This is a genomic window from Lentzea sp. CC55, from assembly GCF_021056325.1.
In the GTDB taxonomy this organism is placed as follows: Bacteria; Actinomycetota; Actinomycetes; order Mycobacteriales; family Pseudonocardiaceae; genus Lentzea; species Lentzea jiangxiensis.
Window position 1 is genome coordinate 56,792 of the sequence record NZ_JAJCXE010000001.1, and the last position, 55,586, is coordinate 112,377.

A 55,586-nucleotide genomic window follows, 5' to 3' on the forward strand; every position below is an offset into this window, starting at 1 on the left:
GTGGGCGACGCGCAGATCGTGGCGACCGGCGAGACCGAGCCGGCCTGGATGATCAGCGCGCCGACCATGCGCCTGCCCGGCGAACGGCTACCGGTCGACACCGTCCACCCGTACCTGGCGGCGCGAGCCGTGCTCCGGCTGTGGCTCGAAGGCCGGCTGGAGGACGGCACGCCGGTGCGCGACGCCGTCCGCACCATCGCGATGCCGGGCCTCGGCACCGGGGTGGGGGGCGTCGCCCCGTCCACGTGCGCGCACCAGGTCGCCATCGCGTGGGACGAGGCGTTCAACCCGCTGCACGTCTGAGCCCAGGTTGTGCACAACCCTGTGGACAGAGTTGTGGACAGCTGTGGACTACTGCCGTGGAGCGACCCATCTCTCCAGGTCGAGCTCATCTGTGATGGGGATGCCGAAGTCACCGACCGCGGGGATCTCGGGTTTGAGCTTGCGGGCCTCGCGCACCGCGTCCGGCCTCAGTGCCGCGAGCTTGAAGCCGCGGCGCTGGTAGAAGCGGATCGCGTCGAGGTTGTCGTTGGTGGTCGTCAGCCGCACCCGGTTGCACCCGAGCGTGCGGGCCTGGCGCACCGCGGCGTCGACCAGCGCGGTGCCGACGCCGCGACCACGCCTGAGCGCGTCGATCGTCACGATCTCCAGCTGGTGGTTCGCCACCGCGTAGGTCAGCAGACCCAGCACGTGCCCCTGCTTCTCCACGAGGAAGCCCGGCAGACTCGCCGGGAAGAACACCTCGCCGTGCGCGACGGAGGTGTGCGCTCCCCACAGCTCGAGGACCAATCGGGCGACAACTATGCGATCTGCTTCCTCGATCGGCCTTACCGAGCCTTCTGCCATGACAAGAACTGTCTCAATCCGAGTCACGCTCAGGAACAGCCATTCGACGTACGGTGGATTCGTGCCAGTGCGCGTTTTGTTGGTTGACGATCACGAAGTGGTGCGCAGAGGACTGCGCGAGATGCTCGATGACGAGGAGGACATCTCCGTCATCGCGGAAGCCGGTTCCGTCGGCGAGGCGGTGACGCGGGCCGGGCGGACGACGCCCGATGTGGCCGTCGTGGACGTTCAGCTCCCCGACGGCAGCGGTGTCGACCTCTGCCGCGAACTGCGGGACCTCGGCATCCGCTGCCTCGTGCTGACCGCGTTCGACGACGAGGAGGCGCTCGTCGGGGCCATCATGGCCGGTGCGTCGGGATATCTGCTCAAGCAGGTCCGCGGCCAGGACGTCGTGACGGCCGTGCGGGAGGTCGCGGCAGGACGGTCCCTTCTGGACCCCGCCACCACAAGCCGGGTACTCGAACGGATGCGCAACCCGGCCCCGGTCGGACTCACCGACCAGGAACAGCGCGTGCTCGAACTCATCGGCGAGGGCCTGACAAACCGCCAAATCGGTGAAAGGTTGTTCCTCGCGGAGAAGACCGTGAAGAACTACGTGACGTCGGTTCTGTCCAAACTCGGCATGGAACGGCGCACCCAAGCTGCCGCCTGGGTGGCTAAACGGGGACGGACCAGGTGAGCGTCGTCCCGTTCGGCGAACTCGCGACGCGGAAATCACCGCTCGCCGCCTTGGCCCGTTCCGCGAGGTGCCGCAATCCGCGTTGAGTGACGCCGGACGGGATGCCGCACCCGTTGTCCGCGACACGCAGCAGCAGATGCTTCTCGTCGCGCCGTACGTCGATCTGGACGTTCGTGGCGCCTGAGTGCCGCACGACGTTCGACAACGCCTCGCGCAACGCCGCCCGCGCGTCGTCGGCGTACTTGCGCGGCACGTTCGCGAGGTCGCCCGCCACGTGCAGGCGCGGCGCGAAGCCGAGCAGCTCGCCGGCCGTGCGGACCTCGGCCTTGATGGAGTCGAGCAGGTCGGCGGAGTCGGCGGGGTCTGTGTTGCGCAGCTTGCGGACGGTCGCGCGGACCTCGGCGATCGTCTCGTCGACCAGGTCGACGGCCTCGTTGATCCGGGCGCGCTGCGAGTGGTCGAGCTTCCCGCCCAGCCGCCGCTCCAGCAGGCTGAGCTGCACACCGGCGCCGTAGAGCCGTTGGATGATCACGTCGTGCAGGTCGCGGGCGATCCGTTCGCGCTCCTCGTAGACAGCGACGCGCTGCCGTGCCGTGAAGCCCTCGGAGAGCACGACGGCGAGGCCTGCCTGGGCCGCGAACGCCGACAGCACGTCCACGGTCTCCTGCGTGAACGGCGGCTTGTCCCGGCGCCGGTAGACGGCCAGGGCGCCGATCTTGCGGTCCGAGGTGCCGAACGGCGCCACCGCGAACGGCCCGTAGCTCCTCAGCGCGTGCGGCACGTACGGGGCCGTGCGCGGATCGCTCGTCACGTCGTCGGCCATCACCGGGACGCCCGTGCGCGCGGCCTTGGCGGCGGCGCTGCGCGGGCTGAGCGTCGCCACGACCGGCTCGCCGCTGGACGCCTCGACGGTCAGCGTGCCGTCGTCCTCCTCGGTGGCGAGCATGGCGAGCACGAGGTCGGCGTCCGCGATCTCCGCGGCCGCGTCCACGACGAGCCGCAGCACGTTCTCCGGGTCTTCCAGCGCCGCCGACGTGATCTCGGTCGACGCGACGAGCACGCGCCGCGCGAGGGAGGGGTCCATGGTCCTCAACGGTAGGCGGGCGTGCCGAGGTCCAGCACGAGGTCTGCCCGTGCCGCCTCATCGGGGCGGTGGGTGATGTGCAAGATCGTCCTGCGGTCGCGCCGGAGCTCGTCCAGGAGCTTGCGCGCGGTCGGTTCGTCGAGGTGCGCGGTGGGCTCGTCGAGCAGCACCACGTCGGCGTCGTGCAGCAACGCCCTCGCCAGCGCGAGCCGTTGCGCCTCGCCGCCCGACACCTGGTCCGGCCGGATGACCGTGTCGAGCCGGTCGGCCCACTCCGGCAGGCACGCCTTGCGCAGGGCCTCCTTCAACGCCTCGTCGTCGTGCCGGCCCGACATCCGCAGGTTCTCCCGCACGGTCGTGCTGACGAGCATCGGCTCCTGCGGGCACCAGGTGGCGCGCGGCAGCTCGACGATGCCCCGCTCCGGCTGCAGGAAGCCCAGGAGCAGCGCGAACAGCGTCGACTTGCCGCTGCCCGACGGTCCGACGATCGCGACGTGCGTGCCGGGTTCGACGTCGAGGTGCAGGTCGGTCAGCGTCGGCTCGGACGCGCCGGGCCAGCGGACGTCGACGTTCTCCAGCCGGATGCGCTTGCCGCGCGGCGGTTCCGGGGCGTCCGGGGCGTCGAACTGCAGCCGCGCACCCGCCTCCTGGAGCGCCCTGCGCTGCTGGGCGGCGAGGGGCAGGGCGGCCAGCGGTTCGGCCAGGGCGAGCGGGACCAGGCCGAGCACCGGGTTGCCGGTCGTGGCGCAGACCAGGGCGGCCAGACCGGTCGCGAGCAGGACGATCGCCGTGGCGGCACCCGTGCCAAACGCTTGCCTGCGCGTCTCCCGCGCGAGTTCGACGTCCTCCGCGTGCAGCCGCGCCAGCAGGCGGTGGTGGGCGTCGTGGGCGATGAGGTCCGGCGCGGCGGTGAGCGCGTTGATCGTGTCCCTGGCGACCCCGCGGCGGCCCCTGGCGAGCTTCGTGCTGGCCCGGCGCTCGGTCCGGACGGCGACGGCCGGTGCGGCCAGCCCGGCCACGAGCAGCAGACCGCCCAGGGTCAGCGCGGCCGCCGGGTCGATGAACGCGAACAGGACCGTGGACGCGATGCCGGCACCGATCGCCACGACCGGCGGCACGAGCACGCGCGGCACCAGATCGCGAACCGTGTCCGTGTCCTCGACGAGCCGTTGCAGCCCATCACGCCGTTGGGTCCGCACGAGCCGTAGCCACAGCTCAGCCCGCAGGTTCGTCGCGAGCTTGAACGCCTCGTGGTGCGTGACCAGGCGCTCGACGTACCGGAGCACGCCCTTGCTCAGCGCGAACGTCCGCACGCCCACGACCAGCACCGACAGGGTGAGGATCGGCGGCATCTCGGCGGCGCGGGCGATGAGGTGCGCGGCGAGCGCGGTCAGCGCGATGCCCGCGACGGCCGCGAGCACGCCCAGCCCGGCGCCCTTCCACGGGATCGGCAGTCGCTTCGGCCGTTCTCGCTGGGTCTCCTCGGTGACGACCCTGGCGAAGGTCTCGTCCTCGGTCGTCTCCTTGTCGCGGTGCGAGGCGAGGACGACGGCCGCGGTGGCGCTGGCTCGCTTGATCGCTTTGTCGACTTTGCGACTTGTCACCGGGTCGAGGTGCGCGGTCGGTTCGTCGAGCAGCAGCACCGTCGCACCGTGGCGAACCCTCAGCAGAGCGCGCGCGACTGCGACTCGTTGGCGTTCACCGGTCGAGAGGTCCGTGATCTGGCGGTCGAGCAGATGTGCGGCCACGACCTCGTCGGCGACCTGCTCGACGTCGTCGGCCCCGGGAACCGTGAGCTCCAGCTCGGCGCGTGGCGTCGCGGCGGCGAACGCGGGCTTCTGCGGCACGTAGGCGATGTCGCCCGCCACGAACGCGGTGCCGTCCGTCGGCTCCACGAACCCCAGCAGCACGCCGAACGTCGTCGACTTGCCGGCACCGCTCGCACCTTCGAGTCGGTGGATCTCCCCCGGCCGCACGTCGAAGCTGATGCCGTCCGGCGCGAAGCCACCCCGGCGCAACACGCGCAGGTTGTCGACGTGCACCGACCCACCGGGCAGCCGCGGCCGCGACCGGTCCTCGTGGTCGACGACCTCCGCGACGCGCCGGACCGCTTCCAGGCCGTCCTCGCTGGCGTGGTGGGCTGCACCGGCCGCCCGCAGCGGCAGGTAGCACTCGGGCGCGAGGATCAGCACGACGAGCGCGGTCATCAGCGTCATGTCGCCGTGCACGAGCCGGACGCCGATGCCGACCGCGATCAGCGCGACGCTCAGGCTGGCCGCGATCTCCAGCACCAGGGCGCTCAGGAACGCGGTCTTGAGCGTGCCCATCGTGGCCCTGCGGTGCTGCTCACCGATCTGCCGGACCGCGCCGGCCTGCTGCTTCGCGCGGCCGAAGACGGTCAGCACCGGCAGTGCGCGGAGCAGTTCGAGGAGCTGGGCGGACAGCAGTTCGGTGACGTCCGCGGCCTTGCGGACGCGCTTCTCGGTGTACCAGCCGATCAACGCGGCGAAGACCGGGATCAGCGGCACGGTGACCGCGATCAGCACCGCCGAGGGCCAGTCGGTGAAGAGGATCCACGCCCCGGCGAGCGGCGGCACGATCACGGCCGTGACCAGCGCGGGCAGGTAGCGGGTGAAGTAGGCGTCGAGCGCGTCGAGGCCCTTGGTGGCGAGCACCGACAGCTCGGCCGTGCCGCGGTCGGCGATCCAGCCGGGACCGCGTTCGAACGTCTTGGCGAGCAGCTGGGTCCGCAGCTCCTCCTTGGCGCCGGCGGCGGCGCGGGCGGCGGCGCTCTCCGTCGCCCACGACAGACCGGCGCGCGCCAGGACCGCCACGGCCAGCAGCGGGAGGCCTTCGCGCGTCGTGATCACCGACGCCAGGGCGACCGCCTGGGCGACGAGCGCCAGGGCGTTGAGGAACGCCAGCGCCCCCACCCCGGCGAGGGCGCGCCTGGCGTTCTTCGAGAGCTGGGGCAGAGCTCCCAGCGGGCCTCGCCTCATCAGTGCGCCGCCGGGATGTGGCGGACGCCGATGCGCTTGCGGAACACCCAGTAGGTCCAGCCCTGGTAGACGAGCACCGCGGGCGTGCCGAACGCCGCCACCCACGTCATGACCTTCAACGTGTACGGGCTCGACGCGGTGTTGGCGACCGTGAGCGACCACGCGTCGTTCAGCGTCGACGGCAGGACGTTCGGGTAGAGCGAGCCGAACAGGATCACGACGGTCGCCGCGATCGCCAGGCCCATCAACGCGAACGACTGTCCGTCGCGGTCCGCGACCAGCCGCCACATCGCCAGGCCGAGGATCGCCACGACCACGGCCGCCCAAAGGCCGGCGACGATCGCGAGCAGCGCCACGAGCGGCAGCAGCGCCACCGGCGCCAGCGTGATCGCGACCCGGCGTGCCCGTTCGCGGATCTCGCCCTCGGTCTTCAACGCCGTGAACACGGCGCCGTGCACCAGCGCGTACCCCGCGAAGGCGAGCGCGCCGATGACCGTGTCGAGCCGGATCGCCGCGAAGGGCGAGCCGACGCGGTCACCGTTCGCGTCGATCGGCAGGCCGAGCACCGTCGTCGAGATCAGCAGGCCGACGCAGAGCGTGGCGATCCACGAGCCGGCGACGATGGTGAAGTCCCAGGCCTTGCGCCAGCGAGGGTTGTCGACCTTGCCGCGGTAGTCGAACGCGACCCCGCGGCCGATCAACGCGATGAGGAACAACGTCAGTGGCAGGTACGCGGCGCTCAGAAGCGCCGCGTACCAGCCGGGGAAGGCCGCGAACGTGGCACCGATCGCGACGATGAGCCACACCTCGTTGCCGTCCCAGACCGGCCCGATGGTATTGATCATGACCCGGCGTTCGGCGTTGTCGCGGCCCAGGACGGGCAGCAGCATGCCGACGCCGAAGTCGAAACCTTCGAGGAACAGGTAGCCGAGCCACAGCACGGCGATGAGCACGAACCAGAGCGTTTCCACGTCGCCTCTCCCCTAGTACGCGAACGCCAGGGCGCCGTCGTCGGTCTTCTGGGGCAGCACGCCGGGGATGCCGCCTCGGACGTACTTGCGGATCAGGTGGAACTCCACGACCGCCAGCACGCTGTAGACCGTGGTGAGCGCGATGAGCGAGGTCAGGACCTCGCCGGGGGTGCTGTTCGAGACCGCCTGCGCGGTGAACATCCAGACACCGTCCACACCGGACGGGTTGGGCACCACGACGAACGGCTGCCTGCCCATCTCGGTGAAGATCCAGCCCGCGCTGTTGGCCAGGAAGGGGGTCGCGATGCCGGCGAGGCCGAGAGCCGGGAACCACCATCCGGTGGGCGTCCGGTTCCCGCGCGTCAACCAGAGCATGAACACCCCGAGGCCGGCCGAGACGGCACCGAACCCGATCATCAACCGGAAACCCCAGTACGTCACGGGAAGCGCGGGCACGTAGTCGATCGGCTTGCCGCTGAGCTCGCCCAGCCGTTCGTCGACGGGGTAGAACTCGCCGTACTTCTCCTGGTACATCGGCACCAGGTCCTGGATGCCCTTGACCTCGCTGCTGAAATCGTTGTGCGCCAAGAAGCTCAGCAGTGCGGGCACCGTGATGCTCTTGACGTTCTCGCAGTCGGGCCTGGTGACGTCGCCGATCGCGAAGACGCTGAAGCTCGCCGGTTGTTCGGTGTGGCACAACGCTTCCGCGGCGGCCATCTTCATCGGCTGCTGCTCGAACATCAGCTTGCCCTGGAGGTCACCGCTGATGCTCAGCGCCCCGAACGCGACCACGCCGACCCAGGTGCCGAGCTTGAGCGAACTGCGCCACACGCCCTCGTCCTGCGACCTGCGGTACAGGTGCCAGGCGGCGATGCCGACGAGGAACGCGCCGGCGACCGCGAAGGCGCCCGCGATGGTGTGCGGGAAGGCGGCGAGCGTCGTGTTGTTGGTCAGCACGGCCCAGATCGAGGTGAGCCGCGGCCGGCCCTCGTCCATCACGATGCCGACCGGGTGCTGCATCCACGAGTTGGCGGCGAGGATGAAGTAGGCGCTCGCCATCGTGGCGAGGCTGAACGCCCAGGCGCAGGCGAGGTGGACCTTCTTCGGCAGCTTGTCCCAGCCGAAGATCCACAGGCCGAGGAAGGTCGACTCGACGAAGAAGGCGACGATCCCCTCCATCGCGAGCGGCGCGCCGAACACGTCGCCGACGAACCGCGAGTAGGCGCTCCAGGCCATGCCGAACTGGAACTCCTGCACGATGCCCGTCACGACGCCCATGGCGAAGTTGATCAGGAGGAGCTTCCCCCAGAACTTCGTCATCTTGTAGTAGCGCTCGTCGCCCGTGCGCACCCACGCGGTCTGCATCGCCGCGACCAGCAGCGACAGGCCGATCGTCAACGGCACCATCAGAAAGTGGTAGACGGTGGTGATGCCGAACTGCCACCGCGCGAGCTCGAGTACTTCCACGTCTTCGAGCCTAGGTGTGGATCATGGCCGTCATCAGGTACGACGGTCCCGTTCCACCTCGGGACCAAGGTCCCGTGCGCGAGGTCACGCCTTGCGCGTGACATGCGTCGGTTACGATGGATGCGCCAGAGGGGAGTAGTTCCCACCGGAGCTTTCGGCCGGTGGCGTGGTGATCGACATACTGGCCCGCCTTCGAGCGGACCCGGTCCCACACCCGCCTTCAGCGGGCGAACGAGACCTCCGGCCAGGCTGCAGCACGCCTGGTCGGGGTCTGTTGCGCCTCCGTCCGGGCTCGTATTCGGACGTGGAGGGACCTCGTGGCCACATCACTGCTCGCGTTCATCACCGCTTTCGCGGTGGTGTTCCTCGTCGAGCTACCCGACAAGACCATGGTCGCGACCCTGGTGCTGACCACCCGCTACCGCGCGCTGCCGGTGTTCGTCGGCGTCGTCGCGGCCTTCGCCGTGCAGAGCGTCGTCGCGGCCGCGTTCGGCTCGGCCCTGACCCTGCTCCCCGACCGCGTGGTGGCGGCGGTGGTCGCCGTGCTGTTCGGCGTGGGTGCGTTCATGCTGCTCAAGGAGGGGTTCTCGCAGGACGGGGACTCCGCGGACGAGGCCGGGACCCGCACCGTCGTGCCGTTCTGGCGCGCTGCCCTGACGTCGTTCGGCGTGCTGTTCGCGGCGGAGTGGGGCGACGCCTCGCAGCTCGCGACGGCCGGCATCACGGCCCGCTACGCCGAACCGCTGGCCGTCGGCCTGGGCGCCTGGCTGGCGCTGGTTGCCGTGGCGGGGCTCGCCGTGCTCGTGGGGCGCAAGCTCGCCGGTCGCCTGCCGACGCACTGGATCCAGCGGGTGGCCGGGGTGGTCTTCGCGGTGTTCGGCGTGGTCGCGCTGACGCAGGTGTTCTGACGGGCTTCGCGTGGTGTTGTGCCTGGTCACCAGACCGGGCGAAGCCCTGGCCGGTCCTCGCCGTGGACGTGCCCCAAGTACGCGGCGAGGCCCTGCTTGACGGTGGCGAGCGTGTCCGCGCCGATCGCCTCGGCCATCTCCGCCTCGAGGTCGGACCAGAGGTTGCCGGCCAGCTTCAGGTAGTCGCGACCCTTCGTGGTGAGCGTGACGTACTGGGCGCGCTTGTCCGTCGGATGCGGCTCTCTCAGCACGTAGCCCCACTCGTCGAGCTCGTTGACGATCTTCGCCGCGGCCTGCTTCGTGACGCCGAGGTGCTGTCCGATGTCGACGGTCGTGGCCCGCTTCTCCTCGAGGAACCGGAAGACGTAGCCGTGGGCGGGCCGCAGCGGTTCGAGACCGATCTGCCGGAGCCGGTCGTGGAACTGGTCGCCCAGGGCGCGGTACGTCATCGCCAGCAGCACGGGCACCGGTTCCACCGCTGCTCCTCCGATGTAGACAACCAGGTTGACCTTATTCTAGGGTTAGACAACTTGGTTGACTACTTTGGAGGTCGTCTTGCTGGTCACGGGAGAGTCCGCCGCCACGCACTCGTTCGGCGGGTTCGAGTTCAGGTCGCTGGCCGTGCCGTCGCGCGGCAGCACCGAGATCGCTCTGTGGACCGTCGACGTGCCCGAGGGCGGGGACGGCACGCCGCACCGCGCGTCGAAGGAGGAGGTGTTCTACGTGCTGTCCGGATCGGTGACGATCCAGGGGCAGACCGCCGGGGCCGGCGACGCCGTGGTGGTGCCCCCGGACACCGAGCTGTCGCTGACGGGAGGGCCGGCGCGCGTGCTGGTCGCCACTTCGGTGGGGATCCAGGGCACGCTGGCGGACGGGCGGACGATCACGCCGCCCTGGTCGCTCTGATCCGGACGGCGGGCAGCCCGCCCTGCCGGGGGGTCTGCCCGCCATCGGGGCCTGGTCGGGATCGCCGCCGTTCGGCGAGCTGTGGACGGCTCGCCTCAGTTGGCCGGGGAGCCCTCTTCGCGAGGAGGCTCCGGCGCGGTGTCCGGGACCTCTTCGCGCAGGTCGTGAGCGATCTTCTTGGCCTCGTCGATGAGCTGCTGCGACTCTTCGAGGCGACTCTCGTCGGGCGGGACGAGGTCGCTGCCGTCCGCGGCAGCGGTGGTGCGCTCGCCCGAGGGCACGACGGGGTCCGTTCCGTCCGGCGCGCCGGGCAGCTCGTCGTCCACCTCGGCGGAGCGCTCGTCGTCCACGGGGACGGGGCGCTCCGCGTCCGGCACCACGGCGCTGTCCTCGTCCCGGCCGACGGGGCGTTCTTCGTCCAACACGGTCGCGCGGTCTTCGTCAGGTGCGGTCACGCCTCTGGGATCACCGGATCGGAGGGACGTGAAACTCCGGCCATGAGGCCTCGGACGTGCGCGGCGAGCCGTTGCGCGATGTCCGGGTCCCATTCGTCGCCGGCGGCGGGGGTGGGGGTCTCACCCGCCACGACCCGTTCGCCGAGCAGGCGCCGTTCGGCGGGGGTGAAGTCGGTGATGGCCCGGCGGAGCAGGGGCAGGGCGTCGTCGAACGCCTCGCCCCGCAGGCCGCTCAGCCACTCGTCGATGAGGCCGAAGAGGCGCGGGTCGGCGGCCAGGAGCGTCGCCGAGCCCCGCAGGAAGCCCGCGACGAACGCCGTGGCGACGTTGCGGTGCAGGCGGGCGGCCACGTCGTCGCTGGTCAGCTCGCCCGCTTCCCAAAGCAGGCGGGTGGCCCTGCCGGTCGGGAGGCCGTGCGCCTCCGCTTCGACCAGGGCGTGCAGGGCCCGCCACCAGGTCTGCTGGTGGTCGTCGTCCGCGGCGAGACGGGTGGCCTCGTGGGCGCCGTCGACGGTGGCGAGCGCGTTCTCGGCCGTTTCGTCGTCGACGCCCCGGCAGGCGAGGGGAAGGCCGACCGCCCCTCGCGTCAGCAGGCCGTGCAGGGCCACGCGCAGCAGTTCCGGGTCGGTGCCGCGGACCGACCCGTAGCGCACGGTCCTGGCCAGGTCCGGGAGGGCGGCGAGCAGTTCGAGGGCGTCGGTGGCCATGGCGGCGCAGCGGTCGAGCGCGCCGCGGGCCTCGGCGACGGCCTTGGGCAGCTCGCAACCCACCGACCTGGTCAGGGTCGCGGCGGCGTCGGCGACCCGTTTGGCGTCCTTCGCGGACTGGACGAGGACGTTCTCGGCTGCGGTGTGGACGGTCGTGCCGTGGCGGGCGGCGACGGCGACCGAGACCGCGAAGACCGGGTCCCAGCGCAGCTGCCACACCTCGGCGAACGTGCCGAGGGAGTTGGACCGGTCCGGCCTGCCCCACGGGACGCCGAGAACTTCCAGGCGCTGCAGGAGTTTCGAGCGTTCGCGGTCGGTGTCCTTGCGGAGGTCCAGTTTGAGCTGCTTGGGCTGGACGTCCGCGGGGAGGCGCAGTTTCCGTTGCAGGCGTTGGAGATCCGCCGCCAGCGGCGACCGCGGGACGGCCTCCCCCACCTCGCCCAGGCGTTCGCCGACGACGAGCTTGCGGTGGACGAGCTGGAGGTGGATCTCCTCGCCTCCGCACAGGACGGCGAGCGCGGCCTCGTTCACCTCGCTCAGCCCCGCGCTGGGGCGTTCCCTCAGCGCGGCAAGGGTTTCCGCGAGACGAACGGCCTCCACGGCGCTCGCGGTCGAGGCCGGCAGGTCTTCCTCCCTGAGCACGGCGGCGGCTTTGGCGAACCAGCGCGGGACCACGTCCTCGCGGTGCTGCCAGAGGTGCGCGTACCAGCCCGGGGAGTCGACACCCGCGCCGTAGCCGGACTCGGCGGCGAGCTGGCCGTGGCTCCACGGCACCCAGGTGCCGGAGATCCTGCGGCGGCGCAGGCCTTTCAGCAACGCGGTGTCGCTCGCGACCGTCGGTGTGGTCAGCAGCGCGGGAACGTGCCACGCGCCGCAGACGACGACGATCGGGCCGTCGGTTTCCTTGCGCGCCTTGCGGATCGTCTGGCGCATGAACGCTTCCCGCCGGAGCGTGCGCTCCCCCACCTGGTCCTCGAACTCCTCGCGGACGGCCACCATCGCCTCGGCGATGGCGTTCGCGAGGTCGAGCGGATCGGAGGCGCTGTGCTCGACGACGTCCTCCCACCAGCGCTCGGGGTCGTCGAAGCCCGCCGCCTCGGCGAGCAGGCCGATGGGGTCGACGGTCCCGCTCGGACCGTCGTCACCGATCGAGGCCGCCGCGGGCAGGTCGAAGAAGCGCGCGGTGGCACCGGTTTCGGCGGCGTACCTGAGCGCCTGCCACTCCGGCGAGAACTCCGCGAACGGCCAGAACGCGGCGTTCTCCGGCTCGGTCTCGTCGTGCAGCAGGATCGCGACCGGCGGTGTCAGGGCGTGGACGTGGTCGAGGAGGGCGTCCGCCTCCGGAGGCCCCTCGATCAGGACGAGCGCCGGCCGGACGGCCTCCAGCGCCCGCTTGACCATCCGGGCCGAGCCGGGACCGTGGTGGCGGATGCCGAGCAGGACCGGCCCGGGGTCCGGCTCAGTCACCGCTGGCGTCCAGGCAGGCCCGGTAGAGGTCGCGCCACTCGGCGCGCTCCTTCAGCACCGTCTCCAGGTACTCCCGCCACACCGCCGCGTCCGACACCCTGTCCTTGACCACCGACCCGATCAGGCCGCTGGCCAGCTCGTCCGCGCCGAGCGTGCCGTCGCCGAAGTGGCCGGCGAGCGCCATGCCGTTCGCGATCACCGAGATCGCCTCCGCGGTGGACAGGCTGCCACTGGGCTTCTTCAGCTGCGTGCGACCGTCCACAGTGGAACCGCCGCGCAGCTCGCGGAAGATCCGCACGACGCGGCGCACCTCGTCGAGCGCGGGCGGTTCGGCGGGCAGCTGCAGCGCCTTGCCGAGCTGCTGCGCGCGGGTGATGACGATCTCGACCTCCGCGTCCTCGGTCGCGGGAGGCGGCAGCACGACGGTGTTGAAGCGCCGCGCGAGCGCCGACGACATCTGGTTGACGCCGCGGTCCCTGTCGTTAGCCGTGGCGATGACCGTGAAGCCCGGCACCGCCTGGACCTGCGAGTTGAGTTCCGGCACCGGCAGCGACTTCTCGCTCAGGACCGTGATGAACGAGTCCTGCACCTCGGACGGCATGCGGGTCAGCTCCTCGACCCTCACCACCGAGCCCTGCTGCATGCCCTTCATGACCGGGCTCGGCACCAGGGCGTTCTCGCTCGGGCCCTCGGCGATCAGCCGGGCGTAGTTCCAGCCGTAGCGGACCTGGTCCTCGCTCGTGCCCGCCGTGCCCTGGACCACCAGCGTCGAGTCGCCGCTGACCGCCGCCGCGAGGTGTTCGGACAGCCACGACTTGGCCGTGCCCGGCACGCCGACGAGCAGCAGCGCCCTGTCCGTGACCAGCGTGCCCACCGCGACCTCGACCAGCCTGCGCGCGCCGACGTACTTCGGCGTGATCACCGTGCCGTCGGGCAGCGTGCCGCCCAGCACGTACGTGACCACGGCCTGCGGTGACAGGCGCCAGTTCGGTGGCCGCTGCCGGTCGTCCTGAGCCGCGACGGCCTCGAGCTCGGCGGCGTACTGCTGTTCGGCCGTCGGCCTGAGCACGGCGGTCACGGGGCCTCCCGGGGCGGTTGCGGTGGTGCGAACGATTCGCGCAGGCGGATGCGGAGGCGGAGGACCTCCAGCTCCAGCGAGTTCTCCGGCCAGCGGCGGGTCAGAGCCTCCCAGCTCGCCCCGAGCAGGTCCGCGTCACCCCGCGCCAGCAGCACGGCCGGCGGACGGCCCGCCCGCCAGCGCGGATCGGGCAGCGCGGCGTAGCGGTGCATCAGCGCGCGGGTGGTCTCGGGCGACCACGGCGCCGGCAGCTGGGCGCAGGCGTGGTCGAGGAGGTCGTAGTGCCAGTTCTTCGACACGGCCACGACCGCCTGCTCGGCGACGCTCGCGGGCAGCGCGGCCAGCATCTCCAGCTGCTCCATGCCGGTCAGCGTCTCGGCGGCCGCGACGGCCCACGGACGCGGGTCCTTCGCCGCGGAGAGCTGACCGGCGACGCCCCTGAGCAGAGCCGCGGCCCACGGCCCCCGCCGGAGCACGTCCGCGGCCTTGGCGTCGTCCGCCCGCAGGGTCGAGGTCCAGTACGACGGCGGAACGCTCGCGGCCGCCGCCCGGATGCGCCCGGCCACGCCCTTCTCGGACCCGTCGCGCATGAGGTCGCGCTGCTCCGCCGGGTCGGCCTGCGCGGTCCAGAGCTCCTCCGGCCGGACGTCGAGCCCGTCCGCGGTGAGGCGGAGCCCGCGGCGCAGGCGGTGGGCCGCGCGGGCGGCGAGACGCGTGCGCCCCAGGGTGCGCAGGAGCCGGAGGGCCTCGTCGTGGACGGCCGCCGCCTTGTCGTCGAGGGCCGCTTCGAGCAGCCGTTCGTCCTGCGGCCCCAGGCCGGTCTCGAGGGCGCTGACCAGCACCTGGCGGTCGGCGGAGCGGCGGGACGCGGCGAACTCCCGCGCGATGAACCCGCCGACGCCCACCGGGTCGGCCTTGCGCTTGCGGCGCAGCGCGCGGACCCGTTGCGCGCTGGGCAGGTCGAGGACCTCCTCCAGCGGCACCTCGTCCACGAGCGGCGCGGCACCGCTCGCCCAGGACCAGCCCGGGCGGGTGCCCGCGAGCCAGCGGCCCCGCGTGCCCAGCACCTCGACCACGGCGGCGCGCAGGCCGGGACGGGCCGTGCCGAGGGCGAGCAGCGCGGGGAGCATGCGGTGCTCGGCCACGACGCCGCCTGCCTTGGCGAGGGCGCACCACTCGGTGAGCAGGACCTCGTCGTCGAGGCTCATGATCGCTTCCAGGACGGCCTTGGCGGCCGGCCTGGGGAAGTCCGCCGGCTCGGGCGGGGCCGGTGGGAGCGGGTCGGCCCGCACCTCCTGCGGGAGGGTGGCACCGAACGCGGCCACGCCCAGGGCGGCGCAGTCGGCGAGGAGGACCGCGGGGTCGCCGCCGCCTCTCGTGGTGCCGATCAGGAGGTCTTGGACGGCTTTGGACCAGTCGTCCTTCACGCCGCCACCTCCGGGAGGGGCTGGGAGCGGCCGGAGAAGGGGGCGACGCGGGTGCGCAGGGCGCGGCCGGGTCGTGGCGCGGTCACGCGACCACCTCCAGGGTGCCGTCGATCGACACCGCGCCCAGCCGCAGCGCGTGCCCGTCCCACAGGCCCCAGGCGTCGAACGGGACACCGCCGCTCAGCGCCAGCGCCATGTCCAGGCCCGTGTCGTCGCGCACCGGGAGGCCGTGACCGGACGGGTCGACCAGAGAGCCCCCGTGCAGCCTCACGGACGCGCAGCCGAGCGGGAACAGGCGCTGCCACGGGTCGGCCGTCAGCATCGGCTCCAGGGCCGCCAGGGCCGTGCGCCACGTGAGCGGGGCCGGCACCGGGTCCGGGGTTCGCGAGCCCTCCAGTTCGCCGAGGGCCACGCGGTCCGAGTCCGGGTACCGGTGCACGAGCGCGGAGGACTCCTGGCCGTGCGGCAGGAGCGGGACCGGGGCGCCGACCGCGGAGTGGCGGATCGCGACCACCCAGCCCGACGTCCGGCGGCCCCAGCACCACTGGCGGACGGTGCGGACGCGGCCGTCGTCCGTCTCCAGGCGCAGGAGGGCCACCCAGTGGTCGAAGACGCCGGGGGTGGCCCGGACGGTCTCCTCGGGGATCGTGACACCCAGGCGCGATCGTGGCTGCACGAAGCACAGCAGGTGCAGGCCGCCCAGGCGGTCGGCCACGTCGGAGGTCCAGCGCGGGCCCGAGCGGGCGACGATCTCCTGGACCTCGGTCACGGCCGCGGCGACGCCGGGGACCTGGGCGTCGATCATGCGGGCGGTGAACGCCTGCCACCACGAGGCCGGGCGGCCGGGCAGGGACGCGATGCCCGCGGAGGCCACGTCGAGCAGCCAGTCGCGCAGGCCGTCGATGCCCGAGGACATCGCCGAGGCGCGGTTCGCCGCCGTCTTCTCGCGGGCGCGCAGGCGCCTGGCCACGGCCTCGGGTGAGGAGTCGAGCTCACGAGCGGCTCTGCGGGCCGCCCACTCCCGCACCCAGTCCGGCGGCGGGGCGTCGGGCAGGTCGAGCTCCTGCAGCGAGACGGCGTGCTTGCAGGGGAACTTGCGGGACGGGCACGTGCACTTGGCCGAGCCGGCGGCCAGGTCGACGCACACGCGGTACGGCACGGAGCCCGAGCCCGTGTAGAGGCCCCACAGCACCGGCAGGGCCTTGCCCAGGCCCTGCCAGCGCGTCGGAACGGCTCGTGTCCTCACGGGACCAAAGTAGCGAGGACCCCTGACAGGAAATCAGGCCGGACCGCGTCGGGCCCACGTCCACGCGTACGCCGGGTCCTCGCAGGCCTCCGCGGCCTCGCCCAGCTCCAGGGGCCGGAACGTGTCGACCATGACCGCGGTCTCGTCGAAGTAGTCCACGCCCAGCGAGGCCTCGACGGCTCCGGGCTGCGGGCCGTGCGTGCAGCCGGAGGGGTGCAGCGACATCGAGCCGATGCCGATGCCCGACCCCTTGCGCGCCTCGTAGTTGCCGCCGACGTAGAACATCAGCTCGTCCGAGTCGACGTTCGCGTGGTTGTACGGCACCGGCACGGCCAGCGGGTGGTAGTCGACCTTGCGCGGGCAGAACGAGCACACGACGAAGTTCGGGCCCTCGAACGTCTGGTGCACGGGCGGCGGCTGGTGCACGCGGCCGGTGATCGGTTCGAAGTCGCGGATGTTGAACGCCCACGGGTACAGGTGCCCGTCCCAGCCCACCACGTCGAACGGGTGGTTGGCGTAGGTGAACTTCGTGAGCCCCGCGCGGTGCCGCACGATCACGTCGACGTCGGTGCCCTCGACGAGCAACGGCTCCTCGGGCCCGCGGATGTCGCGTTCGCAGTACGGCGAGTGCTCCAGGAACTGGCCGGCCTTCGACAGGTACCTCTTCGGCGGCCCGATGTGCCCGGTCGCCTCCAGCACCAGCAGCGACATCGGCGACGACGGCACCACCCGGTACGTGCAGGAGGTCGGGATCACCACGTAGTCGCCGTCGCCCACCTCCAGCGCGCCGTAGATCGTCTCGATGACGCCGGAACCACCCTGCACGTACAGCAGCTCGTCACCGGAAGCGTTGCGGTACAGCGGAGACGGCGCGTTGGCCACCACGAAACCGATGGTCACGTCGGGGTTGTGGAACAGCCGGCGACGGCCTGTCACCGCGTCGACCTCGTCGGAAGCCCAGGTCAGGTCGGTGGTCTTGAAGTGGCGCGGCTTGAGCGGCAGGTTCGGTGCCACGGTGCCGCGCTCGTCCTTGAGCGTCTCCGCGTTGACGATCGCGGTCGGCAGGTACCGGTGGTAGAGCAGGGCCGAATCGGCCGAGAACCCCTCGACCCCCATGAGCTCTTCCGCGTAGAGCCCACCGTCCGGTTTGCGGAACTGGGTGTGGCGCTTTCGGGGGATCTCCCCGACCTGGCGGTAGTGGGCCATGACCTCTCCGAGGGCGTTCGACTATCGGACATCTTTGTTCAGTTGGCGGTACACGGCTAGCGTGTCAGCCGTGTCAAGCGCTGTCGAACTCCGTGCGCCCGGTCCGCGCGGTACTCCGCCCCTGCTCGCGAGGCTTGTGGACGATGCCGCGCTGTTCCCCCCGGGGAGCGCGTCGATGCCCGACGCGGTGCGCGGTCACCTCGACGGACGAGTCGGTGAGTGGTCCGGTGTCATGGGTCTTTTCCTGTGCCCGGCCTCCCGCCTCGCCGAACTGATCACCGAACTCATCAAGGTCAAGCCCCCGAAGCCGATCGCGCTCTCCCTCGTGATCGACACGGGTCTCGGCGGTGTGCCGAAGGCCGTGTCGATCGTCGAGAGCCGCAGCGAGCTCCTGGCGCTGCGCATGGTCGAGATGCCCGCACCGTCCGATGTGGACGAGGTGTGGCTCGAGCGCGTGTCGGAGTTCGTCCCCGAGGACGTCATCCGCGTCGTCGAACCCCGCCGCGGTGGAGCCGAGTGGCTCGACGGCGTCCGCCGGGTCATCGAGCACGGCAGCTGGCCCAAGCTGCGCTGCGGCGGCCTGTCGCAGGAGAACTTCCCGAGCGTCGAGGAGGTCGCGGACTTCCTGTCCGTCGTCAGCGGTGGCGGCGTCGCGTTCAAGGCGACGGCGGGCCTGCACAGGGCCGTCCGCCACACCGACGAGCAGGGCTTCACGCACCACGGCTTCCTCAACCTCCTCGTCGCCACGGCCCGCAGCCTCAGCGGCCGTGACGTCCGCGAGGCGCTGGCGAGCACCGACGCCGAGGCTCTCACCGCCGAGGCCAAGGCGCTCAGCGACCAGGCCGCGCACGCCGTCCGCGGCGTGTTCGCGAGCTACGGCTCGTGCTCGCTCGCCGAACCTGTCGCCGACCTCGAGGGGCTTGGACTGCTGTGAGCTGGATCAGCGACCCGAACTTCACCGAAGACCAGCCGTTCGGACCGCAGACCCTCCCCTACGGCGTCGTCGACGGCGGTGTGGCCGTCCGCGTGGGCGACCGGGCTCTGCTGCTGAAGAGCCTCGCCCTGGGCAAGTGCAGCGAGTTCGTCCAGGGCGACTCGCTGGACCCGCTGCTGGCGGCGGGCCGCCCGGTGTGGAGCGCGCTGCGCGCCAAGCTGAGGGAGATCGTCCGGTCGAACTCCGCCCCCAGGGGCGCCGAGCTCGTCGGGATCGAGACCGCGAAGCTGCCGTTCACCGTCGGCGACTACGTGGACTTCTACTCGAGCCGGCACCACGCCGAGAACGTCGGCCGCATGTTCCGCCCCGACGGCGACCCGCTCACCCCGAACTGGACGCACCTGCCGATCGGCTACCACGGCCGCGCGGGCACGGTCTACGTCTCCGGCACCGACGTCAAGCGCCCGAAAGGCCAGAAGCGCGGCGGCGACGGCCCGAAGTTCGGCCCGTCCGAGCGCCTCGACATCGAGGCCGAGGTCGGGTTCGTCTGCGGCGGTCCGCGGGCGGCGAACGTGAGCACCAGCAGGGCCGCCGAGCACGTCTTCGGCGTCGCGCTGGTCAACGACTGGTCGGCGCGCGACATCCAGGCCTGGGAGTACCAGCCGCTGGGCCCGTTCCTCGCCAAGTCGTTCGCCACGTCGATCAGCGCGTGGATCACGCCGCTGGAGGCGTTTTCAGTTGCACGCGTCCCGACGCCGCCGCTGCCGAACAAACTGCACGACTACCTGACGTGCGACCAGCCGTGGGGCCTGGACATCACCATCACGGTGGAGCTGAACGACACGATCGTCGCGCGGCCCCCGTTCCGGGAGATGTCGTGGTCATTTGTGCAACAGCTGGCCCACATGACGGTGAACGGGGCTACGGTGCGGCCAGGTGATCTGTTCGCCTCCGGCACGGTCTCGGGACCGGAGAAGGACGAGCGCGGCTCGTTCCTCGAACTCAGCTGGGGCGGCAAGGAACCGTTCAAGCTCGACGACGGCTCCACGAGGTCCTTCCTGGAGGACGGCGACACGGTCAGGCTGACCGCGACGGCTCCCGGGGAGGGCGGCTCCGTGGTCGGTCTCGCCGAGGTGGTGGGCACAGTTCGGAGTGCGTGATGGTGGGAGCGACGAAGGAGAGCTCGCTGACCCTGGAACGGGGTCTGGCGCTCCTCCAGGCTGTTGCCGAGGCGGAGTCCGAGGCGCCGTCGATCTCGGAGCTCGCCACGGCCATCGGCGCGTCCAGGGCCGCGGTCTACCGGCTCCTCGTCCCGCTCCAGGCGCGCGGTCTCGTGCGCCGGGAGGGGTCGAAGGTCCGGCTCGGCCTGGGCGTGCTGCGCCTCGCCTCCAACGTCCTCCCCCAGCTGCGGATGGCGGCCAACCCGGCGCTGCGCGAACTCGCCGAGAAGGTAGGCGCCACCGCGCACCTGACGGTCGCGGACGGCAGCGAGGCCCAAGCCGTCGCCGTCGTCGAACCGTCGTGGACCGCTTTCCACGTGGCGTACCGGGTGGGATCGCGCCACCCGGTGCACCGCGGGGCGGCCGGCAAGGCCATCTCGCAGCCCGCGGAGGTGTGGGTGGTGTCCGCGGGCGAGCTGCCGCCGAACGCGTTCGGCGTCGCGGCACCGGTGCGCGGCGTGCCCGGCCTGCGGGCGTCCGTGGGCGTCGTGGCGCTGGAGAAGCTCGACGCGGATGTCGTCGGCCCTCACGTCGTGCGCGCGGCCGAAGAAGTGGCGGCGGCGCTCAAATGACCGACGAACGCCTGAGGCGCTGGCGGCTGTTGCTCGGCCCGAGCGCTGAAGACGTCTCTCAGCTCGGAGACGACGACCAACGGCGTGACAGCGCACTCACGGGCCTCTACGGCGGTGGCGGCGACCGCGGCGCCGGTCTCGGTGCCAGCAACCCGCAGCTGCACCGCTGGCTGGGCGACGTCCGCAAGTACTTCCCCACGTCCGTCGTGCAGGTCATGCAACGGGACGCGGTCGAGAAGCTGGGACTCAAGCAGCTGCTGCTCGAACCCGAACTGCTGCAGTCGGTCGAGCCGGACGTGAACCTCGTCAGCACCCTGCTGCAGCTCTCCCGCGCCATCCCCGCCCGCACCCGCGACACGGCGAGGGCCGTGGTGGCCAAGGTCGTCGAGGACATCGAGAAACGCCTGCAGGCCCGGCTCGTCGAGGCCGTCCGGGGCGCCGTCGACCGGTCCCGGCGCACCCGGCGGCCGCAGCTGCCGGACGTCGACTGGGCGACCACGATCCGCGCGAACCTCAAGAACTACCAGCCGCGGCACAAGACCGTGATCGTCGAGGACCTGATCGGCCACCGCCGGCGCAGCAGGGCCGCGGCGATGCGGGACGTCGTCCTGCTCGTCGACCAGTCCGGCTCGATGGCCGAGTCGCTGGTGCACGCGGCGGTCCTGGGGTCGGCGCTCGCGTCCATCCGCTCGATCTCGACGAAGCTCGTCGTCTTCGACACCGAGGTCGCGGACCTGACCGACCAGCTCAGCGACCCGGTCGACCTGCTGTTCAGCGCCCAGCTCGGCGGCGGCACGGACATCAACCGCGCGGTCGCCTACGCGCAGACGCTCGTCCGCAGGCCCACCGACACGGTCGTCGTGATCATCAGCGACCTCTACGAGGGCGGGTCGGAGTCCGAGCTGCGGCGCCGGGTCCGGGAACTGGTCGCGAGCGGGGTCACGGTCGTGAACCTGCTGGCGCTCAGCGACTCCGGCACCCCCGCCTACGACCACGAGCTGGCGGCGAAGCTGCACGCGCTGGGCGCTCCCGCGTTCGCCTGCACGCCGGACAAGTTCCCCGAACTGATGGCGGCCGCCCTGCGCAAGGACGACCTGACGCAGTGGGCCGAGGCCGAGGGCATCGCCACGGGCCGTTAGGCCAGCTCGTCGGCCAGCGCCGCGATGGTCCTGGCCAGCTACACGACCGGCATCTCCTCCTACGGCCGCACGGGCGTGGCACTCATGGACGAGAACACGCCCGGCAACCCGGAGAGCCCGATCGGGTTCCGGTTCGCGCTGGAACGCGAGCTCGCCGCGAGCGGCCTGGCGCACACGGTGGTGCGGTCCGGTTTCCTCTACGGCGGCCCGGCCACCACCTCGATGACCGCGCAGTGGTTCGCCGCGGCCGGGGCGGGTGCACCGGTCTTCTACGGCGACACCGCCAAGCGCTGGAGCTGGGTGCACGTCGACGACCTCTCCAAGGCCTACGTCCGCATCCTCGACCGCGGGCCGGAGGGCGAGGTGTTCGTGATCGCGGACGACCAGCGCCTGACCGCGCTGGAGGTGCAGCGGGTCGCGGTGCGCGCGGCGGGCTTCACCGGTGGGATCCGGCTGGAACCCGCGGAGGCGGGCGGGATCATGCAGGTCGCGGCGGGCCAGGACGAGCTCGTGTCGAGCGCCAAGGCCCACCGGCTGCTCGGCTGGCGGCCGCGGCACGTCTCGTTCACCGACGCGCCCGAGAAGCACCACCGGGCCTGGCTCAGCGGTCGATGACCCGTCCGCGCGTGAGGAACGCGAGACCGCGCGTCATCGCCACGACGCGGCCGCGTTCGTCCGGCCCGGCGATCCAGATCCGGCCGGTGTGCCGGACCAGCACGCGCGCCCGCTCCGGCAGTTCGGGCAGGCGCAGGTCGTTCTCCGAGTCGGCCACCCGCAGGTAGGCCTGGCGCCCGATCCGCTTGCCCGGCACGAACTTCACCGACACCGGGCGGAACGGGAACCGCTCGACCAGCTCGACCGTGCCGCCGCGCTGCAGGAAGTGCCGCAACCCCGGGGCGGCCAGTTCGAGCACCACCGGCACCGACAGGACGGTGAGCCAGAGCCAGCCGATCAGCAGCACGAGGCCGAGCACGGCGAGGGAGAACAGGATGTGGCCGACGGCGCGGCGGTCCGCCCGCGCGAGGCAGGTGTCGCTCCAGTTCTCGACCATCGTCGTCATCGGGTCACCCGCGCCGGGATCAGGCGCGGCACGCCGCGGAACGTCACGACGGTGTTCCCGGCGGCGTCCGGCGGCACGAACCACGCACGCCGGTGACGCGCGATGCGGCCGCGCAACAGCCGACCGGCGCTCAAGGTCAGCAACAGAGGCGGTGACGACAGCACGACCAGACGCCCTCCCTCCCACTGCACATGAGCGAAATGCCACGGTTCACCTTCCGGTAAACGCACGGGACGCCGTCGGGTGACCCCCCACAGCACGACCGCGGCGGAGAAGAGCAGCACCAGCGCCACCGGTGAGGACCACGACCACACCAGGACCAGGAGGAACTGGAGGACGAAAGCCGTACCTGCGAGAACCGTCCACATGAGGGCGTGACGACTCGCCCGGTCCACGCAGTGCCGGGTCCACCGGTCGTCGAGCGCCGCCCCCTCGGTGGACGGCTTGCTGGGCACGGCCACGCGTCCACCGTACAGGTGACTGTTCCCTTCCCGAGCACCACTAAGTTAGGCTTGCCTAACCTTCGAGGAGGTGGAGCGGTGACCGACACCCAGACCAAGCGCCCGCCGGCGCCGCACGCCGCCGAGCGCGCCCGCACGATCGCGGCCCGCCACGGCTCCGCCGCCCTGCTCCCCCAGGCCGGGTCCCGCACCACCCCGCTGTTCCACCACGTCCACCCGTGCGGCTCCACGACCCTGCTGCTGCCCGACGAGCACCCGCTGGTCGCACAGCTCTGGCACTCCCCGCGGACCGAGGTGACGGCGATGCTGGAGATCGCCGACCAGGCACCGGTGGCGTTGCGCGAACCCGTGCGCGGCCTGCTGTGGCTCACCGGCTGGGTCTCCGCGCTCGACGACCGGGAGGCGCGCGAGGAGGTGCTCGCGGTCGCCGACGTGCGGCCGGACCACCGGCTGCTCGACGCCGGTCACGGCGCCGCGGTGCTGCGGCTCACGCCCGCGTCGATGGTGATCGCGGACGCCGAGGGCACGTCGTCGATCCGGCCGGAGCAGTTCGCGAGCGCGACGCCGGACCCGTTCTGCGGCAACGAGGACCACTGGCTGCGGCACCTGGAGGCCGCGCACCGCGACGTCGTCGGCCAGCTCGCCCGGCACCTGCCGCGGGAGCTGCGGGCGGGCCGCGTGCGGCCGCTCGGACTCGACCGGTTCGGGCTGCGGCTGCGGGTGGAGGCGGAGTGCGACGACCACGACGTGCGCATCGCGTTCTCCAAGCCGGTCAGCACCCCGGCGGAGCTCGCCGCGGAGCTCCGGCGCCTGATGGGCTGCCCTTTCCTCGCACAGAGGTGAGCGGGGGCTGCGGGTAGCGTCACGCGGGTGACCTTGACCGCCCCGGAGATCCGCACCGACGAGAAGCGCGGTTACCAGCTCGAACTGCTGATCGTCTTCAGCATGACCCTCGGGCTCTCGGGCCTGCGCAGCCTCGTGCGGCTCGTCGACAGCCTGCTGCAGCCGACGCCGCTCAACCAGCAGTCCGTCGCGCTCAACGTCCCGCAGGCGCGCGCCGACCTGCTGGACCTCGTGGCACAGCTGCTCGGCGTGCTGCAACTGGCCGCGTGGGGCGGCATCGGCCTGTACCTGCTGTGGCGCACGGGGATCAAGCTCAAGGTCATCGGGCTCGACGGCACCCGCAAGCTCGCCGACTCGCTCGGCGCGCTCGGGCTGGCCGCGATCATCGGCATCCCGGGGCTCGCGTTCTACTTCGCCGCCTGGACGCTCGGGCTGAACCTCGCCGTCCAGCCGTCCACCCTGGACAACCAGTGGTGGATGAACGTGGCGCTGGTCCTCGCCGCCGCCGGCAATGCGTGGGCGGAGGAGGTGCTCGTTGTCGGGTACCTGATCACCCGGCTGCGGCAGCTCGGGTGGCGGCAGTACACCGCGCTGGTCGCGGCGGCCGTCCTGCGCGGCTCGTACCACCTCTACCAGGGCTTCGGCGGGTTCGTCGGCAACCTCGTGATGGGCCTGGTCTTCGGCTACTACTGGCAGCGGACGAAGCGCCTGTGGCCGTTGGTGATCGCTCACACGATCCTCGACGTCGTCGCGTTCGTGGGCTACGCAATGTTGCGCGGCAAAGTCAGCTGGTTGCCCTAACGATTCGTTGCTCTGATCGATATTCACACGCGATTCGTTGCCTGTTGAAGCTCTGGAGCGGCGATTTGTGCTGTTCGGAGTTACGCTCGACCGGTGACTGCGCACACGATCGCCGAAACCGAAGCACTCCCGGACGCCGCGCCCCGCGTGGACAGCGAGGTCGGCCCGCTGCGCACGGTGCTGCTGCACCGGCCGGGCAACGAGCTCAAGAGGCTCACCCCGCGCAACAACGACCAGCTGCTGTTCGACGGCGTGCCGTGGGTCGGCCGCGCCCAGGAGGAGCACGACGCGTTCGCCGCGACGCTCACCTCCCGCGGTGTCGAAGTGCTGCTGCTGGCAGACGTGCTGGTGCAGGCGCTGGAGGACAACCGCGCGCGCATCGCGGGCATCCACAGCGCCGTCAACGAGCGCCGCCTGGGCATCGACCTGGCCGACGCGCTGCGCAGCCACCTCACGTCGCTGCCGGCCCCGCAGCTCGCCCAGGTCCTGATGACCGGCATGACGTTCGAGGAGCTGCCGGCCGCCGAGGGCGCGTCGCTGGTGCGCAAGATGCACCTGCCGATCGACTTCGCCGTCGACCCGCTGCCGAACCTGCTCTTCACCCGCGACTCGTCGGTGTGGGTCGGCGACCGCGTGGCCATCACCTCGCTCGCGCTGCCCGCCCGCGACCGCGAGACGACGCTGACCGACCTGATCTACGCCTACCACCCGCGGTTCCGCCGCACGGGCCGCGCGTACGGCGCCCACTCGGCACCGCTGGAGGGCGGCGACGTGCTGCTGCTCGCGCCGGGCGTCATCGCCATCGGCGTCGGCGAGCGCACCACCCCGGCCGGTGCGGAGTCGTTCGCGCGCTCCGCTCTCGCGGACGGCCTCGCGCACACGGTGCTGGCGGTGCCGATCAAGCAGGAACGCGCCACGATGCACCTCGACACCGTCTGCACAATGGTCGACCGCGACGCCGTGGTGATGTACCCGGCGATCAGCGACTCGCTCACCGCCTACCCGATGCGGTCCGACGGCAACGGCGGCGTGCGCGTGGACGGCCCCGTGCCGTTCCTGGAGGCGGCGGCCGAGGCCATGGGCATCGAGCGGCTGCGCGTGATCGACACCGGCCTGGACACCGTCACCGCCGAGCGCGAGCAGTGGGACGACGGCAACAACACCCTCGCCGTGGCTCCCGGTCTCGTCGTGGCCTACGAGCGCAACGTCGAGACGAACGCCCGCCTGGAGGACGCGGGCGTCGAGGTGCTGCGGATCGCCGGTTCGGAGCTGGGTTCCGGCCGCGGCGGCCCCCGGTGCATGTCGTGCCCGATCGACCGCGCGCCATTGGTGTGATCATTAGGAATGCCTAACCTTTGTTCGGCATCCCTTTCCGAACAAAGGTTAGGCATTCCTTGAATGCAAATTCCGGCATTCTCGGCTAACGTACTCCTCATGGCCTCGAACGTGAAGAAGATCCTGTCCGGCAAGTCGAAGTTCCACGAGCTCCTGCAGGCCCAGGTCGGCAACGAGTTCTCCGCTTCGCAGCAGTACATCGCACTCGCCGTGTGGTTCGACAACGAGGACCTCCCGCGCCTCGCGTCGCACTTCTACAAGCAGGCCCTCGAAGAGCGCAACCACGCGATGATGATCGTCAAGTTCCTCATGGACAACGACATCCCGGTCGCCATTCCGGGCACCGAGACGCCGTTCAACGAGTTCAAGGCCCCGCGCGACCTCGTCGACCTGGCGCTGCGCCAGGAGCAGCAGGTCACCGACCAGATCGTGGCCCTCGCCAAGGCCGCCCGCGAGGAGGGCGACTACATCGGCGAGCAGTTCATGCAGTGGTTCCTCAAGGAGCAGGTCGAGGAGGTCTCCTCGATGAAGACGCTGCTCACGATCATGGACCGCGCGGACGGCAACATGTTCTACGTGGAGACCTTCCTCACCCGGGAGAGCGTGGGCGACGAAGGTGCCGACACCAGCGCTCCGGCCGCCGCGGGTGGCGCGCTCTGACCTTTCCTTCGCGCGGTTGAGTGCCTGATCACAAAAGACCTCCCGGCCCGCCTGGGCCGGGAGGTCTTTTCAGTTGTTGAGCCGGGCGGCCTGCCGGGTGAGGTATTCCCGCTCGGCGAGGTTCGTCGCTTTCTCCGCCGCTTCGGCGTAGAGCCGCGCGGCCGTGCGCAGATCGCCGTCGCGCTCGTGGAGGTAGGCCGAGACGGCCGAGTGGCGGGGCAGGGAGTCGTCCAGTTCCGCCAAGGCCTTCAACCCCGCTCGCGGTCCGTCGGCCTCGCCCACGGCGACCGCGCGGTTGAGCCGGACGACGGGGCTGTCCGTCAGCGCCAGCAGCTCGTCGTACCATTCGACGATCTGCACCCAGTCGGTCTCCTCGGCCACCGGGGCGTCCGCGTGCAGCGCCGCGATGGCCGCCTGCGCCTGGAACTCCCCCAGCCGGTCCCGCGCGAGCGCCGCCTGCAGCACCTCGACGCCCTCGGCGATCATCCGCGTGTCCCACTTCCCGCGGTCCTGCTCGGCGAGCGGCACGAGGCTGCCGCCGGCCGTCCGGGAGGCGCGGCGGGCGTGGTGCAGGAGCATGAGCGCGAGCAGGCCGGCGACCTCCGGGTGGTCGACGACGGCAGCGAGCTGCCGGGTGAGCCGGATGGCCTCGGCGGCCAGGTCGACGTCGCCGGAGTAGCCCTCGTTGAAGACCAGGTAGAGCACGCGCAGCACCGTGGCGACGTCGCCGGGCTGGTCGAACCGCACGCCGGAGACCGTCTTCTTGGCCCGGCTGATGCGCTGGGCCATCGTCGCCTCCGGCACCAGGTAGGCCTGGGCGATCTGGCGCGTCGTGAGGCCGCCGACCGCCCGCAGCGTGAGCGCGACGGCCGACGACGGCGTCAGCGACGGGTGCGCGCACAGGAAGTAGAGCTGCAACGTGTCGTCGGACGTCGGCGCGGGCCCCGGCTCGGGCTCGGCGTCGACGAGGTCCTCACGCCGCCGCCGCGCCTTCTCGGCCCTGGTGGCGTCGAGGAGCTTGCGCCAGGCCGCCGTGACCAGCCAGCCCTTCGGGTCGCGCGGCGGGTCGTCCGGCCAGACGCGGACGGCCTCGACCAGCGCGTCCTGCACGGCGTCCTCGGCCGCCGCGAAGTCTGCTCCGCGGCGGACGAGGACGCTGAGCACGGCCGGGGTGAGACTCCTGAGCAGTGCCTCGTCCACCATCACTCCGTGATCGTCGGCGGAGTGCCGTAGAACGGGCGGACCTCGAGCCATTCGTGGATCGGCTTGCCGTCCTTGCCCGGTGCCGCCGACAGCTCACCGGCGAGCTCCACCGCGCGCTCGTAGCTGTCGACGTCGACGACCATCCAGCCCGCGATCAGGTCCTTCGTCTCGGCGAACGGGCCGTCGGTCACGGGCGGCCTGCCCTCGCCGTCGTAACGGACCCAGGCGCCCTCCTGCGCGAGGGCCTGGCCGTCGACGAACTCACCGGTGGTCTTGAGCTTCTCCGCGAAGGTGTTCATGTAGTCGATGTGCGCGGTGATCTCGTCCGGCGACCACTGGTCCATCGGCACGTTGTTCACCGGCTCCGGGGCGCCGCGGTAGTGCTTGAGCAGCAGGTACTTCGCCATCTCTGGGGTCTCCCTCGGTGTTGTCGCGACCATCCTGGCCACTGTCACCACCGGGGACGACGCCGCAACGCGGATCTCGACGTGGTGGCCGGAAGAATTTTTCAGGCGGCCGGGCAGTCGTCGGCGGCCAGCCGCATGTGGACCGTCGTGACCGTGGTGCCGTTCGTCGTGAAGACGTACGACCACGAAGGCGACGTGGCCATCGGCACGAGCACGGTCGTCCCGCTCTGCGTGGCGTTGCCGTAGGCGGCCTTCACCTCGGCCACCGTCGAGCCGACGCCGACGTTCTTCTGCGTCTTGGCCGTGCTCGGCCGCGTGATCCGCACGATCCCCCTGGCCGGTGAGATCACCACGGCGTCGCCGTCGGGCACCGACCGGGTGGCGTAGGCCTTGCACCGGTTCTCCTGGTCGGCCGGGCTGCTCGGCTCGATCAACGCGCCGGTCGCCAGCGCGTCGGCCTCGGACATCCCGAGCAGCAGCGCCCCGAGCCTGCCCGGCTCCGCGGGCGGTGGCGGCGGTGGGGACGGCGTTGTCGTCCGCGGCTTGCCCGTCCCGGTGCCCGGAGGCGTGGTGGTGCCGCCACTGGAGGCCGGCGGCGTGACCGGCCGCCCCGAGGAGCCGGGCGCGGCGACCGTGCTGGTCGACGGTGGCAGCGAGGTCGTGGAGGCGGTGGAGGTGGCGGTCTCCAGCAACTCGTCGGCGGGGTCGTCGTGCGACAGCGTGCGGAGCTGGGTCGCCCCGAGCCCCACGCCGACCAGCGCCACCACGAGGAACGCGCTGGAGATCGCGGCACGCCGCCGGCGGCGCCGGTGGGCACCGCGCAGCACGGCGTCGGTCGCGTCCGGCGCCGGGTGGACGTCGAGCCGGTCGTCGCCGAACAGCCTGCGCAGGTCGTCGTCGAGGTCGCCCACCGGTCAGTCCCTTCCCAGGCGTGCCCGCAGGCTCGCCATCGCCTTGCTGCTCTGGCTCTTCACCGTGCCGCACGAGATCCCGAGCGCGTCCGCGATCTCGGCCTCGGAGAGGTTCTCGTAGTAGCGGAGCACGACCACCGCCCGCTGGCGCGGCGGCAGTGCGCGCAAGGCTTGCCAGAGAGGTTCGTTCTCGAGCCTGCTGAGCTCGGGTGCCACGGCACCTCTGTCGGGGATCTCCGCGACGAGGTTCTCCCTGCGGCGGCGGCGCCAGACGCTGATGTGGGTGTTCGCCATCGCGCGGCGGACGTACGCGAGCGGGTCGTCGCCTTTGCGCTGCACCGCGGCCCAGCGCGAGCCGACCTTCTCGAGCACGGACTGCACCAGGTCGGCGGAGTCGTGCGGATTTCCCGTCAGGGCGTGGCCATAACGCAGAAGCCCCGGCATGGACGCGCGCACGAACTCCGCGAAATCCCCCACGGCTTCCGCTCTCCCCCCGCCCCACTCGGCGGCTGGTCCCCTCTGCAGCACCGCCGTCACGGCACGGCCCCCTCCCCGAAGCAAACTGCCCCGGGGTGTGCACGCGCAAGACGGCGAAGCGGTTGCCTCGCGGGATCAGGGAGTCGCGACGGCGTCCGGCAGGACGAACGAGCCGTCCGGCCGCGGCGGGAAGTCGTGGACCTCCTGGACCGCCGTCACCGGGATGGGGCCGTAGACGTGCGGGAACCACAGCGGCGAGTCGGGCACCGCCTCCCACCTGACGGGGGCGTCGATCAGCTTCGGGTCGACGACCAGCAGCAACAGCCCGGTCTGCCCGTGGAAGAACTTGCCGGCCGTCACGTGCACGACACCGCGGTCGGAGCAGTGCACGAACTCTTCGCCCCCGGCGGGCGTGATGGAGCCGGCCGACCGGGCGGCAGCCCAGCCGGCCGTCGTGATGATGTGCAGCAGCACCTGTCCACAGCTCCCTGTGTACAACTATGTGGACAACCTGTGGACTAGCGCAGGGTGATCTGACGTCCCCGCAGGCCCTCACGGGCGCGGCGCTCGGCGTCGCTCAGCGGCTCGTCGGAGGCCAGGGCCTCCAGCAGGCGCTGGCCGAGGGCCTCGGCCGGCTCGGCCCACTCGCGGGCGTGCATCTCGCGGTCGAGGTCCCAGACCGGCACGAGCAGGCCGTGCGCGCGGAACGAACCGGCGTAGCGGGAGCCCTCGCCGAGGTCGAGCTCGCCGCGGGCGGCCAGGCGGGCCATCGCGGTCAGCAACTTCTCCTCGGGCTCCGGGCGGACCCAGCGCAGGTGCGCCTTGTCGCCCGCATCCACCCAGTAGGCGGCCTTCACGCCGGGCGCGTCGAGGCGCTCGGTCGGCAGGATCGCCGCGTTCGCGCGCTCCAGCGACAGCGCGACGTCACCGGTCGGCTCGGTGCCCTCCGGCATCCACCAGATGAAGTCGGTGTGCAGCACGGGCGTGATCTCGGCCTCGGGGTCGAGGAGGTCCTGCAGGCGGCCGGGGTTCTCACCGTTGTCCGGGCCGACGACCGCGAGCACGTCACCGGTCTTCGCCTGCTGCGCCCACTGCACCGCGCGCGCGAGGTCGCGGCTGATGTCGCCGGACCGCGTCTGGACCTGCAGGCCCACGAACGGCACGTCGTCGCCGCGGATCAGACCGGCGGCCGCCATCGGCAGCACCGTGGCCAGCGTGACCTCGCGCCCGTCCTTGACCGGCAGCTTCACGACCGCCGACGGCACGAACTCGCGCAGCGCGATCAGCTCGCACTCGGCGGCGAGGCCCTCGAACGGCCGGGACACGATCACGTCGGTCGCGCCACCGGGCGCGCCGTGGCAGGCCTTGTAGCGCTTGCCGGACCCGCACGGGCAGGGCTGCTTCGGGTTGATCCCGTCCTTCGGTGCGTCCTTGACCGCGGTCCGCTTGGCCACCTCGGCCCCTCCTCGTGTTCAGGCTTGGTCAGGTCGCCAAGTTAGCCGTCAGCAGGCGGCGGGTGTTCGCCGGGGCGTTCGTCGCGAGGTAACGGACCCCCAGGTCACGGCACAGCGCGATGTCCTCGGCGCTGTCCACCGTCCACACGTACGTCTCGTGGCCCGCCTTGCGCGCGCGATCGACATATCCGGGGTCGTTGCGCAGCAGGTGCGCCCCCGGCCCGGTGTAGTCGGCGAACGACGGCAACGCGCCGCTGCGGTATCGGCCGAGGCGGTCGAGCAACAGCACCGTGCGAACGGCCGGAGCCAGGTCGCGGAAGACCTTCACGGCCGTCGGGGAGAACGACATCATGACGATCTGCGCGTCGAGCCGGTGCCTCTTCAACGCCTCGGCGAGCTTGCGTTCGACGTCGTTGCGGTACCGGACCGGGTGCTTGGTCTCGACGAAGAGCTGCACGTTCGTGCCCTTGACCAGCTCCAGCAGCTCGTCGAGCACGAGCAGTCCGGCCGGCTGCCCGTGGCGGTGCCAGCTGCCGTAGTCGTACGCCTTCAGCTGTTCGAGTGATAGTGCGCTGACCGTGCCACGGCCGTTGGACGTGCGGGAGAGCGTGCGGTCGTGCACACACACGATCTCGCCATCGCGTGACAAACGGATGTCGCACTCAAGGCCGTCCGCGCCCTCTTCGAGCGCGAGCTCGTAGGCGCCGATGGTGTGCTCGGGACGGTCGGTGGACGCGCCACGGTGCGCGACGATCGAAGGCAGCTGCACAAGCGGAACGATAGTTGCTTCGCAACAATTTGAGTCATCAATCAAATCTGCGTGGACGAATCGCGAATCGCGACTTACCGTCCCGCCTTGTGACGTTCGACCAGCGCGATCCCGCCTTCATCGCCGACCCCTACCCGGCTTTCGCCGCCCTGCGCGAAGCCGGTGAGGTGCACCACCACGAGCAGCTGGGCGTCGCCGTCGCCGTCTCGCACGCGGCGTGTTCGGCCGTGCTGCGGCACCGGTCGCTCGGCCGGATCTGGTCGGACGTCAAGCCGGTCGAGCAGTTCATGGCGTTCAACCTCCTGCACCGCAACTCGCTGCTGGAGAACGAGCCGCCGACGCACACCCGCCTGCGCCGCCTGGTCGCCGCCGCGTTCGGCCGCGGCCACGTCGAGCGCCTGCGGCCGTGGGTCGCCGAACTGGCCGACCGCCTCGTCGACGAGCTCGTCGCGAAGATCTCCGACCAGGGCCAGGCGGACCTGCTCGCGCACGTGGCCGCGCCGCTGCCCGTCGAGGTGATCGCCGAACTGCTCGGCGTGCCCGGCGAGGACCGCTACCTGCTGCAGCCGTGGTCGAACGCCATCGTGAAGATGTACGAGTACGGCCTCCCCGCCGACCAGCGGGCCGCCGCCGAACGCGCCGCCGCCGAGTTCGTCGCCTACCTGCGCGAGCTGGTCGCGCTGCGCCGCGTCTCCCCCGGCTCCGACCTGGTGTCCGACCTCGTGGCCGTCACCGACACCGACGGCGCCAGGCTCACCGAGGACGAACTGGTCGCCACGGCCGTCCTTCTGCTGATGGCAGGCCACGAAGCCACGGTCAACGTCATCGGCAACGGCGTCAACGCGCTGATGCAGCACCGTTCGCAGTGGGAGCGCCTCTCGCCGGAGCTGATGCCCACGGCCGTCGAGGAGCTCATCCGCTTCGACTCGCCGTTGCAGCTCTTCGAACGCACGGCCACCGAACGCGTGGAGATCGCCGGTCACGTTGTCGAACCGGGTGAGAAGATCGCCGCCCTGCTCGGCGCCGCCGCCCGCGACCCGCTGGTGTTCGACAACCCCGACGTGCTGGACATCGGCCGCGAGAAGAACCAGCACCTCGGGTTCGGCATGGGCATCCACTACTGCCTCGGCGCGCCCCTGGCCCGCATCGAGGTCGAGGCCGCGCTGTCGGCGTTGCACCGCAAGCTGCCCGGCGCCGTCCTGGCCGGGGAACCCGGCCGCCGCGCGGAGTTCGTCATCCGCGGCCTGCACTCCCTGTCCCTCGGCAACGGCGGGTGACCGGGCGGCCGCGCTAGTACCGCCTGGGGAGCTTGAAGCCGCGCTCCTCCATCACGACGCGCAGCCGGTCCGGGTAGTCGGTGATGATGCCGTCCACCCCGTCGTCGATCAGCTTGTGCATCGTCGCCGGGTCGTTCACCGTCCACGGGACCACCTTCAGCCCCTGGCGGTGGGCGTCCCGGACCAACTCCTTCGTCGTGAACGGGACGTAACCGGGGTCGCCGGCCTTGCCGTTCTGCGGGTTGCCGTGCACCGGGGACAGGGCGTGCGCGCCGAAGCTGCGGACGGCGCGGGCCACGCTGCCGCCGAAGTCCGCCAGTTCCAGGCCTCCTGTCCACGGTGAGCCGGGGCGGAGCATCTCGGGCTGGGTCAGCGCCACCAGCGGGATGCGGGGTTCGACCTGGCGCACGCGCATCAGGGTGCCCCAGTCGAACGACTGGACGGTCACGTTCCGCAGGAAGCCGGAGCGGCGGATCTCGTGGACGGCGCGCTGCACGAACTGTTCGCGCGGGGCCGTTTCGTGGGGTGCGGCGGCTTCGACCTTGGTCTCGATGTTGAAGCGGACGCCCCACGCCCGGTGGCGGCGGGCCAGGTCGAAGAGCTCCCGCAGGGTGGGCATGCGGGCGCCCGGCGAGAGTTCCTGGCCGGGGTACTGGGACCACCTCGTGCTGCCGCAGTCGAGGGTGCGCACCTGGGCGAACGTCAGGTCCTTCACGTACTTGCCCGCGTAGGGGAACGCCGGGTCACCCGGGAAGGCGGGCGCGGTGTCCTGGCACTTCGCCGGGTTGGTCTTGCGGTCGTGGGTGATGACCTCGCGGCCGTCCCTGGTGATCTGGATGTCCAGCTCCAGGGTGGTGACGCCCAGTTCGAGCGCTGTGCCGAACGCCTTGAGGGTGCTCTCGACGGTCAGGCCGATGCCGCCGCGGTGCGCCTGGAGGTCGAAGTCCCGGTGGTGCGCCTGAGCGACGCCCGGTGCGACCAGCGCGATCACCAAGGCCCCGATGAGTGTCCGCATCCACCCAACCTGGCACTCGCGGCACGGCGCCGGCAGGTCCGGCAGGGCGAACGTCGGCTGAACGGTCAGCGGGGCGAGCCGGAGGCGCGGACGGACCGCAGCGGGGGTTCGGGGGCGTCCTTGACCTCCACCACCCGCAACAGCCGGACGGACGCGGAGTCCACCGGCAGCAGCAGCGTGGTGGTGCGGCGGACGACCAGTGCTGTCGTCACCGCGACGCCGGCGAGCACGAGGTCGGCGAACGCGTGCAGCAGCACGCCGTCCGCGAGCGCCTGGGTGCTGTCGCGGAACGACCACAGGACGGTGATCGCGAACAGCAGACCGGAGCCCGCCCAGAAGCCCCACCACCAGCGCAGGAGCTTCGACGGGCGGGGGCGTTCGCCGGCGGGCCTGCGGGTCACGGCGTGTTCGAGCTCGGCCAGCACCGAGCCGGGGACGACGAGGTTGACACCGGGCACGACCAGGCCGAGCAGTGCTTCGCCGTCCGAGCGGGACGGGCCGTAGCCCACCAGCGTCGCCGCGACGTTCCGCGTGCGCCGCACCCACAGCAGCGTGAGGACCAGCGAGAGCACGCAGCCGCAGATCGTGATGGCCGAGGAGGACACCACCATCGCGTCCGACGCGCTGACGACGCCGGGCGACAGCGCGCCGAAGCGGCTCATCGCGACCAGCACGTAGCGCCAGACCTCGGAGAACGCGGCCCAGACGGCGACGGCGGCGAGCAGCCAGAGCGAGTTCTGCGCGGTCCTGCCGAGGCGGCGCACGCCGTCGACCGAGTCGGCGCGCTCGACCCTGCCGGGCACGGCCGTGGGCCAGCGCCACGCGAGCAGCGGGAAGCCCCAGCGCGGCGGCACCGGGTAGTTCGGCGGTCCGCCGTAGGACAGCCGCTGCGGCCTCGACTGCGGCTGTGGGTAGGCACCGGGTGGCGGGGTCGCCACCCAGTCCACGCGCATCGGCTGCAACGGCTGCACGATCAGATGACCTCGGGTTCCATGCCGTCGACGCCGCCCTCGAGCGGACGGCCGGCGGCCTCCCAGTGCTGCATGCCGCCCTCGACGTTGACGGCCTCCCAGCCGTTCTGGTTGAGGTACTGGGTCACGCGGGCGGAGCGGCCACCGGCACGGCACACGACGTAGAGCTGCACGTCGTTCGGCACGTCCTCGAGACGGCCGGCGATCTCGCTCATGGGGATGTGCAGCGCGCCGGGTGCGTGGCCGGCGTCCCACTCGTCCTGCTCGCGCACGTCCAGCAGGACGGCGCCCTCGGGCAGCTGCGCCGGAACGTCGGCGATCTCCACGCTTGGAACAGTCACGCCGTAGATGTTCCCATGCCGGAGGTTGCACGGACGTGAACCTCCGGCACGGCAACATCCCGGTCCCTACTCCGCGAAGACGGGCCCGAGCCTGGCGAACTGCTCTTCCGACAACGGCAGCGTCGTACGGCCGGCACCGGTGCGCCGCGTGGCGGCGGGGTTCGCCGGGTCGTCGGCGGTCAAGTCCGGGCTTCCGTAGTTGCTCACCTCGAGCTGGACGAGCAGGCCGTCCACGCGGAACACGGCGAGCGCCTGGGTGAGCGTTTGGAACGGCTCCTTCGGCCGCACGCTGTGCAGCTGCATGACCGCTCCGTCCGGTCGGACGAGCCGCCGGGCGGGCTCGCAGTCCCCGGTCTCCCACAGCGCGTCGTCGGCACTGGCTTGTGGCGTACCGGAGAACCTGGCGGCCCAGATCCGGATGCTGCCGGTGCCGAGGGCGTCGGACACGTCGAACGTGTAGAAGACGTTGGACGGGTAGCCCGACACCTCACCGATGGTCATCTCCGGCAGGACCTCCCTCACCCGATCACGCCACCGGGCGATGAGCTCGGGAGCCAGCTGCTCCGCTCCGAGGCCCGGATTCCGCGGCACGGACGGCCTCTTGATGTCGCACAGGGGGATGTCGACCACGGCCCTCCCCGCGGGCGGTGGGGCCGTGGACGCGGGCGACCAGGTCCTGTACGGGGTCTGCGGTGGCGTGTTCACCCGAGGCCAGGCCAACGCGCGCTCCGTGGTGGCGGGCGGCCGGTCGGCGTGCTGCGGTGCCGGTGCGGCCTGGTTCAGCGTCGTGGCGCCGATGCCGATACCGGCCACCACCGCGACCACGCCGAGCATCGCCCCGGCCCGCTGGGCGAACACCCTGCGGCGACCGCGCTTCAGCACGGCGTCCAGCGTCGTCGTGGGTGGGGGCGCGGCGATGTCGAGAGCTCCGCGCAGCTTCTCTTCGATGTCCATCAAGCACACTCCGAGTTGACCGGCTCGCCGTACGCCTCGCGGAGCGCCGCCAAACCCCTGGCTGTCTGACTTTTCACGTTGCCGACCGAACAGCCCAGCTCGGCAGCGGTCTGTTCGACGGACAGGTCGTGCACGAACCGCAGCACGAGCGCGGCCCGCTGCTTGGGCCCCACCTGCTGCAACGCGGCGTTGAGCTTGGCGTCGGGATCGGAGAAGCCACCGCCGACGCCGCGTTCGGGGAGATCGGCGACAGGACGTTCGCGCTCGCGGCCACGACGCCTGCTGTCGAGGAACAGGCGCGTCACGATGGTGCGGACGTACCCCTCCGCCGTTTCGCGCCTGATGCCCGGCCACTTCGCGTACGCCTTCACGAACGCGTTCTGCGCGAGTTCCTCCGCCTCCGACCAGTCACCGCACAACGCGTAGGCCGTGCGCCGCGCCCAGTCGAACCTGCTCGTGAAGAACTCCGAGAACTCCTCGTCTCGTCGCACCGGTCCCCCAAGCTTCTGCCGCGTTCGCAGTTCAGTACGCGGTCAGCGGGTCCAGGGTTGCACGCACGAAGAACGGGCCGCCCCGCTGAGGACGGCCCGTTCTTCGGAGACGACGAACTAGTGCGCGATCGCCTTCTCGGCGCCCGCACCGGTGAGGGAGCGGACCTCCATCTCGGCCTGCTTGACGGGGTCGGCCTTGTCCTTCGACAGGATCGTGCCGATGTAGCCCAGCAGGAACGCGACGGGGATCGAGACGATGCCGGGGTTCGACAGCGGGAACAGGTCGAAGTCGGCGTTCTTGAACATCGAGGTCGGCGTGCCGGAGACGGCGGGCGACAGGATGATCAGGGTGATCGTCACGAACAGACCGCCGTAGATGCTCCACAGCGCGCCCGAGGTGTTGAACCTCTTCCAGAACAGCGAGTAGAGGATCGTGGGCAGGTTCGCCGAGGCGGCGACCGCGAAGGCCAGCGCCACGAGGAACGCGATGTTCTGGCCGTTGGCGATGATGCCGCCACCGATGGACACGAGGCCGATGACGATCGCGGTGAGGCGGGCGACCTTGACCTCGGAGTCCTTGTCCTCCGCCTGGCCCTTCTTGATGATGTTGGCGTAGATGTCGTGCGCGAACGACGCCGACGCCGTGATCGTCAGGCCCGCCACGACCGCGAGGATCGTCGCGAACGCGACAGCCGCGATCAGGCCGAGCAGGATCGGGCCACCCAGTTCCAGCGCGAGCAGCGGAGCGGCCGAGTTGGCCTTGCCGGGCGCCGCGTTGATCTTGTCCGGACCGACGAGCGCGCCGGCGCCGTAGCCCAGAACCAGGGTGAACAGGTAGAAGATGCCGATCAGCCAGATCGCCCAGACGACCGAGCGACGGGCTTCCTTCGCCGTCGGCACGGTGTAGAAGCGCATCAGGATGTGCGGCAGGCCCGCGGTGCCGAGCACCAGGGCGAGCGCCAGCGAGAGGAAGTCGAGCTTGCTGGTGCCGGTCTTGCCGTACTGCAGGCCGGGGCCGAGCAGCTTCTCGCCCGCCTTCGGGGCGGCGTCGACCGCGGCACCGAGCAGGGACGAGAGGTTGAAGCCGTACTTGCCGAGCACCCAGACGGTCATGATGCCGGCACCGGCGATCAGCAGGACCGCCTTGATGATCTGCACCCAGGTGGTGCCCTTCATGCCGCCGATGAGGACGTAGGCGATCATCAGGGCGCCGACCACGGCGATGACGAGGGCTTGGCCGCCGGTGCCCGTGATGCCGAGCAGCAGGGCGACGAGACCACCGGCACCGGCCATCTGGGCCAGCAGGTAGAAGAACGAGACCGCCATCGTCGACGTGGCCGCCGCCGCGCGGACCGGACGCTGGCGCATCCGGAAGCTCAGCACGTCGCCCATCGTGTACTTGCCGGTGTTGCGCAGCAGCTCGGCGACCAGCAGCAGCGCGACGAGCCACGCCACCAGGAAGCCGATCGAGTACAGGAAGCCGTCGTAGCCGTTGAGGGCGATGGCGCCCGCGATGCCGAGGAACGACGCGGCCGACAGGTAGTCACCGGCGATCGCGATGCCGTTCTGCGGACCGGTGAACGCGCGGCCGGCGGCCAGGTAGTCCGCGGCGGTCTTCGTGTTGCGGCTCGCCCGGATCACCACGATGAGCGTGGCGATGACGAAGACGCCGAAGATGCTGATGTTGAGGATCGGGCTGGACTCGTTCACTTGCCGTCTCCCTCGATCTCGTTGCGGAGCTTCTCCGCCAGCGGGTCGAGGTTCTTGTTCGCGTGCCGCACGTACAGCGTCGTGATGACGAACGTCGACACGAACTGCAGCAGGCCGAAGATGAGCCCGACGTTGATGTTGCCCAGCACCTTGGTGGACATGAAGCCGTGCGCGTAGTCCGCGAGCAGCACGTACAGCAGGTACCACGCGAGGAACAGGCCGGAGACGGGGAAGACGAACTTGAGGAGCCGGCGCTTCAGCTCGGCGAAGTCATCGCTTGCTTGGACGTCGGCCCACTTCTGCGCGTCCGGGGCCGACTCGGACGGGGTGTGATCGACGGTGCTCACAGGCCCCTCCTCGCGGTACTCGTCGTAGGTGTCAGCAACGTGACGTGCACGTAATGCCTCCAGGTGCGGTCCGTTCTTGGTCGAGAACCGTATGGAGACTTGAGTCACTCAGGTAAGACTCCGTTCGTGCCGTTGCGCCCAGCAGTCGGGTGATGCGACGAACGGTCAGTATCCGTAGACGAATAGCACTCAGCGTGACTTAGTTCACCGTTCACCGATTCGAGTGATTAATTTTCACCCGTTCGTGTCGGCTACTTACCGTGCGCGTCCAGATCCCCTGCGCTTGCCCTCGGCCATCCGGGCCTTCTCCTCGGCGGTTCCGAAGCGGGCGACGTCGCGGTCCCGGATGAAGCCCAGCGGGTCCGGCGCGTGCAGCCGGAGCAGGATCTGGCTGACGTCCGCCGGCACCCGCCTGCGGGTCCCCTTGCTGACCACGATCATGACCGCGAACGCCACCGGCACCGTGATCAGCGCAGGCTGGGTGATGAACGCGGGCGCCCAGCGCCCGGTGTAGGAGCTCACGACGCTCACGACCTGAGCGCTGATCACGAGGCCGCCGCCGACCACGAGCCCGCAGACCGCGCCCACCCACGTGAGGCCGCGCCACCAGATGCCGAGGACCAGGAGCGGGCAGAACGTGGACGCCGCGAGCGCGAACGACATGGCCACCGTCAGTGACGCGTCGGAGCGCGGCAGCAGCACCGCGAGCGCGATCGCGATGGCTCCCGTGAACACGGTTGCCCACCGGAAGTCACGGACCTTGCCCGGCAGGATGTCCGTCGAGACCACGCCGGCGACGGACACGACGAGTCCCGACGAGGTCGACAGGAAGGCGGCGAACGCACCGGCGGCGACGATCGCGCCGAGGATCTGCCCGCCCAGGTTCGGCAGCATCGTCTCCGGCAGCATCAGCACCGCCGCGTCGGTCTTGCCGTTCACCAGCAGTTGCGGCAGGTAGAGCTTCGACAGCACGCCGAGCACCGTCGGGAAGAGGTAGAACAGGCCCAGCAGGTAGAGCACGTGCAGCGCCGTGCGGCGGGCCGCCTTGCCGTCGGGGTTGGTGTAGAAGCGGACCAGCACGTGCGGCAGGCCCATGGTGCCGAGGAACGTCGCGAAGATCAGCGAGTACGTCCTGACCAGCTCGGAGATGCCGCCGGTCTGCGGCCGCGACCAGGCGTCGTTCGTCGTCGGCGAGCCCTCGACCACCGGCACCGGGCTGCCCGCGGTGAACTCCATCGTCGTGCCGGGGCTGAGCTCGTAGACCCCGCGGCCCCAGAACACCGGCCCGTCCGCGTCCCTGCCGTCGATCTGGCCGCTCACCCTCAACATCAGCGGCTCGTCGACGCGGACCTTCACGACCTGCTCGGCCACGGTGATCTTCTCGGCCTGCGGGAACCGGATCACGCCCTCGTCGGACAGCGGCTGCGTGGCCCGGTTCGGCGACGCCAGGAACACCACGAACAGCACGAACGTCGGCGCGGCGATCGCGAAGAGCTTGCCCCAGTACTGGAACGCCTGCACCAGCGTGATCGCGCGCATGCCGCCGCCGAGGACGTTGACCACGACGATCGCCGTGACGACCAGGCCGCCGAGCCACGCGGGCAGGCCGGTGATCGTGGTCAGCGTCAGGCCCGCGGACTGCAGCTGCGGCACCAGGTACAGCACACCGATGCAGACCACGAAGAACGTGCTGAAGTGCCGCACGTTCACCGACCCCAGCCGCGCCTCGGCGAAGTCCGGCAACGTGTACGCGCCGGACCGCCGCAGCGGCGCCGCCACGAACAGCAGCAGCGCGAGGTAGCCCGCGGTGAAGCCGATCGGGTACCAGAGCGCGTCGACGCCGTCCTTGAGCACGAGCCCGGCCACGCCGAGGAACGACGCCGCGGACAGGTACTCGCCGGAGATCGCGGCGGCGTTGCGGGTGGCCGGGATCGCGCGGCGCGCCACCAGGAAGTCCGGGGTGGTGTTCGCCTTGCGCGACCCGACGTAGCCGAGCAGGAACGTCACCATCGCCATGAGGACGATGGCGGTGAGGCTGTAGACGGTGGTGGTCACGTCAGCGGTCGACCATGTTCACGAAGTCCCGCTCGTGCCGTTCGGCCTGCCTGCGGAACACCCACCCGACGCAGTAGAGGATCGGGAAGGGCGCGGCGCCGAGCACGAGCCACGGGACGGGGATGCCGAGGAACTCCAGGTCCCCGATCTGCGGGACCAGGTAGAAGGTGATCGGCAGCAGGCACATGCCGATCAGGACCGCGAAAGCGAGCCCGAACGCCGACTTGAGCTGCTGGCGGATGAGGTCGCGGACCAGCTTCTCACCGACGCTGGTCTGCTCCTCCAGCTCGATGATCGTGCGCAGGGCCTTGCCGCTCTTCTTCGTGGAGTCCGCGAGCACGACCCTGCGCCGGCGCGGCTTGCGGCCCTGCTCGCCGAGCCACGCCTCGCGGGCGGGCTGCTCGGGCTTTCCCGCGTCGTGCCTGCTCACCAGCCGCTCTTCGGCGGTCGCACGATCCGTTCCTTGAGCTCCTTGGTGTGCCGGCGGCTGACCGGCAGCTCCTTGGCTCCCTCACCGGTGCCGATGACGACCGCGTAGCCGTTCGCCGTCATCCGCAGCTCGCTCACCAGCGGCAACGCCACCAGGTACGAGCGGTGGATGCGCACGAACCCCGCGTTGGCCCACCGCTCCTCGAGCTGGGCGAGCGGGATGCGCACCAGGTGGCTGCCGTCCTGGGTGTGCAGGCGGGCGTAGTCGCCCTGCGCCTCGACGTACCGCACGGACGCGCGCGGCACGAGCTTGATGGTGCCGCCGAGCTCGACGGGGATGACCTCGTCGTCGGTCGGTTCGGCGGGGTTCTGCGCCGCCTGGCTCGCCTGTGCCGCCGGGGCCGAGGTGCGGCCCACCCGGTCGGCGACCCGCGAGATCGCCTTGAGGACGCGCTCCTCGTTGATCGGCTTGTTGATGAAGTCGAGCGCACCGACGTCGAACGCCGTCACGAGGGCGTCGCGCTCCTCGACCCCCGTCACGAAGACGAGCGCGGGCGGGTAGCGGAACGCGCTGAGCACCCGTGCGAGATCCATGCCGGAGAGCCCGGGCATGTTGATGTCGGCGAACACCGCGTCGACCGGCGGCAGGCCGGCCTTGGTCCTCGCCATGACCTCCTGCTCGTAGTCACCCCTCAGGATGCGCAGGGCCTCCGCGGCGTCGAACGCCGTGAGGACCCTCCTGATGTGAGGGGAACTCTCGAGCAGGAACTTGATCTCGCTCAGCCCGGGAGCCTCGTCGTCGACTGCGAGGACGAGGAGACCGGCGTTGTCGGACGGCATTCTTTCTGGGGTACTCACTGTGACGGGCATCTTGCCCACCAATGTGCGGTCGTGTCTACGCCGGGGCAGGTGTCGACACGCCCTGTGAAACCGAACTGATGCTCAGAGCCCGAATCGGGACCAGCGAGCACGTTCCTCGACACTGGCCAGCACCTGCGCCACGAGATCGCCCGATCGGGTGGACGCACCGGCGAGCCCCAGCTTGGCCAGCAACGGCTTGCGCGGCTCGACGATCGTCAGCTCGGCGTCCGGGAAGCGCTTCGTGATGACGCTGCGGATGGTGCCGATGCCGTCGACCAGCCCGAGCTGCTGGGCCCTGCTCCCGGTCCACACCTCGCCGCTGAAGAGGTCCTCCCCGGTCTGGAGCTTGGCGCCCCGGCGTTCGGTGACCCACGCCTTGAACTGCTCGTGCAGGTCGGCGTGCAGCCCCTTGAGCCACTCGACGTCCTCGGGCTTCTCCCTCTGGAACGGGTCGAGCCGCACCTTGTTCTCGCCCGCGGTGTAGACGCGGCGCTCGACGCCGGCCTTGTCCAGCAGGCCGTTGAGCCCGAAGCCCGCGCTCACGACGCCGATGGAACCGACCAGGCTGGTGCCGTGCGCGTAGATCTCGTCACCCGCGCACGCCAGCCAGTAGCCGCCGGACGCCGCCACGTCCTCGCAGAACGCGAGCACCGGCACGTGCTTCTTGGTGGCGAGCTCGCGGATCCGCTCGGCGATGAGTGCGGACTGCGTCGGCGCGCCGCCGGGCGAGTTGATGAGCAGCGCCACGGCGATCAGCCGCTCGTTGTCGAACGCGCGGTTGATCGCCGATTCGACGTTCTGGAGGCTGATCGTGTTGCGCGCGACGGGCGAGGACTGCGGGGTGATGACCCCGTGCAACCGCACCGCCGCGACGACGGGAGGCCGTTCACCGCGGTCCATGACCCTCGGGAGCCGGGCAGCGATCTTGTCCGTGACGCTCATGTACTCGACAGTACGTGCGTTTCGCGGACACGCGGGAGCCTCGACGGTGGTCGGTCGCTCCCGCGTGACCTGGAACACAGGAAGTGGTCGTCCCGGTGCTAGGTTCGGGCTGTGACGTTCAACCCGATCCGCTGGCTCGAGCGCTATGTCGAGTGGTGGGACGACCGGGGCAGGCAGAACGCCGCCGGGCCGACGCCCATGCACATCTACTGGATGTGGGTGAGCTGGAGCGTGTGCGCCGTCGTGCTGATCACGACCCTGGCGGTCGCGGCGCGCTGAGCCCCGTCAGCACTTGCAGCTGGTGATCCCCTTCGCGGTGCACTTGATGCAGACGCGGACGCGTTCGGGTGCTTGTTGTTCCTGCACTGGATGAATGGCCTTTGCTCGCGGCCGGCCTCTGGTTGTTCGAAGGACCGGCTGTTCATTGGTCACCACCACAATCGGCAGGGCGAACGTCCGGGTTGAGCATGGTTGACCCTGCAATTTTCTGAGAGCGCGCTCGCGGATCAGTCCGTCTCGACCCAGTTCTGTCCGGCGGGCCGCTCGCCGCGGCTTTCCGGCAAACCCACAGGACCTCACGCACGAGGCTCAACGGCACCTCGGCGTCCGCCGGGAACCCCTGCGCCGTCCCGAAGCAGGCGAACGCCACGTGCTCAGCCCTGTGCGGTCAGGCGCGGATCGCCGGCTGTTCGTTCGTCATCGGCTCGTCCGTCAGCTGGTTGCCCAGGTTCAGGTTCGGCAGCACGTTGCGGGCGAACTTCGGCACCTTGAGGATCACCTTCGTGCCCGCGTTCGGCGCGGTCTCGACGACCAGGGCGTACTCGGCGCCGAACACGGTGCGCATGCGGTCGTTGATGTTGCCGATGCCGACGTGCGCGCCGGTCTGGTGGGCGTCCTTGATGTCGTCGAGGCGGTCCGGGTCCATGCCGACGCCGTCGTCCTCGACGCTGATCAGGGCCTCGCTGCCGTTGTCCTCGGCGGTGATGGTGAGCATGCCGCCGCCGGGCTTCTTGGCGAGGCCGTGGCGGACCGCGTTCTCGACCAGCGGCTGGAGCACGAGGAACGGCAGGACGACCTGCAGCACCTCGGGGGCGATGCGCAGGCGCACGGTCAGCCGCGAGCCGTACCTGGCCTGCTCGATGGTGAGGTAGCGGTCGATGTTGGTCAGCTCGTCCGACAGCGTCGTGAACAGGCCGTCGGTGCGGAACGAGTAGCGCGTGAACTCCGCGAACTCCTGCAGCAGCTCGCGGGCGTGCGCCGGATCGGTGCGGATCAGCGAGGAGATCGTGTTCAGGGCGTTGTAGACGAAGTGCGGCGAGATCTGCGCCCGCAGCGCCTTCACCTCGGCCTGGGCGAGGGCCTGCCGCTGCTTCTGCACGACCTCCAGCTCCAGCTGGGTCGAGACGAAGCGGGCGGTCTCCTCGGCCATGCGGATCTGGCGCTTCGAGGCCACGCCGGACACCACGATCAACGTGCCCGCCACGTCGCCTTCGACGACGAGCGGCACGACGACAACGCTGTGCAGGGAGCACGGGCCCTGCAGCTCGCAGCCGAGCTTGCGGTGGTCGACGTGTTCCTTGTGGCAGTTGTTGATGGCTCGTGCCACCGTGTCGCGGAGGTACTCGTAGTGGTCGTTCGCGCCGCCGTCCCACGACAGGACGGTGCCTTCTTCGTCGGTGATGGCGACCGCGACGCACCGCAGCATCTCGCGCAGGTGGGGCGTGGCCTTGTCGGCGGCCTCCTGGGTCAGGCCCGCGCGGAGGTCGCTCGACGCCTTGGACATGCGGTCGAGCATGTCCATCACGGCGTCCTCGACGGAGGTGCTGACCCGTCGGGCGCGGCACAGCATCACGAAGAGGCCTAAAACTGCCAGAGTCGCGATGACACCGAGCACCGCGCGCTCGGTCAACAGGTCGCCCACGGTGCACATGCTGTGCTGTGGGGCACCCCTATAGCAAGAGGCGCGCCCGCCGTACGCCCGTACGGTCCACCGCCGCGGGTAGACATCCGATGAATTTGGGGGGAGGGTGTGCGGGTGAGAGTGGCTCTGTTCGCGACCTGCCTGACGGACACGTTCTTCCCCGAGACGGCCCGTGCCGTGGTGCGTTTGCTCGAACGACTCGGCTGTTCGGTCGAGTTCCCGCTCGACCAGACGTGCTGCGGCCAGATGCACTTCAACACCGGCTACCGGGAGCACGCGAAGCCGCTGGCCCGCAAGTACACCGACGTCTTCAGCGGCTACGACCACGTCGTTGCGCCATCCGGGTCGTGCGCCGGCATGGTCAGGGAGATCCACCCCGCGCTGGGTGAGTCCCCGCCGAGGACGTTCGAACTCGCCGAATTCCTCGTGGACGTGCTGGGCGTGACGGACGTCGGCGCGTGGTTCCCCCACCGGGTCACCTACCACCCCACGTGCCACTCGTTGCGCATGCTGGGCGTCGGGGACAAGCCGCTGGCGCTGCTCAGGGCCGTGAAGGCACTCGATCTGGTGGAACTGCCGGACTCGACGCACTGCTGCGGCTTCGGCGGCACGTTCGCGGTGAAGAACGCCGAGACGTCCACGGCGATGCTCGCGGACAAGATGACGTGCGTGCTCTCGACCGGGGCCGAGGTGCTGAGCGCGGGCGACAACTCCTGCCTCATGCACATCGGCGGCGGGCTCTCCCGGCTGCGCGCGGGTGTGCGGCCGGTGCACCTGGCGGAGATCCTGGCTTCGACGGAGGAGGACCCGTGGCTCGCAACCCGGTGACGTGGCTCGGCAGCCCGACGTTCCCGAAGGCCGCGCACGAGGCGCTGGCCGACACGCAGCTGCGGCAGAACCTGCGCAGGGCCACCGGCACCATCCGCGCTCGCCGGGCCGCCGCGGTCGCCGAGATGACCGACTGGGAACAGCTCAGGGTCGCCGGCGAGCAGATCAAGAACGACGTCCTGGCGCGCCTCGACACGCTCCTCGTACAGCTCGAGGAGTCGGTCACGGCTCGCGGTGGAATCGTCCACTGGGCACGGGACGCCGAGGAGGCGAACCGGATCGTGCTCGACCTGTGCCGGGAGGAACGGGCGACCGAGGTCGTCAAGGTCAAGTCGATGGCCACGGCCGAGATCGGGCTCAACGAGGCCCTCGAAGCCGGCGGCGTGCACGCCGTCGAGACCGACCTCGCCGAGCTGATCGTGCAGCTCGGCGACGACCGCCCGTCGCACATCCTGGTGCCCGCGATCCACCGCAACCGCTCGGAGATCCGCGAGATCTTCCGGCGCCGCATGGGCGTCGAGGTGTCCGACGAACCGGCCGACCTCGCCGAGGCGGCACGGGTCTACCTGCGCGAGAAGTTCCTCACCACCAAGGTCGCCATCTCGGGCGCGAACTTCGCCGTCGCCGACACCGGGTCGATCGTGGTGCTGGAGTCCGAGGGCAACGGCCGGATGTGCCTGACGCTGCCGGACACGCTGATCACGGTGATGGGCATCGAGAAGCTCGTGCCGTCGTGGCAGGACCTCGAGGTCTTCCTGCAGCTGCTGCCCCGCTCCTCGACCGCGGAGCGGATGAACCCGTACACGAGCGTCTGGACCGGCGTGACCCCCGGCGACGGTCCGCAGAGCTTCCACCTCGTGCTGATCGACAACGGGCGCACCGCGACGCTGCGGGACTCCATCGGTCGTCAGGCCCTCCGGTGCATCCGGTGCTCGGCGTGCCTCAACGTCTGCCCGGTCTACGAACGCACCGGCGGTCAGTCGTACGGCTCGGTCTACCCGGGACCGATCGGCGCGATCCTGACACCGCAGCTGGTCGGCGACATGCACGACCCGCAGGCGGCCTCACTGCCCTACGCCTCTTCGCTTTGCGGCGCGTGCTTCGAGGTCTGCCCGGTGCGCATCGACATCCCGTCCGTCCTCACGCACCTGCGCGCCGAGGCCGTGGAGGCCAAGGGGCGCACGGCGGAGTCCGTCGCGATGGCCGCCGCCGCGTGGATGTTCAGGGAGGCGTCGCGCTACGAGAAGGCGCAGAGAGCCGGTGCCCTGGCACGGTTCCTGGCCAGGGACGGGCGCATCACGTCGCTGCCGTGGCCCGGTTCGAGGTGGACGTCGTCCCGTGACGTGCCCGCGCCGCCGTCCGAGTCGTTCCGCGCCTGGTGGAGGAGGAACCGTGGCTAGTGCTCGGGAGGAGATCCTGCGGCGCATCCGAGACGCACGAGTGCCCGCGGCGGACCCTGTCGTCCGCGGTTACCGCGACACCGGACCGGGCGGCGTCGAGCTGTTCGCCGAACGGGTCGCCGACTACCGCGCGGTCGTGCACGTCGTCACGGACGTTCCCGGGGCGCTCGACCGCCTGCGCGGCAAGAGGATCGTCGTGCCGCGGGACGTCCCGGCCGAGTGGCTGGTCGACGGTGTGGAGTGGCTGCACGAGCCGCTCACCATCGAGGAGCTCGACCGGTCGGACGGCGTGCTCACCGGGTGCGCGGTGGCGATCGCGGACACCGGCACGATCGTCCTCGACGGCGGTGTGGCGCAGGGACGGCGCGCGCTCACGCTGCTCCCCGACCACCACCTGTGCGTCGTGCGGGCGGACCAGATCGCCGCGTCGGTGCCGGAGGCGTTGCACAGGCTGGAGCCCACCCGGCCGCTGACGTTCATCAGCGGCCCGTCGGCGACGAGCGACATCGAGCTCAACCGGGTGGAGGGCGTCCACGGCCCCCGCACCCTGGAGGTCCTCGTCGTCACTTGAGCAGCCGCGACAACCGGCGGTCGGCCAGGGGCTTGCCGCCGGTCTGGCAGGTCGGGCAGTACTGGAACGCCTTGTCCGCGAACGACACCTCGCGGACCGTGTCACCGCAGATGGGGCACGGCAGGCCCGTGCGCGCGTGCACCCGCAGGCCCGACCGCTTCTCGCCCTTGAGCCGGGCCGCGTCCTGACCCACGGACCGTGCGACCGCATCGGTCAGGGTGCTCAGCATCGCCTCGTGCAGGTGGTCGAGCTGTTCGTCGTTCAGCTTGCCCGCCGTCGCGTACGGCGACAGCCGCGCCATGTGCAGGATCTCGTCGGAGTAGGCGTTGCCGATGCCCGCGATCAGGCTCTGGTCCGTCAGCGCCGTCTTGAGCCGCTCGGTCCGCTGGGCGAACAGGTCTTCCAGCTGCGTGCGGGTGATCCCCAGCGCGTCGAGGCCCAGCCTCGCGACGCTCGCGATCGTCTTCGGGTCGCGCACGATCCACGCCGCGAGCCCTTTCTTCGTGCCCGCCTCCGTCAGGTCGAACCCCGGTCCCTGGCCGGGCGGGCCGAGGTGCACGCGCAGCGCCAGCGGCCCCCTGCCCTGCTTGGGCGGTGGCGCGGCCATGGTGTCGGCCCAGCGCAGCCAGCCGGCGCGCGCGAGGTGGACGACGAGGTGCAGGCCGTCCGCGACCTCCAGGTCGAGGTGCTTGCCGTGCCGGTGCGCGGCCACGACCTCCTGGCCGTGCAGCGCTGTCCACGGCGGGTCGAACGTCTTCAACACCTGCAGCGACACCACGTCGACGCGGTGGACGGTGCGGCCGACAGCGTGTTCACGCAGGTGGTGGACCAGTGCTTCTACCTCGGGTAGCTCGGGCACCGGTCCAGTGTCGCATCAGTCGACGGGCTGCAACGGGCCTTCGACGTCCGGCAGCGAGTGCATCTCGATCGTGCGGGCGACGCGGGAGGCCTCCTGGCGCACCGCGAGCGGACCCCTGACCTGCCCGATCCACCTCTCGGGCGGCAGCTCGTCGGCCGTGGCCTTGCTCTCCGCGACCAGCGTGTGCGGGCGGCGCAGCGCCCAGCGGACGGGGAAGAAGGCGAAGAGGAAGATCAGTGCGAGGATCAGCCACGCCGGCACGACGACCTGCTCCGGCGTCCAGGCGATCAGCACGACCACCATCACGGCGAGCATGCCCGCCATCATGACGCCGGGCAGGACACCACCGCTGACGTCGTGTTCGAAGTCGTCGGACTCCACCGGGTTGCGCCACTCGATACGGCTGTGGACCGTCCACATCCGCCCGTCCGCACCGCGCACCAGCCGCGTCATGTACCCGTCTCCCACGCTCGGTCGGTCTTGGTCAAACCGTACCTGGCGCGGGCCGAGCCTTGTGGGTGAACTCGCCCTGACTTGATCGTCACCGTCAGTTCTGCCGGGGCTCCGTCGGGTAGAGCGTGGCGGTCGTGACCGTCGTCCGCGGGGACGAGCACGGCTGCGAGGAAGACGGGCTCGACGAGGTCGACGGCGCGTTGAGCGATTGGATCTCCCGCGACGTCGTCGCCGCGGTGCTCACGACCTCGGTCCCGCCGGACGACTCGACGACCTCCTCCGCCCGCTCCACCGGCGGTGCCTGCCGCGCCTCGGAGGTCGAAATCGGCGCGGACGACTGCGTCTTGCGCACGGTCTCCTGCCTCTGCCCGCCGGGGTTGACCACGTTCTCGCGCGGCTTCTCCCGCTGCGGCTCCTGCGCGGGCGGTGGCGGGTCGGCCACCACGAGGCCGCGGCTGTGCTCGGAGCTGGTCGAGCCGGAGAGGTCCAGGGCGATCACCGGGTTCTGGTCCGGCTGCAGCACCGCGACGCCCGGTCCGCCGTTGAACACCGCGGCCATCGTGCCGACCAGGCCGATCGTCGCCACGCTCGCCGCCGCGAGGGCCATCTTCGCCTTGGTGAGCAGCACCTTCCCGGCGAACGTGAGGCCCAGCGCCGCCGGCACGACCAGGAACGCCGCGTTGGCGCGCAGCGTCGCGCAGACCTCGTTCAGCTCGGCGTGCAGCTGCGAGCACGACGAACAGGTGTCGAGGTGGGCGCGGATCCGGCGTTCCTCGACGCCCTGGACCCCGCCTGCCGTGTAGGTGCCGAGCTTCGACCGGATCGCCGCGCACGACGAACGCCCGTCGTCGGCGGCGAGGTGCGCTTGCAGATACGCCGCACGCAGGCCTTCGCGCGCACGGCGGGCCAACGCCGACATGGCGTTGGGTGAGAGCCCGAAGTGCGGTGCCACGGTGGCGGGGCGTTCGCCCTCCACCTCGACGCGCCACAGCACGACCCGCCAGCGTTCCGGCAGGCTGGAGAAAGCCCTGGTGATGAGGTTGTGCTCGACCCGGCTGTTCGCGTTGTCGCTCACCGGCTCGACGCGCCGGCCCAGCTCCTCGTCCTCCACCGGCACGTCCCGGCGGCGCCCGCTCCACTCCCACGCGACGCGGCGGGCGACCGTCAGCAGGTAGGTGCGGACGTGGTCCGTCGGACCGCTGCCGCGGCGGATCGCCTGCAGCATGCGGAAGAACGCCTCGGCGGTGAGGTCGTCGGCTTCGGCCGCCTCGCGGACGTGCCTGAGGGAAAAGCGGCGGATCGCGTCCGCATGCCGGGAGAACAGTTCGCCGTAGGCCGAGTCGTCTCCCTCGCGCACCCTGGCGAGCAGGTCCCGGTCGACCTCGTTCTCGTCGACCATCACACGGCTCAACATGCCACAAGGGGCCAGACCTGCTCCTCGTCGAGAACAGGTCGATATACAAGACCATCCGTTCGTAGTGGGCTGTTCAGCGCAACGCGATCGGTGACAGGACGGTCACAGGTAGGCGTCGGACGGTCGGCCGAAGAAGATCGAGCGACTATCGTCACGTGCGTGGTGGACTGGCGGGAACGCGCTTCGGCTCTGGTGCCGGAACTTCGGGCTGTCGCCGAAACCGGGGAATGGTCCTGTCACGTCTTCTTCTCCGAGCTCTGCCAGCTGACCCAGGAAGCGCACCGCGAGCAGGACGACGACGTGCTGCGGCGCGCGTACGGGTTCGCGCACTGGTGCTTCCACCAGCCGGAGCAGTTCCTGGAGAACGCGGCACTGATCAGCTTCTACGAGCACGTGTTCGACGACTGGGACCTCCGCGAGGAGGTCGCCGCGTGGCTCCCGGTCGACGTGCTGCCCAAGGTGCGGGCGCTGTGGGAGTGGCGGTGGCCCAAGGAGCAGTTGTCCGAGGTGGATCAACTGCTGGCGGGTTTGGCACCCCCCTCGCAAGACGCGGTCTGAGGCTGTTGTATAGTTCTCTCCCGTAAGGCAGTGCGGATGTAGCGCAGTTGGTAGCGCATCACCTTGCCAAGGTGAGGGTCGCGAGTTCGAGTCTCGTCATCCGCTCTCGGAAGAAGTCCGGTACCCCTCGGGTGCCGGACTTCTTCCGTTTCAGCAGACTGCGGGCCCCGCAGTGAGCGTGCCCGCGCCGGCGTCCAGTTCGGCCACCGCCCCCAGCCCGTCGAAAACGGTCCAGTCGCGGTCGGTGCGGTCCGGTCCCGCACCGTGGTTCCCGAGGTGATCTCCCGGCCGAGCCGTGAAAGGGTGGAAGCGTTCGCTCGCATCACCCTGATCGAGCTCGTTCGACAAGGACTCGGAGACCATGGCCATCACGCAGACGGCAAACGCGCACTGGGAAGGCTCCCTCGTCGAGGGCAAGGGCAACGTCAGCCTCGCCACCTCCGGCTCGGGCAGCTTCGACATCGACTGGAAGGCGCGCGCCGAGGAGGCGGGCGGCAAGACCAGCCCCGAAGAGCTCATCGCCGCCGCGCACTCCTCCTGCTTCTCCATGGCGCTGTCGCACGGCCTGACCGGCGCGGGCACGCCGCCCACCTCCATCGACACCAAGGCGGAGGTCTCGTTCCAGGCGGGCGTCGGCATCACCGGCATCCACCTGACCGTCCGCGCCTCCGTCCCGGGCCTGTCCCAGGAGGACTTCGTCGCGGCCGCCGAGGGCGCCAAGGCGAACTGCCCGGTCTCCAAGGCGCTCGCGGCCGTCGAGAACATCACCCTCGACGCTGCCCTGGTCTGAACCGCGGCTCCGCGGGCCCGTGACTGATCAGGTGCCCGCGGTAGCGCACGTCGCCGGGCTGCTCGGCCACCTCGCACGAGCGGTCGAGCAGCTCTTCGACGACGATCCGGCCCTCCAGGCGCGCCGGCCGGGCGCCGAGGCAGTGGTGCGGGCCGTACCCGAAGCCCAGGTGCGGCGGCACGGACGGCCTGCCGGGGTCGAAGTCCCCGATGAACACCTCCGGGTCGCGGTTGCCCGCCGCGCAGTCGAGGAACAGGTGCTCACCCTCCTCGACCTGCACGCCACCTGATCGGCGCTCTCGTGCGTCCAGCCGCAGGACAGCGCTGGCCGGCACGATCGTCGTCGAGCCGGTGCCGGCGGCGACGCCCGCGAGGCACAGCGACAGCCGTTCCCGCTCCGAGAGTCCCCCGCGGAACGCGTTCGAGCGCCCGAAGTAGGCGCGGAACTCCCCCATCGCGGCGAGGTACGGCCGAGGACTCGTGCGCGAACGGGGCGGCGAAATCGCCGACGAAGTCGACTTCCTCCCCAGTTCGTCGAGCAGTGCCCTCGCGCGATTCCTGATCGGGTCAGCCATTCGGCGCACGGCCGTTTGAGTGAATTCGTGGTTCGCCGTTCCGCGAATTCGCGCGCCTGGCGCCGTCCGCGGTGTTGAGCGAGAACATCAATTCCCACAATCGCCGCTGCTCCGGCGGCAACAGCGCCGCCACGGCCGCGAGCTGCGGACCTGCCGAGTTCCGGGAGGAGAACGTCACCGGATCAGCCGGCACGGCGCGCAGTCCGGCGTATGTGGTCACCCGCCGCGCGTTGATTCTCGGGCCGAATTCCATTGCGCTATCTTGGCGCGGTTCCAGCCTTTGTCGGGGGCTGACGACAGGACGAACAACGTGATCATCCGGCTGCTCGGACCGCTCGAACTCACCGGTCCGAACGGAGCGGTTCAGCTCAGCAGCGCGGCGCAGAGGACGCTGGTGGCCCGGCTGGCGCTGACCCCGGGGGAAACGGTGCCGAGGAGTGCGCTCGTGGACGCGCTCTGGTCGGACGAGGCATCGGCCAGCGCCACGAAGACCCTGCACAGCCTCCTCGCGCGCCTGCGCGGGCAGATCCGCGACGCCGGGCTCGGCGAGCTGATCACGACCCGCGAGCCGGGCTACGTGCTGAACGCGTCGACGGAGACCGTGGACGCGGCACGGTTCGAGGCGCTCGTCGCAGCAGCACGGCACAGCGACGAGCCGTCGGAGTCGGCGAAGATGCTGCGCGAGGCCCTGGCGTTGTGGACGGGCGACCCGCTCGCGGACTGCCGGCCGGGCGAGTGGACCCGCCAGGAGTCCGCGCGGCTCGTCAGCCTGAGGATGGACGCGACCGAGGACCTGATGGACGCCTCCCTCGCGCTCGGCGAGCACGCCGCGGTGGCGCCGCTGGTCGCCGCGCTGGTCGAGCGGCACCCGTTCCGCGAACGGCTGTGGGAGCAGCTGATGATCGCCCTCCACCGCTGCGGGCGGCAGGCCGAGTCGCTGGCGGCGTTCCAGCGGGCGCGCGCCGTCCTCGTCGACGAGCTCGGGATCGAGCCGGGCACGCGGCTGCGCGACCTCGAGCAGGCGGTGCTGACCGCCGACCCGCGTCTGGACCTGCCGGAACGGGTCGTGGTGCCGGTGCGCGGCAACCTCCCTGCCGACCGGTCGAGCTTCGTCGAGCGTCCGGAGACCGAGCACGTCACGGACCTGATCAGGCGGCACCGGCTGGTCACGCTGATCGGCGTCGGCGGTGTCGGCAAGACCCGGCTCGCCCTGCACGTCGCCCGCGCCGAGCAGCCGCCGGACGGCGCGTGGCTGGTCGAGCTCGCGGCGTTGCGCGACCGGGCGCTCGTCCCCCACACCGTCGCCGAGGCGCTGGGCGTGGTCGACCAGACCGGGCGGGGGCAGCTGAACGTGCTCGCGGAGTTCCTCGCCGGCCGGGACGCGTTGCTGGTGCTCGACAACTGCGAGCACGTCGTCGACCACTGCGCGGTCCTGGTCGACACGTTGCTGCGGGTGGCACCGAAGCTCCGTGTCATCGCAACGTCCCGGCGCGCGCTGCGCGTGCACGGCGAGCAGGTGCTGTCCGTGGCGCCGTTGTCCGTTCCTTATCCGGCGGCGACGTTGTTCGCCCAACGCGCCGATGCCGCGATTCCCGGTTCGTTCGTCATCACGGATGCCAACGAGCAGGCCGTGGCGGACCTGTGCCGGCGGCTGGACGGCATCCCGCTGGCGATCGAGATGGCGGCGTTGCGGGTGCGGGCGCTCACACCGGCGCAACTGCTGGAACGGCTCGACGACAGGTTCCGGGTGCTCACCGACGGCGGCAGGACCGCGTTGCCCCAGCACCAGACGCTGCTCGCGACGATGGAGTGGAGCTTCGAGCTCTGCTCGCCGCGCGAACAGCTGCTGTGGGCGCGGGCGTCGGTGTTCGCCGGCGGCTTCGACCTCGCCGCGGCCGAGGCGGTGTGCTCGGACGACGTGCTGACCGCGGACTTCATGTTCGACGCCGTCGACGGGCTGGTCGACAAGTCCGTGCTGCAGCACGAAGAACACGCCGGCGTTGCGCGCTATCGGTTTCTGGAGACGATGCGCCGGTTCGGGCAGACGCGGTTGCGTGCGAGTGGTGAAGAGCAACGGCTGAAGGCCCGCCATCGCGACTACTACGCAAATCTTGCGGCACAAGGTGAACGGGCCTGGTTCACGCCACGGCAGCTGGCGACGGTCGGCGCGATGACGGCCGAACGCGGCAACCTGCGGGCGGCGCTGGAGCACTCGCTGACAACGCCGGGCGAGGCCGACGCCGGGCTGCGGCTGGCGGCGACGCTGTGGTTCCACTGGGTCGGCTGCGGGCGGTTCGCCGAGGGACGGCACTGGCTGGACTGGGCGCTGTCGCTCGAGACCGAACCGTCGAAGGCGCGCTGCAAGGCGTTGTGGGTCAACGGGTACGTGGCGACTTTGCAGGGCAACACCTCCGCGGTGCCGGCGCTGCTGGAGGCGTGCCACCGCGAGGCGGCGGAGCTGCGGGACGAGGACGCCGACGTTTTCGCGACCTACGTCCGCGGTGCGGCGGCGGTGTTCGAGGACGACCTGCCGCGGGGCGCGGAGCTGCTGTCGGAAGCCGACCGGCGTCACGCCGAGCTGGGGCACCTGGACAGCAACGTGATCATGGCGAAGGTGGCGCTGGCCATCACCGTGGCGTTCAGCGGCCAACTCGACCGTGCGGCGGAGATCTGCGCAGAAGCTCGGGCCGTGTGTGAGGAGAACGGTGAGCTGTGGGCGCGCGCGTACGCGTTGTACGTCCTGGCGTTCGTCGCGATGGGACGTGGAGACGTCGCCGAGGCCCGTGAGCTGGCGACGACGTCGTTGCACATCAAGGCGAAGTTCGACGACCTGCTCGGCATCGCGGTGTCCGTGGAGCTGCTGGCGCTGATCGCGGCGGTGACCGGCCACCCCGCGCACGCCGCGCTGCTGCTGGGCGGCGCGGACCGCGTGTGGCGGTCGGTCGGGTTGCCGCTGTTCGGGTCGGCGACCTTCGCGGCCTCGCACGACCGGTGCGTGGCGCTGTGCCGGCAGGCCCTCGGTGACGAGGCCTACGGCGAGCACTTCGCCCGTGGTGCCGCGATGACCGTGTCCGCCGTGGTGGAGGTCGCCGCGAAGGACCTCGCGCAGCCGTGACGCAGTCCCCGTGCAACC

General features: G+C 70.9%; 61 protein-coding genes and 1 tRNA gene (1 of these 62 cut by a window edge). 22 read left to right on the top strand and 40 right to left on the bottom strand.

The window, feature by feature from the left end; genetic code table 11:
* Positions 1-303: the 3' portion of a macro domain-containing protein gene (locus L6E10_RS00285; protein WP_090101938.1), read on the top strand. It extends 216 nt beyond the left edge of the window; only the last 303 of its 519 coding nucleotides appear in the window; the start codon falls outside the window, past its left edge; its stop codon occupies positions 301-303.
* A 48-nt stretch (positions 304-351) separates the two neighbouring features.
* Here L6E10_RS00285 and L6E10_RS00290 read toward each other — a convergent pair whose 3' ends face one another.
* The gene (locus L6E10_RS00290) at positions 352-789 is read right to left on the bottom strand and encodes a GNAT family N-acetyltransferase (protein ID WP_236215755.1); all 438 of its coding nucleotides are present in this window, start codon (positions 787-789) and stop codon (positions 352-354) included.
* Between the two features lie 118 nt (positions 790-907).
* Here L6E10_RS00290 and L6E10_RS00295 point away from each other — a divergent pair, with 118 nt between their 5' ends.
* A complete protein-coding gene (locus L6E10_RS00295) occupies positions 908-1,525 on the top strand; it encodes a response regulator transcription factor (RefSeq protein WP_308102638.1) in 618 nt (205 codons plus the stop codon).
* Here L6E10_RS00295 and L6E10_RS00300 read toward each other — a convergent pair.
* Genes L6E10_RS00300 through L6E10_RS00320 form a run of 4 tightly spaced genes read right to left on the bottom strand, consistent with a single transcriptional unit; the run spans position 1,503 to position 8,046 of the window.
* A complete protein-coding gene (locus L6E10_RS00300) occupies positions 1,503-2,609 on the bottom strand; it encodes a GAF domain-containing sensor histidine kinase (protein ID WP_236215756.1) in 1,107 nt (368 codons plus the stop codon). The genes L6E10_RS00295 and L6E10_RS00300 overlap by 23 nt on opposite strands.
* Before the next feature lie 5 nt (positions 2,610-2,614).
* On the bottom strand, positions 2,615-5,608 hold the full coding sequence (cydD, locus tag L6E10_RS40125) for a thiol reductant ABC exporter subunit CydD (protein ID WP_275675672.1): 2,994 nt from the start codon (positions 5,606-5,608) through the stop codon (positions 2,615-2,617).
* Positions 5,608-6,579: a cytochrome d ubiquinol oxidase subunit II gene (gene cydB / locus L6E10_RS00315; protein ID WP_236215757.1), complete on the bottom strand. Its 972-nt coding sequence runs from the start codon at positions 6,577-6,579 to the stop codon at positions 5,608-5,610. Before cydB ends, cydD begins: the two co-directional genes overlap by 1 nt.
* A 12-nt stretch (positions 6,580-6,591) precedes the next feature.
* Entirely contained in the window at positions 6,592-8,046 is a 1,455-nt protein-coding gene (locus L6E10_RS00320) for a cytochrome ubiquinol oxidase subunit I (RefSeq protein ID WP_236215758.1), read from the bottom strand.
* A gap of 317 nt (positions 8,047-8,363) precedes the next feature.
* Between L6E10_RS00320 and L6E10_RS00325 the strand changes: the two genes are divergently transcribed.
* A complete protein-coding gene (locus L6E10_RS00325; protein WP_236215759.1) occupies positions 8,364-8,954 on the top strand; it encodes a TMEM165/GDT1 family protein in 591 nt (196 codons plus the stop codon).
* Positions 8,955-8,980: 26 nt separating this feature from the next.
* Here L6E10_RS00325 and L6E10_RS00330 read toward each other — a convergent pair whose 3' ends face one another.
* Entirely contained in the window at positions 8,981-9,430 is a 450-nt protein-coding gene (locus L6E10_RS00330; protein WP_236215760.1) for a MarR family winged helix-turn-helix transcriptional regulator, read from the bottom strand.
* 79 nt (positions 9,431-9,509) lie between these two features.
* Between L6E10_RS00330 and L6E10_RS00335 the strand changes: the two genes are divergently transcribed.
* Positions 9,510-9,860 carry a cupin domain-containing protein gene (locus L6E10_RS00335; protein WP_236215761.1) on the top strand — a complete coding sequence of 117 codons (351 nt, stop codon included), beginning with the start codon at positions 9,510-9,512 and terminating at the stop codon, positions 9,858-9,860.
* Between the two features lie 95 nt (positions 9,861-9,955).
* On the opposite strand, the gene L6E10_RS00340 is transcribed toward L6E10_RS00335, so the two are convergent.
* The 6 genes from L6E10_RS00340 to L6E10_RS00365 form a co-directional block, all read right to left on the bottom strand.
* The gene (locus L6E10_RS00340; protein WP_236215762.1) at positions 9,956-10,315 is read right to left on the bottom strand and encodes a hypothetical protein; all 360 of its coding nucleotides are present in this window, start codon (positions 10,313-10,315) and stop codon (positions 9,956-9,958) included.
* Positions 10,312-12,489 carry a DUF5682 family protein gene (locus tag L6E10_RS00345; protein ID WP_236215763.1) on the bottom strand — a complete coding sequence of 726 codons (2,178 nt, stop codon included), beginning with the start codon at positions 12,487-12,489 and terminating at the stop codon, positions 10,312-10,314. The genes L6E10_RS00340 and L6E10_RS00345 overlap by 4 nt, the downstream gene beginning before the upstream one ends.
* Positions 12,482-13,567: an AAA family ATPase gene (locus tag L6E10_RS00350; RefSeq protein ID WP_236215764.1), complete on the bottom strand. Its 1,086-nt coding sequence runs from the start codon at positions 13,565-13,567 to the stop codon at positions 12,482-12,484. The genes L6E10_RS00345 and L6E10_RS00350 overlap by 8 nt, the downstream gene beginning before the upstream one ends.
* Positions 13,564-14,994, bottom strand: coding sequence for a DUF5691 domain-containing protein (locus L6E10_RS00355; RefSeq protein ID WP_236215765.1), 1,431 nt, complete (start codon positions 14,992-14,994; stop codon positions 13,564-13,566). The genes L6E10_RS00350 and L6E10_RS00355 overlap by 4 nt, the downstream gene beginning before the upstream one ends.
* An 82-nt stretch (positions 14,995-15,076) precedes the next feature.
* On the bottom strand, positions 15,077-16,240 hold the full coding sequence (locus tag L6E10_RS00360; protein WP_236215766.1) for an SWIM zinc finger family protein: 1,164 nt from the start codon (positions 16,238-16,240) through the stop codon (positions 15,077-15,079).
* Between the two features lie 33 nt (positions 16,241-16,273).
* Positions 16,274-17,446, bottom strand: coding sequence for a homogentisate 1,2-dioxygenase (locus L6E10_RS00365; protein WP_236215767.1), 1,173 nt, complete (start codon positions 17,444-17,446; stop codon positions 16,274-16,276).
* A gap of 70 nt (positions 17,447-17,516) precedes the next feature.
* Between L6E10_RS00365 and L6E10_RS00370 the strand changes: the two genes are divergently transcribed.
* The 5 genes from L6E10_RS00370 to L6E10_RS00390 are packed head-to-tail and all read left to right on the top strand — an operon-like array spanning position 17,517 to position 21,926.
* Complete coding sequence (locus tag L6E10_RS00370; RefSeq protein WP_374235407.1) at positions 17,517-18,380, top strand: hypothetical protein; 864 nt, start codon at positions 17,517-17,519, stop codon at positions 18,378-18,380.
* Positions 18,377-19,540 (top strand): fumarylacetoacetate hydrolase family protein, encoded by a 1,164-nt coding sequence (locus tag L6E10_RS00375; RefSeq protein ID WP_236215769.1) that lies wholly within the window; start codon positions 18,377-18,379, stop codon positions 19,538-19,540. Before L6E10_RS00370 ends, L6E10_RS00375 begins: the two co-directional genes overlap by 4 nt.
* Complete coding sequence (locus tag L6E10_RS00380; RefSeq protein ID WP_236215770.1) at positions 19,540-20,172, top strand: IclR family transcriptional regulator; 633 nt, start codon at positions 19,540-19,542, stop codon at positions 20,170-20,172. Before L6E10_RS00375 ends, L6E10_RS00380 begins: the two co-directional genes overlap by 1 nt.
* Positions 20,169-21,311, top strand: coding sequence for a VWA domain-containing protein (locus L6E10_RS00385; RefSeq protein WP_236215771.1), 1,143 nt, complete (start codon positions 20,169-20,171; stop codon positions 21,309-21,311). Before L6E10_RS00380 ends, L6E10_RS00385 begins: the two co-directional genes overlap by 4 nt.
* A gap of 24 nt (positions 21,312-21,335) precedes the next feature.
* Entirely contained in the window at positions 21,336-21,926 is a 591-nt protein-coding gene (locus L6E10_RS00390) for an NAD(P)-dependent oxidoreductase (RefSeq protein ID WP_236215772.1), read from the top strand.
* Here the strand turns inward: L6E10_RS00390 and L6E10_RS00395 are convergent.
* Both L6E10_RS00395 and L6E10_RS00400 read right to left on the bottom strand, forming a co-directional pair.
* Positions 21,913-22,371: a hypothetical protein gene (locus L6E10_RS00395; RefSeq protein ID WP_236215773.1), complete on the bottom strand. Its 459-nt coding sequence runs from the start codon at positions 22,369-22,371 to the stop codon at positions 21,913-21,915. The genes L6E10_RS00390 and L6E10_RS00395 overlap by 14 nt on opposite strands.
* Positions 22,368-22,832, bottom strand: coding sequence for a hypothetical protein (locus L6E10_RS00400; RefSeq protein WP_236215774.1), 465 nt, complete (start codon positions 22,830-22,832; stop codon positions 22,368-22,370). Before L6E10_RS00400 ends, L6E10_RS00395 begins: the two co-directional genes overlap by 4 nt.
* 78 nt (positions 22,833-22,910) lie before the next feature.
* On the opposite strand from L6E10_RS00400, the gene L6E10_RS00405 reads away from it, so the two are divergent.
* The 4 genes from L6E10_RS00405 (at position 22,911) to L6E10_RS00420 (ending at position 26,471) form a co-directional block, all read left to right on the top strand.
* Positions 22,911-23,675 (top strand): DUF2470 domain-containing protein, encoded by a 765-nt coding sequence (locus L6E10_RS00405; RefSeq protein ID WP_236215775.1) that lies wholly within the window; start codon positions 22,911-22,913, stop codon positions 23,673-23,675.
* A gap of 33 nt (positions 23,676-23,708) precedes the next feature.
* Positions 23,709-24,476, top strand: coding sequence for a CPBP family intramembrane glutamic endopeptidase (locus tag L6E10_RS00410; protein WP_240009839.1), 768 nt, complete (start codon positions 23,709-23,711; stop codon positions 24,474-24,476).
* Between the two features lie 147 nt (positions 24,477-24,623).
* Positions 24,624-25,811, top strand: a complete 1,188-nt coding sequence (locus tag L6E10_RS00415) for an arginine deiminase (RefSeq protein ID WP_374235432.1) — start codon at positions 24,624-24,626, stop codon at positions 25,809-25,811.
* Between the two features lie 99 nt (positions 25,812-25,910).
* Positions 25,911-26,471 (top strand): ferritin, encoded by a 561-nt coding sequence (locus L6E10_RS00420; protein WP_236215778.1) that lies wholly within the window; start codon positions 25,911-25,913, stop codon positions 26,469-26,471.
* A 69-nt stretch (positions 26,472-26,540) separates the two neighbouring features.
* Here the strand turns inward: L6E10_RS00420 and L6E10_RS00425 are convergent, their stop codons facing one another.
* From L6E10_RS00425 to L6E10_RS00455, 7 genes are all read right to left on the bottom strand, one after another.
* Entirely contained in the window at positions 26,541-27,671 is a 1,131-nt protein-coding gene (locus tag L6E10_RS00425; RefSeq protein WP_236215779.1) for an RNA polymerase sigma factor, read from the bottom strand.
* 2 nt (positions 27,672-27,673) lie between these two features.
* Positions 27,674-28,081: a YciI family protein gene (locus L6E10_RS00430; RefSeq protein WP_236215780.1), complete on the bottom strand. Its 408-nt coding sequence runs from the start codon at positions 28,079-28,081 to the stop codon at positions 27,674-27,676.
* 101 nt (positions 28,082-28,182) lie between these two features.
* Entirely contained in the window at positions 28,183-28,992 is an 810-nt protein-coding gene (locus tag L6E10_RS00435; RefSeq protein WP_236215781.1) for a hypothetical protein, read from the bottom strand.
* 3 nt (positions 28,993-28,995) lie between these two features.
* A complete protein-coding gene (locus L6E10_RS00440; protein WP_308102639.1) occupies positions 28,996-29,469 on the bottom strand; it encodes a SigE family RNA polymerase sigma factor in 474 nt (157 codons plus the stop codon).
* Positions 29,470-29,604: 135 nt separating this feature from the next.
* Positions 29,605-29,943, bottom strand: a complete 339-nt coding sequence (locus L6E10_RS00445) for a DUF952 domain-containing protein (protein ID WP_236215782.1) — start codon at positions 29,941-29,943, stop codon at positions 29,605-29,607.
* Between the two features lie 44 nt (positions 29,944-29,987).
* Positions 29,988-30,923, bottom strand: coding sequence for a DUF5926 family protein (locus L6E10_RS00450; protein ID WP_236215783.1), 936 nt, complete (start codon positions 30,921-30,923; stop codon positions 29,988-29,990).
* A 28-nt stretch (positions 30,924-30,951) separates the two neighbouring features.
* The gene (locus L6E10_RS00455; RefSeq protein WP_236215784.1) at positions 30,952-31,692 is read right to left on the bottom strand and encodes a glycerophosphodiester phosphodiesterase family protein; all 741 of its coding nucleotides are present in this window, start codon (positions 31,690-31,692) and stop codon (positions 30,952-30,954) included.
* A gap of 89 nt (positions 31,693-31,781) precedes the next feature.
* Here L6E10_RS00455 and L6E10_RS00460 point away from each other — a divergent pair, with 89 nt between their 5' ends.
* Positions 31,782-32,969, top strand: coding sequence for a cytochrome P450 (locus tag L6E10_RS00460; protein ID WP_236215785.1), 1,188 nt, complete (start codon positions 31,782-31,784; stop codon positions 32,967-32,969).
* A 13-nt stretch (positions 32,970-32,982) separates the two neighbouring features.
* Here L6E10_RS00460 and L6E10_RS00465 read toward each other — a convergent pair whose 3' ends face one another.
* From L6E10_RS00465 to L6E10_RS00515, 11 genes are all read right to left on the bottom strand, one after another.
* Positions 32,983-33,984, bottom strand: coding sequence for a glycerophosphodiester phosphodiesterase (locus L6E10_RS00465; RefSeq protein WP_236215786.1), 1,002 nt, complete (start codon positions 33,982-33,984; stop codon positions 32,983-32,985).
* A 65-nt stretch (positions 33,985-34,049) separates the two neighbouring features.
* Entirely contained in the window at positions 34,050-34,955 is a 906-nt protein-coding gene (locus tag L6E10_RS00470) for a DUF4328 domain-containing protein (RefSeq protein WP_236215787.1), read from the bottom strand.
* 2 nt (positions 34,956-34,957) lie between these two features.
* The gene (locus tag L6E10_RS00475) at positions 34,958-35,296 is read right to left on the bottom strand and encodes a rhodanese-like domain-containing protein (protein ID WP_090101760.1); all 339 of its coding nucleotides are present in this window, start codon (positions 35,294-35,296) and stop codon (positions 34,958-34,960) included.
* 66 nt (positions 35,297-35,362) lie between these two features.
* The gene (locus L6E10_RS00480; protein ID WP_236215788.1) at positions 35,363-36,250 is read right to left on the bottom strand and encodes a hypothetical protein; all 888 of its coding nucleotides are present in this window, start codon (positions 36,248-36,250) and stop codon (positions 35,363-35,365) included.
* Positions 36,250-36,741: a SigE family RNA polymerase sigma factor gene (locus L6E10_RS00485; RefSeq protein WP_236215789.1), complete on the bottom strand. Its 492-nt coding sequence runs from the start codon at positions 36,739-36,741 to the stop codon at positions 36,250-36,252. The genes L6E10_RS00480 and L6E10_RS00485 overlap by 1 nt, the downstream gene beginning before the upstream one ends.
* Before the next feature lie 117 nt (positions 36,742-36,858).
* On the bottom strand, positions 36,859-38,451 hold the full coding sequence (locus tag L6E10_RS00490) for a cation acetate symporter (protein ID WP_236215790.1): 1,593 nt from the start codon (positions 38,449-38,451) through the stop codon (positions 36,859-36,861).
* A complete protein-coding gene (locus L6E10_RS40130; RefSeq protein WP_236215791.1) occupies positions 38,448-38,798 on the bottom strand; it encodes a DUF485 domain-containing protein in 351 nt (116 codons plus the stop codon). The genes L6E10_RS00490 and L6E10_RS40130 overlap by 4 nt, the downstream gene beginning before the upstream one ends.
* 255 nt (positions 38,799-39,053) lie before the next feature.
* Complete coding sequence (locus L6E10_RS00500; protein WP_236215820.1) at positions 39,054-40,814, bottom strand: cation acetate symporter; 1,761 nt, start codon at positions 40,812-40,814, stop codon at positions 39,054-39,056.
* 40 nt (positions 40,815-40,854) lie between these two features.
* On the bottom strand, positions 40,855-41,283 hold the full coding sequence (locus L6E10_RS00505) for a hypothetical protein (protein ID WP_236215792.1): 429 nt from the start codon (positions 41,281-41,283) through the stop codon (positions 40,855-40,857).
* Positions 41,280-42,152, bottom strand: a complete 873-nt coding sequence (locus tag L6E10_RS00510; protein ID WP_374235418.1) for a LytR/AlgR family response regulator transcription factor — start codon at positions 42,150-42,152, stop codon at positions 41,280-41,282. Before L6E10_RS00510 ends, L6E10_RS00505 begins: the two co-directional genes overlap by 4 nt.
* A 72-nt stretch (positions 42,153-42,224) precedes the next feature.
* Complete coding sequence (locus tag L6E10_RS00515) at positions 42,225-43,085, bottom strand: S49 family peptidase (protein WP_236215794.1); 861 nt, start codon at positions 43,083-43,085, stop codon at positions 42,225-42,227.
* 111 nt (positions 43,086-43,196) lie between these two features.
* Here L6E10_RS00515 and L6E10_RS00520 point away from each other — a divergent pair, with 111 nt between their 5' ends.
* Positions 43,197-43,364 carry a hypothetical protein gene (locus tag L6E10_RS00520; RefSeq protein ID WP_166048541.1) on the top strand — a complete coding sequence of 56 codons (168 nt, stop codon included), beginning with the start codon at positions 43,197-43,199 and terminating at the stop codon, positions 43,362-43,364.
* Positions 43,365-43,506: 142 nt separating this feature from the next.
* Here the strand turns inward: L6E10_RS00520 and L6E10_RS41130 are convergent, their stop codons facing one another.
* Both L6E10_RS41130 and L6E10_RS00525 read right to left on the bottom strand, forming a co-directional pair.
* Positions 43,507-43,734: a hypothetical protein gene (locus L6E10_RS41130; RefSeq protein ID WP_374235421.1), complete on the bottom strand. Its 228-nt coding sequence runs from the start codon at positions 43,732-43,734 to the stop codon at positions 43,507-43,509.
* Positions 43,735-43,752: 18 nt separating this feature from the next.
* On the bottom strand, positions 43,753-45,015 hold the full coding sequence (locus tag L6E10_RS00525) for a sensor histidine kinase (RefSeq protein WP_236215795.1): 1,263 nt from the start codon (positions 45,013-45,015) through the stop codon (positions 43,753-43,755).
* A 111-nt stretch (positions 45,016-45,126) separates the two neighbouring features.
* Between L6E10_RS00525 and L6E10_RS00530 the strand changes: the two genes are divergently transcribed.
* Genes L6E10_RS00530 through L6E10_RS00540 form a run of 3 tightly spaced genes read left to right on the top strand, consistent with a single transcriptional unit; the run spans position 45,127 to position 47,805 of the window.
* The gene (locus L6E10_RS00530) at positions 45,127-45,834 is read left to right on the top strand and encodes a (Fe-S)-binding protein (RefSeq protein WP_236215821.1); all 708 of its coding nucleotides are present in this window, start codon (positions 45,127-45,129) and stop codon (positions 45,832-45,834) included.
* Positions 45,816-47,234 carry a LutB/LldF family L-lactate oxidation iron-sulfur protein gene (locus L6E10_RS00535; protein WP_236215796.1) on the top strand — a complete coding sequence of 473 codons (1,419 nt, stop codon included), beginning with the start codon at positions 45,816-45,818 and terminating at the stop codon, positions 47,232-47,234. The genes L6E10_RS00530 and L6E10_RS00535 overlap by 19 nt, the downstream gene beginning before the upstream one ends.
* Positions 47,227-47,805, top strand: a complete 579-nt coding sequence (locus tag L6E10_RS00540; protein WP_236215797.1) for an LUD domain-containing protein — start codon at positions 47,227-47,229, stop codon at positions 47,803-47,805. Before L6E10_RS00535 ends, L6E10_RS00540 begins: the two co-directional genes overlap by 8 nt.
* Here the strand turns inward: L6E10_RS00540 and L6E10_RS00545 are convergent.
* The 3 genes from L6E10_RS00545 to L6E10_RS00555 form a co-directional block, all read right to left on the bottom strand.
* Complete coding sequence (locus L6E10_RS00545) at positions 47,798-48,664, bottom strand: Fpg/Nei family DNA glycosylase (RefSeq protein WP_236215798.1); 867 nt, start codon at positions 48,662-48,664, stop codon at positions 47,798-47,800. The two genes, L6E10_RS00540 and L6E10_RS00545, sit on opposite strands and share 8 nt — an antisense overlap.
* A 15-nt stretch (positions 48,665-48,679) precedes the next feature.
* Positions 48,680-49,117, bottom strand: coding sequence for a DUF983 domain-containing protein (locus tag L6E10_RS00550; protein WP_236215799.1), 438 nt, complete (start codon positions 49,115-49,117; stop codon positions 48,680-48,682).
* 94 nt (positions 49,118-49,211) lie between these two features.
* The gene (locus tag L6E10_RS00555) at positions 49,212-50,531 is read right to left on the bottom strand and encodes a sigma-70 family RNA polymerase sigma factor (RefSeq protein ID WP_236215800.1); all 1,320 of its coding nucleotides are present in this window, start codon (positions 50,529-50,531) and stop codon (positions 49,212-49,214) included.
* A 159-nt stretch (positions 50,532-50,690) separates the two neighbouring features.
* Here L6E10_RS00555 and L6E10_RS00560 point away from each other — a divergent pair, with 159 nt between their 5' ends.
* Both L6E10_RS00560 and L6E10_RS00565 read left to right on the top strand, forming a co-directional pair.
* Positions 50,691-51,089, top strand: a complete 399-nt coding sequence (locus tag L6E10_RS00560; protein WP_236215801.1) for a hypothetical protein — start codon at positions 50,691-50,693, stop codon at positions 51,087-51,089.
* Positions 51,090-51,121: 32 nt separating this feature from the next.
* A tRNA-Gly gene (locus tag L6E10_RS00565) sits at positions 51,122-51,194 on the top strand.
* A gap of 45 nt (positions 51,195-51,239) precedes the next feature.
* On the opposite strand, the gene L6E10_RS00570 is transcribed toward L6E10_RS00565, so the two are convergent.
* Positions 51,240-51,458, bottom strand: a complete 219-nt coding sequence (locus tag L6E10_RS00570) for a hypothetical protein (protein WP_236215802.1) — start codon at positions 51,456-51,458, stop codon at positions 51,240-51,242.
* Here L6E10_RS00570 and L6E10_RS00575 point away from each other — a divergent pair.
* Positions 51,451-51,879, top strand: a complete 429-nt coding sequence (locus L6E10_RS00575; protein ID WP_236215803.1) for an OsmC family protein — start codon at positions 51,451-51,453, stop codon at positions 51,877-51,879. The genes L6E10_RS00570 and L6E10_RS00575 overlap by 8 nt on opposite strands.
* Here L6E10_RS00575 and L6E10_RS00580 read toward each other — a convergent pair.
* Together L6E10_RS00580 and L6E10_RS00585 are read right to left on the bottom strand one after the other, a co-directional pair.
* Positions 51,854-52,453, bottom strand: a complete 600-nt coding sequence (locus L6E10_RS00580) for a cytochrome P450 (protein ID WP_236215804.1) — start codon at positions 52,451-52,453, stop codon at positions 51,854-51,856. The two genes, L6E10_RS00575 and L6E10_RS00580, sit on opposite strands and share 26 nt — an antisense overlap.
* A complete protein-coding gene (locus tag L6E10_RS00585) occupies positions 52,446-52,706 on the bottom strand; it encodes a hypothetical protein (protein ID WP_236215805.1) in 261 nt (86 codons plus the stop codon). The genes L6E10_RS00580 and L6E10_RS00585 overlap by 8 nt, the downstream gene beginning before the upstream one ends.
* Positions 52,707-52,763: 57 nt before the next feature.
* On the opposite strand from L6E10_RS00585, the gene L6E10_RS00590 reads away from it, so the two are divergent.
* Positions 52,764-55,568: a BTAD domain-containing putative transcriptional regulator gene (locus L6E10_RS00590; protein ID WP_236215806.1), complete on the top strand. Its 2,805-nt coding sequence runs from the start codon at positions 52,764-52,766 to the stop codon at positions 55,566-55,568.
* Positions 55,569-55,586 lie beyond the last annotated feature (18 nt).

Bases quoted from the DNA above. Each gene is read 5' to 3' on its own strand.
- L6E10_RS00300 (WP_236215756.1), bottom strand. From the start codon at position 2,609: ATGGACCCCTCCCTCGCGCGGCGCGTGCTCGTCGCGTCGACCGAGATC.
- cydD (WP_275675672.1), bottom strand. From the start codon at position 5,608: ATGAGGCGAGGCCCGCTGGGAGCTCTGCCCCAGCTCTCGAAGAACGCC.
- L6E10_RS00365 (WP_236215767.1), bottom strand. From the start codon at position 17,446: ATGGCCCACTACCGCCAGGTCGGGGAGATCCCCCGAAAGCGCCACACC.
- L6E10_RS00380 (WP_236215770.1), top strand. From the start codon at position 19,540: ATGGTGGGAGCGACGAAGGAGAGCTCGCTGACCCTGGAACGGGGTCTG.
- L6E10_RS00385 (WP_236215771.1), top strand. From the start codon at position 20,169: ATGACCGACGAACGCCTGAGGCGCTGGCGGCTGTTGCTCGGCCCGAGC.
- L6E10_RS00390 (WP_236215772.1), top strand. From the start codon at position 21,336: ATGGTCCTGGCCAGCTACACGACCGGCATCTCCTCCTACGGCCGCACG.
- L6E10_RS00395 (WP_236215773.1), bottom strand. From the start codon at position 22,371: ATGACGACGATGGTCGAGAACTGGAGCGACACCTGCCTCGCGCGGGCG.
- L6E10_RS00420 (WP_236215778.1), top strand. From the start codon at position 25,911: ATGGCCTCGAACGTGAAGAAGATCCTGTCCGGCAAGTCGAAGTTCCAC.
- L6E10_RS00430 (WP_236215780.1), bottom strand. From the start codon at position 28,081: ATGGCGAAGTACCTGCTGCTCAAGCACTACCGCGGCGCCCCGGAGCCG.
- L6E10_RS00465 (WP_236215786.1), bottom strand. From the start codon at position 33,984: ATGCGGACACTCATCGGGGCCTTGGTGATCGCGCTGGTCGCACCGGGC.
- L6E10_RS00480 (WP_236215788.1), bottom strand. From the start codon at position 36,250: ATGGACATCGAAGAGAAGCTGCGCGGAGCTCTCGACATCGCCGCGCCC.
- L6E10_RS00500 (WP_236215820.1), bottom strand. From the start codon at position 40,814: ATGGCGATGGTGACGTTCCTGCTCGGCTACGTCGGGTCGCGCAAGGCG.
- L6E10_RS00510 (WP_374235418.1), bottom strand. From the start codon at position 42,152: ATGCCCGTCACAGTGAGTACCCCAGAAAGAATGCCGTCCGACAACGCC.
- L6E10_RS00515 (WP_236215794.1), bottom strand. From the start codon at position 43,085: ATGAGCGTCACGGACAAGATCGCTGCCCGGCTCCCGAGGGTCATGGAC.
- L6E10_RS00525 (WP_236215795.1), bottom strand. From the start codon at position 45,015: ATGTGCACCGTGGGCGACCTGTTGACCGAGCGCGCGGTGCTCGGTGTC.
- L6E10_RS00550 (WP_236215799.1), bottom strand. From the start codon at position 49,117: ATGACGCGGCTGGTGCGCGGTGCGGACGGGCGGATGTGGACGGTCCAC.
- L6E10_RS00555 (WP_236215800.1), bottom strand. From the start codon at position 50,531: ATGTTGAGCCGTGTGATGGTCGACGAGAACGAGGTCGACCGGGACCTG.
- L6E10_RS00575 (WP_236215803.1), top strand. From the start codon at position 51,451: ATGGCCATCACGCAGACGGCAAACGCGCACTGGGAAGGCTCCCTCGTC.
- L6E10_RS00570 (WP_236215802.1), bottom strand. From the start codon at position 51,458: ATGGCCATGGTCTCCGAGTCCTTGTCGAACGAGCTCGATCAGGGTGAT.
- L6E10_RS00580 (WP_236215804.1), bottom strand. From the start codon at position 52,453: ATGGCTGACCCGATCAGGAATCGCGCGAGGGCACTGCTCGACGAACTG.
- L6E10_RS00585 (WP_236215805.1), bottom strand. From the start codon at position 52,706: ATGGAATTCGGCCCGAGAATCAACGCGCGGCGGGTGACCACATACGCC.